Source organism: Streptomyces sp. NPDC004065, assembly GCF_044903565.1.
In the GTDB taxonomy this organism is placed as follows: Bacteria; Actinomycetota; Actinomycetes; order Streptomycetales; family Streptomycetaceae; genus Streptomyces.
This window is the reverse complement of the sequence record NZ_JBJDQT010000002.1, coordinates 466,839-516,385: the sequence shown is the minus strand read 5'-3', so window position 1 is coordinate 516,385 and position 49,547 is coordinate 466,839. Positions and strand designations below refer to the sequence as shown.

The following is a 49,547-nucleotide window of genomic DNA, read 5'->3' as shown; positions in this document are numbered from 1 at the left end:
GCCTCGTGCAGATCCGCGCCGTCGACGTTGGACACGAACCGGACCGTCAGATCCCGGTCGGTGTAGGGGCGCAGTACCTCGTAGGCCATGGCCGGGCCGAGGTCGGAGCCGCCGATGCCGACGTTGACGACGTTGCGGATGCGCCGGCCGGTGTGCCCGGTCCACTCCCCGGAGCGGACCCGCTCGGCGAACGCGGCCATCCGGTCGAGGACTTCGTGCACCTTGGGCACGACGTTCTCGCCGTCGACCTCGATCACCGCCTCCCGCGGCGCCCGCAGCGCGGTGTGCAGCACCGCCCGGTTCTCCGTGACGTTGATCCGCTCCCCGCGGAACATCGCGTCCCGCAGCCCGAACACGTCGGTGGCCACGGCCAGCTCCCGCAGCAGGGCCAGGGTCTCGTCGGTGATCAGGTGCTTGGAGTAGTCGATGCGCAGATCGCCCACGCGCACCGTGTAGCGCTCCGCGCGGGAGGGGTCGTCGGCGAACAGCTCCCGCAGGTGGGACTGCCATTCGGCGCGGTGGTCCTCCAGCGCGGTCCACTCGGGACGCCGGGTGAGCGTCGGGGTGTCGGACGGCTTGTGGGTGTCGGACATGTCAGACGGTCTCCTTGATGTCGTCGCCCCGCAGGGCGACGGCGTACATCTCGTCGGCGTCGAGGCGGCGCAGCTCCTCGGCGATCAGCTCCGACAGGGGACGGACCTTCAGGGCGAGGGTGCGCGGGGGCTGGCCGGGCAGGGTCAGCGTGGCCACCGGGCCCTCGGGCCGGTCGATGACGATCTCGCCGCCCTCGGTGCCCAGCCGCACCGCCGTGACGACGGGCCCGTCGGTGACCACCCGGTCGGCCCGCACGCCGAGGCGGGCCTCGAGCCAGCGGGCCAGCAGTTCCGCGCTGGGGTTGTCCGCCTCGGCCTCCACGGCCGCGGCGGTCACGTCCGCCCGGGCCTGGTCCAGCGCCGCGGCCAGCATGGAACGCCAGGGGGTGAGCCGGGTCCAGGCCAGGTCGGTGTCGCCGGGCGCGTAGTGACGGACCCGGGTCTCGAGCACCTCCAGCGGGCGGTCCACCGCGTACAGGTCGGTGATCCTGCGCTGGGCCAGTGCGCCCAGCGGGTCGGCGGAGGGGTTGTCGGGGGCGTCGACCGGCCACCAGACGACGACCGGCGCGTCCGGCAGCAGCAGCGGCAGCACCACGGAGTCGGCGTGGTCCGACACCTCGCCGTAGGTGCGCAGCACCACCGTCTCGCCGGTGCCGGCCTCGGACCCCACCCGCACCTCGGCGTCCAGCCGGGAGTGGGTGCGGTCGCGCAGGGTCCGGGCGTGCCGCTTGATCACGACCAGGGTGCGCGAGGGGTGTTCGCGGGAGGCGTCCTCGGCCGCCTTGATCGAGTCGTAGGCGTTCTCCTCGTCCGTGACGATCACCATCGTCAGGACCATCCCCACGGCCGGTGTGCCGATGGTGCGGCGGCCCTGTACCAGCGCCTTGTTGATCTTGCTTGCCGTGGTGTCGGTCAGGTCGATCTTCATGGCCTGCGCCAGCTCCGTCCGTCTCGTGCGAGCATCTCGTCGGCCTCCCGCGGACCCCATGTCCCCGCGGGGTACTGCGCGGGCCTGCCGTGCTCGTCCCAGTGGGCCTCGATCGGGTCGAGGATCTTCCAGGACTCTTCCACTTCCTGGTGACGGGGGAACAGGTTGGCGTCGCCGAGCAGCACGTCCAGGATGAGACGCTCGTACGCCTCCGGGCTGGACTCCGTGAAGGACTCGCCGTAGGCGAAGTCCATGGACACGTCCCGGATCTCCATGGAGGTGCCCGGCACCTTGGAGCCGAAGCGGACCGTCATGCCCTCGTCCGGCTGGACGCGGATCACGATGGCGTTCTCGCCCAGCTCCTCGGTCGCCGTGGAGTCGAAGGGGGAGTGCGGGGCCCGCATGAACACCACCGCGATCTCGGTGACCCGGCGGCCCAGCCGCTTGCCGGTGCGCAGATAGAACGGGACGCCCGCCCAGCGGCGGTTGTCGATCTGCAGCTTCACCGCGGCGTAGGTGTCGGTCCTGGAGCCGGGGTCTATCCCCTCCTCCTGGAGGTAGCCGGGGACCTTCTCGCCGCCCTGCCAGCCCTCGGCGTACTGGCCGCGCACGGTGTGGGCGCTCAGGTCCTCCGGCAGCCGCACCGACTTGAGCACCTTCAGCTTCTCGGTGAGCAGGGCCTCGGCGTCGAAGGCGATCGGCTCCTCCATGGCGGTGAGGGCCATCAGCTGGAGCAGGTGGTTCTGGATGACGTCGCGGGCGGCGCCGATGCCGTCGTAGTAGCCGGCCCGGCCGCCGATGCCGATGTCCTCGGCCATGGTGATCTGCACATGGTCCACGAAGGACCGGTTCCAGATCGGCTCGTACATCTGGTTGGCGAACCGCAGCGCCAGGATGTTCTGGACCGTCTCCTTGCCCAGGTAGTGGTCGATGCGGAAGACCTGCTCCGGATCGAACACGCCGTGCACGATCCGGTTCAGCTCCCGGGCGCTGGCCAGGTCGTGGCCGAACGGCTTCTCGATGACCGCCCGGCGCCAGGAGCCCTGGGGGCCCTCCGCCAGGCCGTGCTTCTTCAGCTGCTGGACGACCTTGGGGAAGAACCTCGGCGGTACGGAGAGGTAGAAGGCGAAGTTGCCGCCCGTGCCGCGGGAGGTGTCCAGCTCGTCGACGGCCGCGCGCAGCTGCTTGAACGCCGTGTCGTCGTCGAAGTCGCCGGGGACGAACCGCATGCCCTCGGCGAGCTGCTGCCAGACCTCTTCGCGGAACGGGGTGCGCGCGTGCTCCTTGACCGCCTCGTGCACCACCTCCGCGAAGTCCTGGTCCTCCCAGTCGCGCCGGGCGAACCCGACCAGGGAGAAGCCCGGCGGCAGCAGACCCCGGTTGGCGAGGTCGTACACGGCCGGCATCAGCTTCTTGCGGGACAGGTCGCCGGTGACGCCGAAGATCACGAGCCCGGAGGGGCCCGCGATCCTGGGCAGCCGGCGGTCCCGGCTGTCGCGCAGGGGGTTCACCCAGCCGGCGGCGGGCGCGACGGGGAGGCGCACACCGGACTTCGCGCCCCCGCTCCCAGGCTTCCCGGCCGCCGGCTTCCCGGCCCCCGGCGCACCTGTGCTCGGGCCGCCCGTGCCCGGCGCACCTGCGCTCGGGCTACCCGCGTCGGGGGCACCCGTGCTCGAGCTACCCGCGCCCGGCGCGCCCGCGTCCGTCGATCCGGACGTCGGCGGGCCGGACTGCGCGGTGGCCTCCGAGGTGGGTGCGGTGGCCTCCGGGGCGGGTGCGGTGGCCTCCGGGGCGGGTGCGGTGGCCTCCGGGGCCGGTGCGGTGGACTGCATGGCCTTCGGGCTCGGCTCCTCGGACCGGGCGGCGGCGCCGGGGGGCGGGCTCTGCCCCGTCCGCTCGCGCCGTACCGCCGGATCGGCGGGCTTCTTGCTCATTCCGCGTCAACTCCCTTGCTGTCCAGGGACTTCGTGACCGCGTCCAGCAGCTCCTGCCAGGCCGCCTCGAACTTCGCGACGCCCTCCTCCTCGAGCCGGCGCACGACCTCGTCGTAGGAGATCCCCAGCCGGGCGACGGCGGCCAGGTCCGTACGGGCCCGGTCGTAGCCGCCGGTCACCGTGCCACCGGTGACCGTGCCGTGGTCGGCGGTGGCGTTCAGCGTCGCCTCCGGCATGGTGTTCACCGTGCCGGGCGCCACCAGGTCCTCCACATACAGGGTGTCCTTGTAGGCCGGATCCTTCACCCCGGTGGAGGCCCACAGGGGGCGCTGCCGGTTCGCGCCGTCCCGCTCCAGGGCGCCGAAACGCCCGCCCGGCGGGGTCGAACCGTCCATGGACCCGAACGCCTGCTCGTAGGCCGCGTAGGCGAGCCGGGCGTTCGCCAGGGCGGCCCGGCCCTTGAGCGCCAGGGCCTCGGCGGTGCCCGGCAGGGTCAGCCGCTGCCGGGCCTCGGCCACCGTCGCCCGGGCGTCGGCGGTGGTCATCATGCGCACGGCCTCCTCGACCGTGACGCCGCGCACCGCGAGATCGGCGAGCTGCTCCTGGTACCCCTCGCCCGAGCCGATGGCGGCCTGGAAGACCGACGGGTTGGTGGTCACGCCCACGACGTACCGGTTCGCCACGAGCCCGGCCACCTCGGACAGGGGTCCCAGGGCTCCGGCGGTCGCGGTCGGTTCGGTCACAGTGATCATCTTCCTTGTCGCGTTCGGATCATGCGCGCGCGGCGAACGGGTTCGAACTTAAAAGTCAGACTTTTTGGCCGGAAGGTCTGCGTGTGTCAGCCTGTGGTGAAAGTGGGACACACGGGCCGCCCGGCGGCGGCCGGGGCGGGCGCGAGGGGCGGATGGCGGACACGGGCACCGGGGACGAGCCGCCGGGGGTGGGTGCGGCCCGGCGGCGTACGGCGGACGCGGGCACCCGGGACGACGGCCGGGACCGTGCGGGGATCAGGACCTTCCCCTTCCCGGTCGACCTCAGCCTGCGCGGCGTCGGGCTGCGGGTGGGCCCCATGGGCACCGACCCGGCCTGGCGCGCCGAGGCTCCGCTGCATCGCGTCCACCGCATCGACTTCCACGTGGTCATGTTCTTCCGCGCCGGCCCCGTGCGGCACATGGTCGACTTCGCCGAGTACGAGGCGGCGGCCGGCGACGTGCTGTGGGTCCGCCCGGGACAGGTCCACCGCTTCTCCGAGACCAGCGAGTACCGCGGAACCGTGCTGACCATGCAGCCCGGCTTCCTGCCCCGCGCCACCGTGGAGGCCGCCGGCCTGTACCGCTACGACCTGCCGCCCCTGCTCCGCCCCGACCGGGCGCAGCGCGCCGCGCTGACCGCCGCGCTCGCCCAGCTGCGGCGCGAGTACGAGGACACCGAGACCCTGCCGCTCGGCCTGCACACGGCGGTGCTGCGGCACACGCTCACCGCCTTCCTGCTGCGCCTCGCCCATCTCGCCGCGCGTTCCGCCGAGGCGGTGCACGGTCCGGCCGGCACCACGTTCACGCTGTTCCGCGACGCGGTCGAGCAGGGCTTCACCACCAATCACAGCGTCACCGCCTACGCCGACGCCCTCGGCTACTCCCGCCGCACCCTGGTCCGCGCGGTCCGCGCGGCGACCGGCGAGACGCCGAAGGGCTTCATCGACAAGCGCGTCGTGCTGGAGGCCAAGCGGCTGCTCGCCCACACCGACCTGCCGATCGGCCGGGTGGGCGCGGCGGTCGGCTTCCCGGACGCGGCGAACTTCTCCAAGTTCTTCCAGCTGCACACGGGGCACACCCCGGTGGCGTTCCGGGGGGAGCTGCGCTGCTGAGCGCGCGGGCGGCGCGCGAGCGGGCGGGGGTGCGGGCGGGGCGCGAGCGCGCGACGGTGCGCGTGAGGGCGAGGGGTGCCCGCGGGCGACGGCGTGCGAGAGGGGCCCCGCGCGTGTGCGTGGGGCCCCTCTCTGTGGGGGGTGGCTGTCCGCGGACCGGACGCCGCCGGGTGTACGGCGGTCAGTGGCCGAAGTCGAACCAGTTGACGTTCACGAAGTCCGCGGGCTGGCCGCTGGTGAAGGTGAGGTAGACGTCGTGGGTGCCGGTCACCGCGGACATGTTGGCCGGGACCGTCCGCCACGACTGCCAGCCGCCGGTGTTGCCCACCGCGAAGCTGCCGACGGGGGCGTTGCCACGGCTGTCCAGGCGCACCTCGACCAGTCCGCTGACGCCGCCCGGTGCCCCGCTGGCGACCCGGGCGTAGAACTGACCGGCCGGGCTGGAACCGAAGTTGACGCCCTTGTAGAGGGCCCAGTCGCCGTTGCCGATCGCGCCGATGTTCTGGCCGCCGCCGCTGTCCGTGGTGGACTCGGTGATGGTGCCGCTCTGGCCGTCGTGGGACTCGGCCTGGATGGCGCTGTAGGCGTCGCGGTTGCCGGTGGGCGGGGGAGTGGTGGGGTCTCCGCCGCCACCACCGCCACCGCCGGACTGCAGCACCTGCACGTAGTCCACGACCATCGGGTGGCCCGGCTCGGTGCCGCCGTCGGGGCCGCCGCCGAACGCGTCGGGGAAGCCGCCGCCCATCGCCACGTTCAGGATGAGGAAGTAGCCGTGGTTGGTGGCGTTGGCCCAGGTCGTCGCGTCGACCTGGTTGGCCCTGACCGTGTGGAAGTTGACGCCGTCGAGGTAGAAGCGGATCTCCTCGGGGCTGGTGGACTTGTCCCACTCCAACGCGTAGGTGTGGAAGCCCGCCTGGCAGGTGGCGCCGCTACAGGACGTAGAGCCGCCGATGCCGGAGGTCTCGTTGCAGGGGCCGTTCGGGCTGGTGCCGCAGTGCATCGTGGCCCACTCGGTGTTCAGGCCCTGCACGTTCTCCATGATGTCCAGCTCGCCGACGCCCGGCCAGTTCTGGTAGTTGCCGCGGTAGGGCGCGCCGAGCATCCAGAAGGCGGGCCAGTAGCCCTTGGCGGCGGCGCCGGTGACGTTCGGCATCTGGATGCGGGCCTGGACGCGCAGCTTGCCGCCCGCCGGGGGCTGGAAGTCGGTGCGGTTGGTCTCGATGCGGCCGGAGGTCCAGTGGCCGGAGGCGTCCCGGCGCGGCGTGATCTGCAGGTTGCCGTTGCCGTCCAGGGAGACGTTGCTGGTGCTCGAGGTCATCGACTCGACCTCGCCGGTGCCCCAGTTGGCGGGCCCGCCCGGATACGAGGTGCCGAGGTCGTACTGCCAGTTGGCGGTGTTGACGCCGGTGCCCGCGGGGCCGTCGAAGTCGTCGGCGAAGACCTGGGTCCAGCCCGAGGGGGGCGTGGGCGCGGAGGCGTTGGCGGGGAGGGTGACGGAGGTGGCGGCCGCGGCCGCGAGACCGAGCGTGCCGAGTGCGGCGACCAGCATCCGGCGCGGGGAACGCCGTCTGCGGCGGGTGCCGCCGGGCGGACCGGCGGGCGTGCCGGTGACGGTGCCGGAGGTTTCACTCATGGGGGGTACCTCTCGGTTGTACGGGGAGTGGTGCGCGGGTGCGCCCGCTCGAGGGCGCCGGCGTCATTTCTGAGAGCGCTCTCACGCGGTGGTGCGCCGCCAATGTGCTCCCGGGCCGCGCTGCCGTCAAGAGTTAAAACAAAGAAAGTCCTTGCGGCGTACGGGAGTTCAGCTGATGAAGGGAGAGTTTTCCGTGTTGTCCGCCGGCCCCCGGCCCGGTCGGCGGGCCGCCCGGGCCTCCGGTCGAGCAGACTGGTCCCCGCTGACGACGTACGCGTCGGCGGCCACCGGGGCGCCCCCGCCGCACGGGAGGCGTGGGCGCCGTGGTGGCCCGGCGACGGGAAGGGTGCAGGCGTGAGGCTGACGATGGTGGGCGGCGGCGGGTTCCGGGTGCCGCTCGTGTACGGGGCACTGCTGGCGGACCGGGCCGAGGGCCGGGTCACCGAGGTCGTACTGCACGACGTCGACGGCGGGCGGCTGTCCGCGGTGGCCCGGGTGCTGGCCGAGCAGGCCGCCGCCTCCGGGTCGCCCGACGCGCCCCGGGTGACCGCCACCACCGACCTGGACGAGGCGCTGCGCGGCGCCGACTTCGTCTTCTCCGCCATCCGGGTCGGCGGCCTCCAGGGGCGCGCCGACGACGAGCGGGTGGCGCTCGCGGAGGGCGTCCTCGGACAGGAGACGGTCGGCGCCGGCGGCATCGCCTACGGTCTGCGGACCGTGCCGGTCGCCGTCGGCATCGCGCGCCGGGTGGCACGGCTCGCTCCCGACGCCTGGGTCATCAACTTCACCAATCCGGCCGGACTGGTCACCGAGGCCATGTCCCGCCACCTGGGCGACCGGGTCATCGGCATCTGCGACTCGCCGGTCGGCCTCGGCCGGCGCGTCGCCCGTGTGCTCGGGGTCCCTCCGGAGCGGGCCTGGATCGACTACGTGGGCCTCAACCACCTGGGCTGGGTGCGCGGGCTGCACGTCGCCGGCCGGGACCTGCTGCCGCGGCTGCTCGCCGACCCGGTGCTGCTCGGCTCCTTCGAGGAGGGCCGGCTCTTCGGCGCCGACTGGCTGCGCTCGCTGGGCGCGATCCCCAACGAGTACCTGCACTACTACTACTTCAACCGCGAGGCCGTGCGGGCCTACCGGCAGGCCCGGCAGACCCGCGGCGCCTTCCTGCGCGACCAGCAGGCGCGGTTCTACGAGGAACTCGCCGACCCGGGGGCCCGTGCGCTCGAGGCGTGGGAACGCACCCGCGCCGAGCGCGAGGCCACGTACATGGCCGAGAACCGCGAGTCGGCCGGCGCCGGGGAGCGCGAGGCCGAGGACCTGTCCGGCGGGTACGAGAAGGTGGCCCTGGCCCTGATGCGGGCCATCGCCCGCGACGAGCGCACCACGCTCATCCTCAACGTCCGCAACCGCGGCACCCTTTCGGTGCTGGACGACGAGGCGGTCGTCGAGGTCCCCTGCCTGGTCGACGCGAACGGGGCGCACCCGGTGTCGGTGGACCCCCTGCCCGGTCACGCCACGGGTCTGGTCTGCGCGGTGAAGGCCGTGGAGCGCGAGGTGCTCGCGGCGGCCCGCTCGGGCTCGCGTGCGGCGGCGGTGAAGGCGTTCGCGCTGCATCCGCTCGTGGACTCGGTCGCCGTGGCCCGCCGGCTGGTCGAGGGCTACCTCCGGGTGCACCCGGGGCTCGCGTACCTGTCCTGAACGCCCGGGACCCGGGTGCGACGACGACCGGCACGTCGAGGGGGCGGCCGGTCGCGCCCCCGTACGCGACCGGCCGCCCCTGCCCCCGTGCTCCCCCGTGGCCCCCGTTCCCCCGTGCTCCCCCGTGGCCCCCGTTCCCCCGTGCTCCCCCGGCCCCCGTTCCCCCGTTCCCCCGCCCCCGTGATCCCCCGGCGTCCCCCGATTCCACTCTTGAGAGCCGGCGGCGCGGCCCCTGATACACCCCCGGAGGAAAAAAATCCGGACGGGGAAGGGGCGCAGGGGAGCGGGGGAGCCCACGGGGACGTCCGCGTCCCCCCGGTCCGGGCGACCGGACCGGGGGGACGCCAAGGGCGGTGCCCGGTGGATCAGCCGGTGAAGCCGGCCGTGATGGAGGTGAACTGCCAGTTGCTCTGGCTGATGCCGGAGCAGTTGCTCACCACGCCGCCGCCGGGGCAGGGCCGGTCGCGGTTGACCGCCCAGAACGCGAGCCGCGCGATGTGGTGGCCGTTGGCCCAGTCCCGGATCTGGGTCCAGATCGCCGGGGTGGTGTTCTCCTGCTGGTCGGACAGGCCGTTCATGCCGGAGATGCCGATGTGGGAGTAGGCGGTGGCGTCGTCCCACCCGAAGGTGGACTTCAGCTTGGCCTTCAGCCCCTCGGCCGCGTTCACGGTGTTGCCGTACATGTCGGAGCCGCCGCCGAAGTCGAACGGCATGATGGTGAAGACGTCGATGCCGGCGTCCAGCGACTTGGCCTGCTCGATCAGCCGGTTGCCGTAGTAGGTCGGGCCGGTGGTCGAGGTGCCGAAGGTGACGATCGTCCTCAGGCCCGGGTTGTTGGCCTTGACGGTCTTCAGCGCGGTGAGGATCTTCGCCTGGACGGCCTCGTTCTCGAACTCGTCCGTGTTCTCGACGTCCATGTCGATCGCCTTCAGGCCGTAGGCGTCGATCACCTTCTGCAGGGCCCCGGCGAGCGCGCTCGCGGAGGAGCAGTTGGCGCCGAGCTTGCTGCCCTGCCAGCCGCCGAAGGACGGTACGACGTCACCGCCCGCCGAGCGGATCTGGTTGATCGCGCTCTGGTCGGCCCCGCCGGTCAGCGGACGGCTGCCGTCCCAGGCGGGGTTGCAGCCGCCGGAGTCGAGCACGAACGCCATCGTGAACCACTTGATTCCGGTCGCGCTCATCACGGTGGACGGGCTCGGCGGGTCGCCCCAGCCCTCGAACAGATAGGGGGCCGCCTGCTTGAAGCCGGTGCCGCCGCCGGTGCCGGCGTCCGTGGTGACGCCGACGGAGTTCGAGGCGCCCGACACGTTCCCGGCCGCGTCCCGGGCCTTCACGGTGAAGGTGTAACTCGTGCTGGGGGACAGGCCGCTGACCGTCGCGCTGGTCCCGGAGACGCTGAGCACCCGGCTGGAGCCGCTGTAGATGTCGTACGCCGTCACGCCCACGTTGTCCGTCGAGGCGTTCCACCTCAGCGACACGCTGGACGACGTCTTGCCGGTGGAGGTCAGCCCGGTCGGCGCGCTGGGCGCCTGGGTGTCCGAGCCGCCACCGCCGCCGGGGCCGTCCAGGCTGATGTCGTCGGCGTTGTAGGTGCCCTGGGCGTACCAGCCGTGCACGTAGATGGTGGCGCTGGTCTGCGAGGCGCCGGTGGTGAAGGACACCGACAGCTGGCTGTAGGCCGACGGGGACGTCGTCCACGTGGAGGCGCCGCCGTTCACGCCGAGGTAGACGTAGGAGCCGCGCACCCAGCCGGTGAGCTTGTACGTCGTGTTGGGCTGGACCGCGACCGTCTGGCTGCACTGGGCGTTGTCGCTCGAGGTCACCGCGCCCGCGAGGGCCCGGGACCCGCCGTGCACGGGGGAGGAGACGACGGAGCCGAGGTTCCCGGTGCAGGTCCAGGGGGACAGGCCGCCCGACTCGAAGCCGGGGTTGGACAGGACGTTGGCCGCGTGGGCCGTGCCGGGGAGGGCGATGGCTCCGGCGAAGGCCAGGGCCGCGGAGCCGAGCAGGGCGAGGAGCCGGCGTCTGGGACGTCTGAGTGTGTCGCGCACGCGATCTCCCTGAAGGAGTGGGGGTGTTCGGGAGGGCAGGCAGGGCAGGCAGGGGCACGGCCGGAACCGGTGCCCGTGCGGAGAGTGCGCAACCAAGTTGGTATGGACCAATCGCGGTGTCAAGGGATGGCGCCGCAATTGGTCTGAACCGGGGGCGGGTTGGGGCTCCCGGCGCCGCGGTCAGGCGGGTGTGATCGTCCGCGGGTTGGTCCCGGACGGCACGTCGCCCGGGGGTGCCGCGTTCGGTGCCGCGTTCGGTGCTGAGGCGGGTGTGGTGGGTGTGGCGTGTGCGGTGGGGGGTGCCGCCGTGGGTGCCGTGGCGGGCGCGGGCACGGCCGGCAGGAGGGGGCCGCCGCGCCGCGTCCGCTGCCGCGGCAGCGAGACCGGACGCAGCGGGCGCGGCCCGGCCACCACCGTGTAGTCCTGGCCGAGGAACGGCGGCGTGATCTCTCCGGGGTCCTCGCCCAGCGCCAGCCGGACCGCCGCCCACGGAACGTTGATCCCGCACTGCGCCAGCTGGTGCAGCCCGCCCGCCGGACGGGTGTTGACGTCCAGCAGCACCGGCCGCCCGCCGTACAGCCGGAACTGGATGTTGGACAGGTGGTGCAGCCCGAAGCCCTCCGCGATCCGGCGGGCCGGTTCCAGCCACTGCTCGTGCAGGGTGAAACCGCGCCGCCGGCCGTTCTTGACCCGGCCCACCGCGAGCCGGATCCGGTTGTCCGGGCCGGTCAGGCAGTCGACCGAGACCTCCGGCTGGTCCAGGCGCGGCATCACCAGCCAGTCGACCGGGCCGTCCGCCCGCTCCAGCGCCCCGAGGACCAGGTCCAGGGGCACGTACGGGCCGGGGAAGCCGCTCAGCTGCGCGAGGGAGAACGGGTCCCGGGTGAGGACACGGAAGCCCGCCCCGCCCGCGCCGGACGCCGGTTTGAAGCACGCCCGCTGCCCGGCCGCCTCCAGCTCCTCCACCGCGGCGAGCAGTTCGCCCGCGGTGCGCACCCGCCACCACGGCGGCACCGGCACCCCGATCGACCGGACCGCCTCGTAGGCCGTCGCCTTGTCCTCGAAGACCGCCACCGCCTGCGGGGTCGGCGCCAGCAGCGCCGTGCCCGCGGCGGCGAACTCCGCCCGGTGCGCCACGATCGCGGCCTGGTGCAGCCGGGGCACGAACACGTCGATGCCGCGCCGCCGGCACTGGTCCAGCGCGTACTCGACGTAGCCCGCCGGGGACAGGTCCTCGGGCTCCAGCTCGGCGGTGTCGGCGGCGGCGAGCACGGGGGAGTCGGGGTCGCCGTGCGTGGCGTGGATCTCGACCGCGCGGCCGGCGGGGTTCCCGCGCAGCTGATCCATGAAGAACACGTTCTCCGCGTACGTGCGGTTGAGCCAGACGCGTACGCGAGAGACCATGCAGGCCGCCTTTCGGGGTGCGCGGGCAGGGCGAAGCGGGCCGTGCCCGGCCGGAGGGGAGGAAGGGACACCGAACCGCCCTGCACGAGAGGGAGTTGGTCGGTGGTGTCGGGCCGATCATACGACTGGTCCCGCCCCCGGCGTGCAACGCGCCGGTTACGGATGTGCGGCGCGCGCGGCGGCCCGCCGGGCGGGGCGCCCTTGCCCCCGTCCGGCCGGGTGTGCTCTTGTGGTGATCGTGCACGCGACAGGGGACGAGAGGTGACCGCGGCCGGGGGATCCGGGCAGCTGCTGGCCGTCAGCGACCTGCACGTCGGCTACGGCGAGAACCGCGCCCTGGTGGAGCGGATGGCACCGGACTCGGACGGGGACTGGCTGCTGGTGGCCGGGGACGTCGCGGAGACGGTGGCCGACATCCGCTGGGCGCTGAAGACGCTGGCGGGCCGCTTCGGCAAGGTCGTCTGGGTCCCCGGCAACCACGAACTGTGGACCCACCCGCGGGACACCGTCACGCTGCGCGGCGTCGCACGCTACGAGCACCTCGTGGAGATGTGCCGCGAACTGGGCGTGACCACGCCCGAGGACCCCTACCCGCTCTGGGAGGGACCCGGCGGCCCGGTGGCCGTGGCACCGCTGTTCCTGCTCTACGACTACTCCTTCCTGCCGGCCGGCAGCACCACCAAGGACGAGGGCCTCGCCCACGCCCGCCGCACCGGCGTCGTCTGCAACGACGAGTACCTGCTGCACCCCGACCCCTACCCGAGCCGCGAGGCGTGGTGCCGGGCCCGGGTCGGGCGGACGGCCGAGCGCCTCGCCGCGCTGCCGGAGGACCTGCCGACGGTGCTCGTCAACCACTATCCGCTGCACCGGCACCCCACGGACGTCCTGTGGTACCCGGAGTTCGCCATGTGGTGCGGCACCCGGCTGACCGGCGACTGGCACCGCAGGTTCCGGGCGGCCGCCGTGGTCTACGGCCATCTGCACATCCCCCGCACCACCCGGCACGACGGCGTCCGTTTCGAGGAGGTGTCCGTGGGCTACCCCCGCGAGTGGAGCAAACGACCGGAACCGCCGGGCCGGCTGCGCCGCGTCCTGCCGGCCGAGGACGTGACCGGGTGATCGGGGAACTGCTGCCGGACTCGGTGGTGGTCGTGGAGAGTCACGGCGACGACGGGACCGACCGCGCTCCGCTGCATCCGGAGGAGGAAGTCGTCGTGGCGCGGGCGGTCGCCAAACGCCGCCGGGAGTTCGCCGCCGTACGGGCCTGTGCCCGCCGGGCCATGGCGAAGCTCGGCGTCCCGCCGCAGGCCGTGCTGCCCGGCGACCGGGGCGCGCCCCGCTGGCCGCGGGGCCTGACCGGCAGCATGACCCACTGCGACGGCTACCGCGCCGCCGCCCTGGTCCGCGTGGCCGACCTGGCCTCGCTCGGCATCGACGCCGAACCGCACGCCCCGCTCCCGGACGGCGTCCTGGACGCCGTCGCCCTGCCCGCCGAGGCGCAACGGCTCGCCCGCCTCGCCGCACGACGGCCCGACGTGCACTGGGACCGGCTGCTGTTCAGCGCCAAGGAGTCCGTCTACAAGGCCTGGTTCCCGCTGACCGGCCGGTGGCTGGACTTCGCGGAGGCCGACATCGAACTCCACCCGGCTCCCGGTCCCGGCACACCGCGGCACGGCCGTCTCCGAGCCGCCCTGCTGGTCCCCGGCCCCCTGGTGGACGGCCACCGCCTCACCCACTTCGAGGGCCGGTGGACCGCCACGGACGACCTGCTGGCCACCGCCGTGACGGTGCCGCACATGTGACGGTACGCCAGGGCGTAGGGGCGTAGGGGCGTAGGGGCCGTAGGGGTGGAGGCGGTGCCGTGCCGTGCCAGGGTCAGGACGGCGGCGCGGCCGGCGGCGGGCGTCCGGCCCGGCGGTCCGCCGTCATGGCCGGCCGCCCGCGTGGCGCAGCAGCTCGAAGAAGGCCTCCTCGTTGCCCGCGAGGCCGGCCCGGCTCAGGGCCTGTTCCGCCTCGGCGAGGACGGCGGGCGGGACCAGCGGGGCGCGGCCCGGGCCCGCCGGGCTGTCGAAGGCGGCGCGCACCGTGTGCAGCAGTCGCAGATAGGCCTGGACGGCGGTCCGTTCGCGGTCGGTCAGTACGGCGGTCGGCATGGATCGCTCTCCCCGGTTTCGGCGTCTCGGTCACGCGCCCGGGCGTCCGGGCGGCGCACACGCGCCTCCGCCCAGCGGTGGCGCACCGTCCAGCTTGCCGCCCACCACTGACAATCCGCCGTGCTCCGCCCCCGTTCCCCCGCTCGGCGGGAAGGAGCGGTCACTCGGCGGGAAAGGGCCGTCCGGTGATCGCTACGAGCGGCCCCTGGGCGAGGTGTCCCCCTCCGCGCGGCCGCCCAGGTAGCCCAGCGAGGCCTCGATCCGTCCCGCCAGCCGGTTGCGCTGGACCGGCGCCCGCAGCGAGGAACCCGCCAGCCAGGTACGGCACTTGCTGGCCAGTAACAGTCCGAACCGCTCGGCCTGCTCCTCCTCCGCCTGGTCGAAGCGGCTGCGGGCGGCCACGTGGCGGACGGCCGCGGGCAGGTCGGCGGCGTCGTCCAGCAGGCGCGTGGCGACCCCCACCTCGTCGACGTGGTGACTGCAGTGCCCGGCCTTCATGTGCCACAGCTCGTGGCCGAGGATCACCAACTGGTGGTCGGGCGCGGTGCGTTCCTCGACCAGGACCAGATCCTGGTCGGCCATGTCGAGCCAGAGCCCGCTGGCGGTCCCGGGCGGGAACGGCGCCGTACGGTAGCGGACCGGCCGTCCGCGGCGCCTGCTCATGGCGTCGCACAGCGCGGCGTACAGGTCGGCGGGCCGGGCCGGTGCCGGCAGCGTCAGCTCGCCCACCAGTTCGCCGCACAGTCGGCGCATGTCCCTGTCGATGCTCACACCTCTCCCCAGCATCACGTCTCGGGCCGCTTGACGCTCTCCAGTAGCATGTCCAGCCACTCGGCGACCTTGTCGCGGTGCTGGTCGGTGGGCAACTGCGCGGCCCGCCAGGCGATTCCGCGCACCCCGTGGTCCTGGAGCAGCCGCTCCAGCGGGTCGTCGGCGGCCGCGGCCGCCTCGCGCTCGCGGTCGGCGAGACGTTGCAGCAGTTCCTGCTCGGTGCGTTGCAGGGCGCCCGCGAGCGCCTCGGGGTCCTCGGCGGTGAGGAAGCCGGCGTGCACCCGGAAGAACCGCTGGATGGCGTCGCAGTGCTCCATGGTGGGACGCCGGTCGCCGTTGATCAGGGCACCCGCCTGCTGCCGCGACATGCCCGCGCCGTCGGCGATCTCCTGCTGGGTGTAGCGCCGCCCGTTCGGCTTGAGGCGGGTACGGCGCAGCAGGTCCAGCCGCTGCAGGAAGCGCGCCTGCACATCGGGCTCGCCCGCGGGCCGGCCGCTCAGCAGGGCCCGGACCACGGGCTCCGGCACACCGCAGGCGACCGACAGCCGTCCGGTGTCGAAGACCTCCGCGTGGGGTACGCCGAGCCGGTCGGCGAGCGCGGTGACGCGTGCGACGACGGCCGGCAGCACGGCCGGCGCCGTGGTGTCCGGACCCTCGATGCCATCGGTCACCGACAGATCTCCTACGTCTCTCACAGACTTCTCACAAGGCGGGGCGCCGTGAACTTCCCGGAGAGTAGCGGGTGGTTCGAACTCACATCCAGGTCTCGCCACAACTGTGGCCAATTTCGGCCGTGAACCGGCATGAAATGCCACGATAGTTGACATGGGCACTTGCTGAGCAGCAGGATCAAGGCGCCGCGTGAAGGCCGCAGAGGCATAAGGGGTGACCTCCCGATGGCATTTCGAGCAGGAGGGCAGCGGTCGGCGCCGCCCGCAGCCCCCGTCAGTGACGAGGCGCAGGCCTATCTGCGCGACTACGCCACGCTGCTCCAGGCCGTCCCCTTTCCCTCGCTCGTCGTCGACCACCGGTGGGACGTGGTTCTGACCAACAGCGCCTTCGCCGCCCTGTTCGGTGGCGTGGGCCCCCATCCGACGGCCATGCCGGCCGACAACTTCCTGCGCTTCGTGCTGTTCCACCCGGAGGCGGCCACGGTCCTCGGCGAGCACGAGTCGCGCTGGTGCCTGCCGATGCTCGCGCAGTTCGCGGCCACCGTGGAGCGCTGCGGGCACGACCGCGGCCTGCAGGCGATCCGCCGGGACATCGCCCAGGACCCCATCATGGAGGCCGCCTACCGGCACGGCCTGCCGCACTGGATCCGCGCGGTCGGCGAGTCCGCCGCCGAGCCCGACGGCGCGGTACGTCCGCTGCTGCACCCCGACCCGCGCTGGGGCGCCACCGACTGCCGGATCGTCGAGGAGACGCCCGCGACCCTGCGGGAGCTGGGCTACACCCGCCTGACTCTGGTCCTGCGTGACGCGCGTCGCCACACGGCGGAAGCGCGCCGTCCGCGGCGGGCGCGCCGCGTCTCCGGGCACCTCAGCGTGGTCCCGGCCCCGGAGGCGTGACCCGGCACCGTCGGCGTTCAGGTCGCCGACGGCGCCGGGCCCGCCGCTTCCGGCGGTCCTCCGCCCGCAGCCCCGTACCGGGCCGCAGCGTCCGCTTCCGGCGGTCCTCGGCTCGCGGCGCCGTACCGGGCCGCAGGGCGCGCTCCCGGCGGTCCTCCGCCCGCAGCCCCGTACCGGGCCGGAGCGCCCGCTTCCGGCGGTCCTCGGCTCGCGGCGCCGTACCGGGCCGCAGGGCGCACTCCCGGCGGTCCTCAGGCCGTAGCCCCGTACCGGGCCGGAGCGCCCGCCTCCGGCGGTCCTCGGCTCGCGGCGCCGTACCGGGCCGCCGGACCCGCCCCCGCGTTCGCGCGCCGGCCGTGCGGAACCGGCCACGGCGCGTACGGCCACTGCGCGTACGGCCACCGCGCCTGCGGCCGTCCCCGGCCGGCCGCGGGGCCGTCTCATCCCTCTCCCACCACCAGGACGAGCGGCACACCCCGGCACGGCACCAGCCGTCTCGCGCCCACCGTGCGCACGCCGGCCCGGTCCAGCACGGCCGCGAAGTCCGGACCGCGGGTGAGGGAGCCGGCCAGGTGCGCCGGGTCGGCCGAGGCCGCCACCCGTCCCCGCGCGTTCACCAGGTGTGCGGGAGCGGGCAGTTCCCGCAGCAGCGGCAGGACCGCCGCCTCGAAGTGCCGCAGGTACACGTCGGCCGCGGCCACCCCCGCGAACCGCCCCGCCACCTCCACCGGCGCGGACAGGGTGAGGCTGTACTCGTCGGAGCAGAGGTAGTCCACGTAGGGCCCGGCCACGGCCCGCCGCCCGGTGTCCCGGGGCAGCGCGAACCAGTCCCAGTGGGTGTAGTCCGAGTACGCCGACTGCCGCGGGTCCAGGTCGAGCAGCAGCGGCCGCACGTCGCCCTCGGCGGTGCTCTGCCACCACTCCAGCCACGCCGGTACGTCGCCCAGCAGGCCTGGCGCGGCGACGAAACCGACGCCGGAGACCAAGGCCTCCCGCCGCAGCCGCAGATGCAGCCCCGGACGCAGTGCGGCGAGGTCGGCGCTGGCCGGCCGGCGCCCCTCGGCGGCCACCCGCGTCAGCAGGGCGGCCGTGTCGGCACGGGTCTGGGCGACCGACTCGAACACCGCCTCCAGGGCGTGGCCCACCCGTGCGGCGACGCGCTCCTCGCCGGCCGTCGCAGCGGACGCGGCCGGCGGGCCGACGACTGCCGGACTCGTGCTCATGGCGTCCTCCAGCGGACGGGGCCGGGCACGGTGCGGACCGGGCCCCCTGTGGGCCCCTACAGGGTCAGCCGCAGGGCGATGAGCCGCGCCGCCGACTCCTGGACGCACCGCTCGGCCAGGGTACGGGCCGAATCAGGGGCCCCATCCTGCACGGCGCGGATCACGGCACGATGACGATCTGCGGCTTCTTCACGATATTCGTCGTCGCCCAACACCAGGCACAGCAGCGCCCCGACCTCGGTCTGGAGCGCCACCTGCTCCCGGGTGAGCCGGGCCGACTGCGCCGCCGCCGCCAGCTCCACGTGGAACCTGCCGTACACCCTGCTGCGCGCCCCCGCATCCGGTGCCCGGGACAGCTCGGCCACGGTGCGCCGCAGTTGCCCCAGGTCGTCCGGTTCCGTGCGGTCGGCCGCGAGCCGGGCCGCCGCGCCCGACAGCGCGGCCCAGTGGTCGCCGAGGTCGCGCAGCTCCTCGCTGCTCCAGTCGCGCAGGCGGGTGCGCAGCCGCTCCTCGGCGGGCGCCTCGGGCAGCGAGACGAAGCTGCCGCCGCCGCGTCCGCGCCGGGTGGTGACCAGCCCCTGCTGGCGCAGCGCCATCAGCGCCTCCCGCAGGGTCACCGTGGACACGCCGAGCCGGCCGGCCAGCTCGCTCTCGCCCGGCAACTGCTCCCCGTCGGAGAGCAGCCCGAGCTCTATGGCGTCGCCGATCCTGCGCACCACGGCGTCCACCCGGGCCCGGCTGTCCACCGGCGCGAACACGGCCACGTGCGCCCCGCTCGCCCGGGCGTCGGCCCCGCCCGCCCTGGTGCTGTTCACGCCGCTCCCACCCGCCCCGGTCCCACCCGCCCCGGTCCCGTTCGCGCCGGTCACGCCCGTACCGCGCGTGCTCGTGCCCGTACCGCGCGCACGCGTGCCCGTACCGCCCGTACCGCCCGCGCTCCCGCCCCTGCCGCCCGCCCTCGCGCCCGGCGTACGCGTACCGTCCGCGCCGGTGGCGCCCCAGCCGCCCGCGGCCCCGGCACCTGTGTCGATGTGTCGCTGTTCCACGGCCACCACCTTGCCAGTTGACCCAAGTTTTGCCATCGGGTGGTCTTGAGCTTTGAACTATGACTTCATATGTTTCCCTGCAACGTTCGAAAGCGCCAGAAAGGTTCCCGCATGGAGGGAAGCGCGATCCGGCTCCAGGGCCTTCGCAAGACGTTCGGGGAGACGACCGCGGTGGCCGGGCTCGACCTGGAGATCCGGGACGGGGAGTTCTTCTCCATGCTCGGCCCGTCCGGCTCGGGCAAGACCACGGTGCTCCGCATGATCGCCGGCTTCGAGACCCCCACCGCGGGCCGCGTCGAACTCGCCGGAAAGGACGTCACCCGGCTCGCCCCCTTCGAGCGGGACGTCCACACGGTGTTCCAGGACTACGCCCTCTTCCCGCACATGACCGTCGAGCAGAACGTCGCCTACGGCCTGAAGGTGCGCCGGGTTCCCCGGGCGGAGCGGCTGGTCCGCGCCCGCAAGGCACTCGCCGAGGTGCGCCTGGAGGGCTACGGCAAGCGCCGCCCGTCCGAGCTCTCCGGCGGTCAGCGCCAGCGCGTCGCCCTCGCCCGCGCCCTCGTCGGCAGGCCCCGGGTGCTGCTGCTCGACGAACCCCTCGGCGCCCTCGACCTCAAGCTGCGCGAGCAGATGCAGGTCGAACTCAAGGCGCTGCAGCGGGAGGTCGGCATCACCTTCGTCCTGGTCACCCACGACCAGGAGGAGGCCCTGACGATGAGCGACCGCATCGCCGTCTTCCACCAGGGGCGCGCCGAACAGGTCGGCGTCCCGGCCGAGATCTACGAGCGCCCCGCGACCCCGTTCGTCGCCTCCTTCGTCGGCACCTCCAACCTGCTCCGGGGCGAGGCGGCCCAGCGCGTCCTCGGCACCCCTGGCACCCACAGCGTGCGCCCGGAGAAGATCCGGGTGCTCAAGGAGTCCGCGAGCGCCGACGAGCCCGAACACGTGTCGGCCACCGGCACCGTCGCCGAGGTCGTCTACCTGGGCGACGCGACCCGCTTCCTGGTCGACCTGGACGCCGGCGGACGCCTGACCGCCCTCCAGCAGAACCTGGAGACGTCCGCCGAGGACGTCGCCGCACTGCGCGGCACCCGGGTCCGTCTGGCCTGGCACCGCCGGCACGCCGTCGCGATCCCCGACGCCCGCTGAGCACCACGCCCCCTCCCACTGAGCACCACGCCCCTCGCTGAGCACCACGCCCCTCGCTGAGCACCACGCCCCCTTTCACCCTCCCAGGAGAACGTCGTGCGCCTGACCCGAACCCTGCGGACCGCGGCCGTCACCGCCGCGCTGCTGCTCGCCGCCACCGCCTGCGGATCCTCCGGCTCGCCGAGCGGCTCCCCGGGCGGCGGCCTCAACCCGCCCGATCTCAAGGCGCCGTCGAAGCTCGGCCCGGCCGAGGGACAGGTCAACCTGATCGCATGGGCCGGCTATGTCGAGGACGGCTCCAACGACCCCAAGGTGGACTGGGTGAGCGACTTCGAGAAGCGGACCGGGTGCCAGGTCCACTCCAAGGTCGCCGCCAGCTCCGACGAGATGGTCAAGCTGATGAAGACCGGCCAGTACGACGCCGTGTCCGCCTCCGGCGACGCCTCCCTGCGCCTGATCGCCTCCGGCGACGCGGCCCCGGTCAACACCGCCCTGGTGCCCAACTACAAGGACATCTTCCCGGATCTGAAGATGCAGGCCTGGAACTCCGTCAAGGGCAAGGCCTACGGCATCCCGCACGGCCGCGGCGCCAACCTGCTGATGTACAACACGCGCAAGGTGCGGCCCGCGCCCACCTCCTGGTCCGCGGTCTTCGACGACGCCTCCCGCTACAAGGGCCACGTCACCGCGTACGACTCGCCGATCTACATCGCCGACGCGGCCCTCTACCTCAAGGCGACCCGGCCCGAGCTGAAGATCAAGGACCCCTACGCGCTGGACCAGAAGCAGTTCGACGCCGCCGTCGCCCTGCTGAAGAAGCAGAACGCCGACGTCGGCGAGTACTGGGGCGACTACCTCAAGGAGGTCTCCGCCTTCAAGAGCGGCGACTCCGTGGTCGGCACCACCTGGCAGGTCATCGCCAGCCTGGCCGCCTCCGAGGGCGCCCCGGTCAAGGCGTTCCTCCCCAAGGAGGGCTCGACCGGCTGGTCCGACACCTGGATGGTCTCGGCCAAGGCCAAGCACCCCACGTGCGCCTACAAGTGGCTGGACTGGATCGTCTCCCCGAAGGTCAACGCGCAGGTCGCCGAGTACTTCGGCGAGGCGCCCGCCAACGCACGGGCCTGCGAGCAGACCAGTGACAAGAACTTCTGCACCACCTACCACGCCGCCGACACGGCCTACTGGAAGCGCGTCGCCTTCTGGAACACCCCCATCCAGCAGTGCCTGGACGGCCGCACGGACGTCAAGTGCGTGCCGTACGCCAAGTGGGTGCAGGCCTGGACCGAGATCAAGGGCTGAACCATGACCGTCACCGCGCAGGCCGCCGGAACCCGCTCGGAAAGGGCGCTCCGGCGGCTGGCCGGGACGCTGCACCGCCGGCCCCGGCTGCGGCTCTCCCTGCTGCTCACGGCCCCGCTGCTGTGGCTGACCGTGCTCTATCTCGGCTCCCTGACGGCGCTGTTCGTCTCCGCGTTCTGGACGACCGACTCCTTCACCTCCGAGGTCGTCAGGGTCTGGTCGGCCGACAACTTCCGCGCGCTGCTGACCACCGCCGTCTACCGGCAGGTGATCTGGCGCAGCATCGGCGTGGCGCTGGCCGTCACCGCGCTGTGCGCGGTGATCGCCTTCCCGCTGGCCTTCTACACCGCGCGCGTCGCCCGTCCCCGGTGGCGCCCGCTGCTCGTGGTCGCCATCCTCACGCCGCTGTGGGCGAGTTACCTCGTCAAGGTGTACGCCTGGCGGCTCATCCTGTCCGAGGGCGGGCTCGCCGACTGGATGCTCAGGCCGCTCGGGCTCGCCGGACCCGGGTTCGGCCTGCCGGCCGCCGTGCTCACCCTGACGTATCTGTGGCTGCCGTACATGATCCTGCCCATCCACACCGCGCTGGAGCAGCTGCCGGCCAATCTGCTCGACGCCTCCGCCGACCTCGGCGCCCGCCCGGGGCGGACCTTCCGCACGGTCGTGCTGCCCATGGTGCTGCCGTCCGTCGCCGCGGGCTCGGTGTTCACCTTCTCGCTCAGCCTCGGCGACTACATCACCGTGCAGATCGTCGGCGGCAAGACGCAGCTGATCGGCAACCTCGTCTACTCCAACATCGAACTCAACCTGCCCATGGCCGCCGCGCTCGGCACCGTCCCCGTCGCCGTCATCGTGCTCTACCTGCTGGCGATGCGCCGCACCGGCGCCCTCAGCAGCCTGTGACCACGGTCCCGGTGACCCGTCCGCCGATCCGGCGACCCGGTGACACGGCGATCCGGCGACCGGGCGACCGGGTGACGCGGTTGTCCCCGGCTGTCCCCGGCAGTCCCTGGCAGTCCTTCCAAGGGGTGTTCCCGTCATGCAGCTCTCCCGTGGCACGCGCATCGCGCTGCGCGTCGCCGCCGCCCTCGGCTTCGCGGTGATCTACGTCCCGCTCCTGCTGGTCCTCGTCAACTCCCTCAACCCCGACCGCAGCGCGAGCTGGCCGCCGCCCGGACTCACCCTGCACTGGTGGTCGGTGGCCTGGGACAACGCCGGAGCCCGCGGCGCGCTGTGGGTGTCGGTGAAGGCGGGCCTCGGCGCCACCGCCGTCGCCCTCGTCCTCGGCACGCTGATCGCCTTCGCCGTGGCCCGGCACCGCTTCTTCGGCCGCGACACGATCTCCTTCGTGGTGGTCCTGCCCATCGCACTGCCCGGCATCGTCACCGGCATCGCCCTCAACTCCGCCTTCTCCGCGGTGCTCGAGCCGCTGGGCGTCGGCCTGGGCCTGTTCACCGTGGTCGTCGGACACGCCACCTTCTGCATCGTCGTGGTGTTCAACAACGTGGCGGCCCGGCTGCGCCGCACCTCCGGGTCGTACGAGGAGGCGGCGGCCGACCTCGGCGCGCACAGCTTCCGCGCCTTCGCCGACATCACCTTCCCGCTGGTGCGCTCCGCCCTGTTCGCGGGCGGTCTGCTCGCCTTCGCGCTGTCCTTCGACGAGATCGTGGTGACCACCTTCACCGCGGGACCCGGCGTGCAGACCCTGCCCATCTGGATCTTCGAGAACATGACCCGGCCCCAGCAGGCACCGGTGGTCAACGTCGTGGCCGCCGTGCTCGTCCTGCTCTCCGTGGTCCCGATCTACGTCGCCCAGCGGCTGTCGGCCGACACGGCGTCCGGCAGCCGGGTGTGAGCGTGTGAGCCGGCGACGTGTGCGCCCAGCGGACAGCTCCCGTCGGCGTGCGCGCCGAGCGGACGGACCCCGCCGGACCTGTTCCCAGCGACTGTGGTATGTGACATAGTACTGGCGTGAGCGAGTCGCTGACCTGCGATGTCGTGGTCGTCGGCGCCGGTGTGGTGGGCGCCGCGTGTGCGCTGTACGCCTCCCGGGCGGGCCTGGACGTGGTCGTGGTGGACCGCGGTCCGGTGGCCGGCGGGACGACCGGGGCGGGGGAGGGCAACCTCCTCGTCTCCGACAAGGAACCCGGACCCGAACTGGGCCTGGCGAGGCTCTCCCTGCGGCTGTGGCGGGAACTCGCCCGCGAACTGGGCCCGGCGATCGAGTACGAGGCGAAGGGCGGCCTGGTCGTCGCCGCCACCGCGGAGCAACTGGCCGGGCTGGAGCGGTTCGCCGCCGCCCAGCGCGCCGCCGGAGTGGACGCGGTGCCGGTCCCCGCCGACCGCCTCACCGACCTGGAGCCGTATCTCGCCCCCGGCCTCGCGGGCGGCGTGCGCTATCCGCAGGACGCCCAGGTGATGCCCGCGCTGGCCGCCGCCCACCTGCTCAGGGCCGCCCCGGCCCGGCTGCTCACCGGCCGCACGGTGACGGAGGTGCTGCGCGGCCCGGACGGCGCGGTGTGCGGGGTGCGCACCGACCGGGACGAGCTGCGCGCCGCGGCGGTCGTCAACGCGGCCGGCACCTGGGGCGGCGAACTGGCCGCGCTCGCCGGGGTGCACCTGCCCGTGCTGCCCCGGCGCGGCTTCGTGCTCGTCACCGAGCCGTGCCCGCCGCGCGTCCGGCACAAGGTCTACGCGGCCGACTACGTCGCCGACGTCGCCGCCGACTCGGCCGCGCTGCGCACCTCCCCGGTGGTCGAGGGCACCCCCGCCGGTCCGCTGCTGATCGGCGCGAGCCGCGAACGCGTCGGCTTCGACCGCTCGTTGTCCCTGCCCGCGGTGCGGGCGCTGGCGGCGGGCGCGGTACGGCTGTTCCCGTTCCTCGCGGGTGTGCGGGCCCTGCGGACGTACGCGGGCTTCCGGCCGTACCTGCCCGACCACCTGCCCGCCGTCGGACCGGACCCCCGGCTGCCCGGCCTGCACCACGCCTGCGGCCACGAGGGCGCGGGCATCGGCCTGGCCACCGGCACCGGCCATCTGATCGCCCAGGTGCTCACCGGGAAACGGCCCGACCTCGACCTCGGGCCGTTCCGGCCCGACCGCTTCGCCCCGGAGGCCCGATGAACCCGCGGCACAGGCCGCCCGGCGGACCGCGGCCCCTCGGGGGCGCGCGGCCCGGGGACGCCCCCGCCGTCACGGACGCCCCCGCCGTCACGGACGCCCCCGCCGTCACGGACGCCTTCACCGACACGGACGCCTTCACCGTCACCTTCGACGGCCGGGAGATCGAGGTCCTGCCCGGCCGCACGGTCGCCGCGGCGCTGTGGGCGGCCGGGGTCACCGCCTGGCGCACCACCCGGGCCGAGGGCCGCCCCCGTGGCGTCTTCTGCGGGATCGGGGTCTGCTTCGACTGCCTGGTGACCGTCAACGGCCGCCCCAACCAGCGGGCCTGTCTGCGGCCGGCCCGCCCCGGGGACGTCGTCCGCACCCAGCGCGGCACCGGCCACGAGACGCGGGAGCCCGGCCATGCGGACTGACCTGGCGGTGATCGGCGCCGGCCCGGCCGGACTCGCCGCGACGCTGGCGGCCGCCGCGCGCGGCCTGCGGGTCGCGCTGCTCGACGCCGCCCCGGCGCCCGGCGGGCAGTACCTCCGGCAGCCCGCCGCGGACCTCGCCGCCCGGCGCCCACCGGGGCCGCACCGGCCGCACCGGCCGCACCGGCCGGGGCGCGCCTGGCGGCGGCTGCGGGACGCCCTCGCGGCGCACGTGGCCGCGGGCCGGGTCACCCTGCTGATGGACCATCACATCTGGGCGGTGGAGCCCGCCTTCCCCGGCTTCACCGTGCACGCCCTGCCGGGCCCCGACGAGGAGGAGTCCGTCGCCGTCCGCTCCCGGGCGCTGGTGCTGGCCACCGGCGGGTACGAGAAGGTGCTCCCGTTCCCCGGCTGGACGCTGCCCGGCGTGGTCACCGCGGGCGGGGCCCAGGCCATGCTCAAGGGCGGCCTGGTGGTGCCGGGACGCCGGGCCGTGATGGCCGGGACCGGACCGCTGCTGCTGCCGGTGGCGACGGGTCTCGCCGCGGCCGGGACCGAGGTCGCCGCACTCGTGGAGTCGGCGGACCTCAGGGCCCTGCCGCGCCACGGACGGGCCCTGGCCGTCAAACTGCCCGAGGCCGCCGGACACGCGGCCCGCCTGCTGCGCCACCGCGTACGCCTGCTCACCGGCCACACGGTCCTGCGCGCGCACGGCGAGGACGCCCTGACCGCCGTCACCGTGGCCGCCCTCGACCGCGCGGGCCGCCCGAGGCCGGGCACCGAGCGGCGGCTGGCCTGCGACACACTGGCCGTCGGCCACGGCATGCTCCCGCACACGGACCTCGCCGTGAGCCTCGGCTGCCGCCTGGCCGGGCCGGCCGTGCACGTGGACGACGAGCAGCGCACCGACGTGCCCGGCGTGTGGGCGGCCGGCGAGGCCACCGGGATCGGCGGCGCCGCCCTCGCGTCCGCGGAGGGACACATCGCCGGGCGGTCGGCCGCGGCCCGCCTGCGGGGCGGCGAGCCGCGGGCGGCCGACTGGGCGCGGGCCGCCAACTCGCGCACCACGCACCGGAAGTTCGCGGCCGCCCTCGACGCCGTGTACGCCCCGCCCGCGCACTGGACGGAACGGATCACCGACGACACCGTCGTCTGCCGCTGCGAGGAGGTCACCGCCGGCGCCGTGCGCCGGGCCGTGACGGAACTCGGCGCCGGCGACGCCCGCACCGTGAAGCTGCTCACCCGGGCCGGCATGGGCTGGTGCCAGGGCCGGATGTGCGGGCCGGCCGTGGCGGGCCTCGCCGGATGCGAACTCCTGCCGGCCAGAAGACCGTTCGCCTGCCCCGTGCCGCTCGGCACGCTCGCCCGGCAGCACCACGAGCCCACCGGGGAAGGAGCCCCATGACCGACCACCGCCCCTGGCGCGGCGTGCTCGTCGCCACCGCGCTCCCGCTGAACGACGACCTGTCCGTCGACTACGGCCGCTACGCCGAGCACTGCGCCTGGCTGGTCGAAAGCGGCTGCGACGGCGTGGTGCCGAACGGCTCGCTCGGCGAGTACCAGGTGCTCACGCCCGAGGAGCGGGCCCGCGTCGTGGAGACGGCCGCCGCCGCGGTGGGCGCGGCCCGCGTGGTGCCCGGCGTCGCGGCCTACGGCAGCGCCGAGGCGCGGCGCTGGGCCGAGCAGGCCCGCGACGCCGGCTGCCCGGCCGTGATGCTGCTGCCGCCCAACGCCTACCGCGCCGACCAGCGTTCCGTCCTCGCCCACTACGCGGAGGTCGCCCGGGCGGGGCTGCCGGTCGTGGCGTACAACAACCCCGTCGACACCAAGGTCGACCTGGTGCCGGAACTGCTGGCCCGGCTGCACGGGGAGGGGTACGTGCAGGCGGTCAAGGAGTTCTCCGGAGACGTCCGCCGCGCCTGGCGGATCGCCGAACTCGCCCCCGGCCTCGACCTGCTGGCGGGCGCCGACGACGTGCTGCTGGAAATGATGATCGCGGGTGCGCAGGGCTGGATCGCCGGATACGCCAACGCCCTGCCCGCCGCGACCGTACGGCTGTACCGGGCGGCCGCCGAGGGCGACCTCACCACCGCCCGGCACCTGTACCGGCGGCTGCACCCGCTGCTGCGGTGGGACTCGCGAACGGAGTTCGTGCAGGCCATCAAGGTGTCCATGGACCTCGCCGGACGGTACGGCGGGCCCGTGCGGCCACCGCGCACGGCCCTGCTGCCCGGACAGGAGGCGGCCGTCCGCGCCGCCACCGAGGAGATCCTCGCGGCGGGCCCCGCCTGACGGCGGAACGGACCGGCCGGGGAAGGCGACGACGCGGAAGGGAGCAGGCCACCATGCGCAGCAGACTGGTGCTGCACGCCGTCGACTCGCACACCGAGGGCATGCCGACCCGGGTGATCACCGGCGGCATCGGCACCATCCCCGGTGCCACCATGAACGAGCGGCGGCTGTACTTCCGCGAACACCGCGACGCCGTCACCCGGCTGCTGATGAACGAGCCGCGCGGCCACGCCGCGATGAGCGGGGCGATCCTCCAGCCGCCCACCCGCCCCGACTGCGACTGGGGCGTCGTCTACATCGAGGTCTCCGGCTACCTGCCGATGTGCGGGCACGGCACGATCGGCGTGGCGACCGTGCTCGTCGAGACCGGCATGGTCGACGTCGTCGAGCCGGTCACCACCGTACGGCTGGACACCCCGGCCGGGCTCGTCGTCGCCGAGGTGGCCGTCGCGGACGGCGCCGCCAGGTCCGTCACCCTGCGCAACGTGCCCTCCTACTGCGCCGGACTCGACCGCGAGGTGACACTGCCCGACGGGCGGACGGTGCGGTACGACCTCGCCTACGGCGGCAACTTCTACGCCATCCTGCCGCTGGACCGCCTCGGCCTGCCCTTCGACCGCTCCCGCAAGGACGAGATCCTCGCCGCCGGACTCGAACTGATGCGGGCGGTCGACCAGGCGGAGGAACCCGTCCACCCCGAGGACCCGACCATTCGCGGCTGCCACCATGTGCACCTGTACGCGCCCGGCGCCACCGCCCGGCACTCCCGGCACGCCATGGTGATCCACCCCGGCTGGTTCGACCGCTCGCCCTGCGGCACCGGCACCAGCGCGCGGATGGCGCAGCTGCACGCACGGGGCGAACTGCCCCTGCACACCGAGTTCGTCAACGAGTCCTTCATCGGGACCCGGTTCACCGGACGGCTGCTCGGCACCACCGAGGTCGCCGGCCGCCCCGCGGTCCTGCCGAGCTTCACCGGCCGCGCCTGGATCACCGGCACCGCCCAGTACCTGCTGGATCCGGAGGACCCCTTCCCCGCCGGGTTCGTGCTGTGAGTGCCTGCCCATGCGGGCCCGCCCATGCGGGCCCGCCCATGCGGGCCCGCCCATGCGGGCCCGCCCATGCGGGCCCGCCCATGCGGGCCGCATGGGCCGTACGGGCCGACGCGCCCGTGCCGAGCGGGCACCGGCCCCGCCCATAATGTCCGCTGACAACAGGAGGAGGAGCACCGTCATGGCAGCGCAGCACATCCCCGCCCTGCCCGCGCTGGGCGGCAGGAGGCCCAGCCACCGGGAGCGGGTGGCCGAGGCGCTGCGGGCCGCGCTGATCGCGGGGGAGCTGCGCCCCGGCGAGGTGTACTCCGCGCCCGGTCTCGCCGCGCGCTTCGGCGTGTCCGCCACACCGGTGCGCGAGGCGATGCTCGACCTCGCCAAGGAGGGCCTGGTCGACACCGTCCCGAACAAGGGCTTCCGGGTCACCGCCGTCTCCGAGCGGCAGCTCGACGAGTACACCCACATCCGGTCCCTGATAGAGATCCCGACCACGGCCGCCCTCGCGGCCACCGCCGATCCGGCCGACCTCGAAGCCCTGCGCCCGGTGGCCCAGGAGATCGTCACCGCGGCCGCGGCCGGCGACCTCATCGCGTACGTCGAGGCGGACCTGCGCTTCCACCTGGGCCTGCTGGCACTCGCGGGCAACGGCCATCTCGTGGAGGTCGTACGCGACCTGCGCCGCCGCTCCCGGCTGTACGGGCTGACGGCCCTGGCCCAGCAGGGCAGGCTGCGCGCCTCGGCCGAGGAGCACCTGGAACTGCTCGACGCGCTGCTCGCCCGCGACGAGGCGTCCGCACGGACGGTGCTCACCCGCCACCTGGCCCACATCCGCGGACTCTGGGCAGCCCCGACCGCGCCCCCGCCCCCGCCCCCGGCGCCGAAGCCCGAGCCGGCCCCGGCTGCGGGTCCGGCTCCCGCCCCGGCCCCGTCTGCGGGCCCGGCCCCGGATGCCGGCCCCGCCCCGGCTCCACCCGTGGCCCGCACCACCACCTGATCCGCGCGCCCCGCCCCCGCCTGTGCCCGCGCCCGCGCCCCGCCCCCGCCTGTGCCCGTGCCCCCGCCCTCGCGGTGGGCCCCGCCGTGGGCCGTGCGATGAGCCGGAGGGCGGGTCTCGCGGTCGGCCGCGGGACAGGCCACGCCCGCACGCGCGTTACGCAAACGTCTTGCATATCTTGCGCTATTCTTGCGCGCATGACGCGACGACTTGCGGAAGTGGCGAAGAAGGTCGGGGTCAGCGAGGCCACGGTCAGCCGGGTGCTCAACGGCAAGCCCGGGGTCTCCGAGGCCACCCGGCAGTCGGTGCTGTCCGCGCTGGACGTCCTCGGCTACGAGCGGCCCACCCAGCTGCGCGGCGAGCGCGCCCGGCTGGTCGGTCTGGTGCTGCCCGAGCTGCAGAACCCCATCTTCCCCGCGTTCGCCGAGGTCATCGGCGGGGCGCTGGCCCAGCTTGGCCTGACCCCCGTGCTGTGCACGCAGACCAAGGGCGGGGTCTCGGAGGCGGACTACGTCGAGCTGCTGCTCCAGCAGCAGGTCTCCGGCGTCGTCTTCGCCGGCGGGCTGTACGCCCAGGCGGACGCGCCGCACGACCACTACCGCCGGCTGGCCGACCGCAAGATTCCGGTGGTGCTGGTCAACGCGGGCATAGAGCACCTGGGCTTCCCCTCCGTGTCCTGCGACGACGCGGTCGCCGTGGAGCAGGCCTGGCGGCACCTGGCCTCCCTGGGCCACGAGCGGATCGGCCTCGTCCTCGGGCCGCGCGACCACGTGCCGTCCGCGCGCAAGCTGGCCGCGGCGCGGGCGGTCGCCGGGGAGCTGCCCGAGGAGCGCGTCGCGCGCGCCATCTTCTCCATCGAGGGCGGCCACGCGGCCGGCGCCAAGCTCATCGACCGCGGGGTCACCGGCTTCATCTGCGCCAGCGACCCCCTCGCGCTCGGCGTGGTGCGGGCCGCCCGCCGCCGCGGACTCGACGTCCCGTCCCGCGTCTCGGTGGTCGGGTACGACGACTCCGCGCTGATGAACTGCACCGAACCCCCGCTGACGACCGTCCGCCAGCCGATCGAGTCGATGGGCAAGGCCGCCGTGGAACTGCTCAACGCCCAGATCGGCGGAAGCGCCGTACCGGCCGACGAGCTGCTGTTCGAGCCGGAGCTGGTGGTCCGGGGCTCCACCGCGCAGGCCCCCCGGGACTGACCCGGCACGGAGTCGTCACGGAGATCCCGTCTGCTGTCGAATAATTTCAAATTCTGCTCGACATCTTGCGCCCCGCTGGTGGCGGTGCTTGAGTGTGCGGCGCCCACCGCTCCTGTCCACGCTCCTGCCCAGAGGGGTTTCTGACCGATGAGACGCACCGGGTTCCGCCATGCCATCGCCGCGATCGGCGTCTGCTCCCTCGCCCTTGCCCTGACCTCCTGCGGGTCGGACGGCGACGACACCGCGAGCGGCAGGACCCGCATCACGGTCAACTGCGAACCGCCCAAGAGCGCCAGGACCGACCGGCGGTTCTTCGAGCAGGACGTCGCCGCCTTCGAGAACCGGAACCCGGACATCGACGTCGTGGCGCACGACGCCTTTCCCTGCGAGGACCCCAAGACGTTCGACGCCAAGCTGGCCGGCGGCCAGATGGAGGACGTCTTCTACACCTACTTCACCGACGTCCACCACGTCGTCGCCACCGGCCAGGCCGCCGACCTCACCCCGTACCTCAAGGAACTCAAGAGCTACGGCACCATCCAGAAGCAGCTGCGCGACATCTACACCGTGGACGGCAAGGTCTACGGCATCCCGCGCACCGGGTACTCGATGGGCCTGATCTACAACAGGAAGCTCTTCCAGCAGGCCGGCCTCGACCCCGACAAGCCGCCCACGACCTGGCAGGAGGTCCGCGCCGACGCCAAGCGGATCGCCGCGCTCGGCGGCGGCACCGTCGGCTACGCCGACTACAGCGCGCAGAACCAGGGCGGCTGGCACTTCACCGCCGAGCTGTACTCCCAGGGCGGCGACGTCGTCTCCGCCGACGGCAAGAAGGCCACCGTCGACACCCCGGAGGGCCACGCCGTGCTGCGCACCCTGCACGACATGCGCTGGACCGACGACTCCATGGGCAGCAAGCAGCTCCTCGTCATCAACGACGTGCAGCAGATGATGGGTTCGGGCAAGCTCGGCATGTATCTCTCCGCCCCCGACAACATCCCGATCCTGGTCAAGGAGAAGGGCGGCGACTACAAGGACCTGGCCCTGGCCCCCATGCCCGGCGGCAAGGGCACGCTGGTCGGCGGCGACGGCTACATGTTCAGCAAGCGGGCCACCCCCGCCCAGATCCGCGCCGGCCTGAGGTGGCTCGACCACATGTTCCTCACCCCCGGCAAGGGCTTCCTCGGCGACTACGCCCGCGCCAAGGCCAACGACGCGCCCGTGGGCCTGCCCGAGCCGCGCCTGTTCACCGGCGCCGCCGACGCCCGGGACCAGCAGGTCAAGCAGGCCAACGCCAACGTCCCCGTGGAGAACTACCGGTCCTTCCTGGACGGCAACCAGAAGCTGACCATGAAGATCGAACCGCCGAACGCCCAGCAGATCTACTCCGTCCTCGACGGCGTCGTCTCCGCCGTCCTCACCAAGAAGGACGCCGACATCGACCAGCTGCTCCAGGACGCCTCCGGCAAGATCGACGGCATCCTGGCCAGGAGCTGACCGGTATGACGAAGACGGCCGAGCGGCGGCCCGCCCGGGCGGCCACCGTCCTTCCGGAACCGGCGCCGCCCCCGGCAGGGGACCGGGGGCGGCGCCGCTTCGCCGAACAGGCCCGTGCCTACGCCTTCCTCCTCGGCGGACTGGTCTGCTTCGCACTGTTCTCCTGGTACCCGGCGATCCGCGCCGTCGTGATCGCCTTCCAGAAGTACACGCCAGGACAGCCGCCCCAGTGGGTCGGCACCGCCAACTTCACCCGCGTCCTGCACGACCCCGAGTTCGGCGCCGCCTGGCGCAACACGCTCACCTTCACCCTGCTGGCCCTGCTCATCGGCTTCGCGGTCCCCTTCGTCCTGGCCCTCGTCCTCAACGAACTCCGCCACGCCCGGGCCTTCTTCCGGGTCGTGGTCTACCTGCCGGTGATGGTCCCGCCGGTGGTCAGCGCCCTGCTGTGGAAGTGGTTCTACGACCCCGGCGCCGGCCTCGCCAACGAGGCGCTGCGCGCCCTGCACCTGCCCACCTCGAACTGGACCAACGGCGCGGACACCGCACTGGTCTCCCTGGTCCTCGTGGCCACCTGGGCCAACATGGGCGGCACCGTCCTGATCTACCTGGCCGCCCTGCAGTCCATCCCCGGCGAGCTGTACGAGGCAGCCGAACTCGACGGCGCGAACCTGCTGCAGCGCATCCGCCATGTGACCGTCCCGCAGACCCGGTTCGTCATCCTGATGCTGATGCTCCTGCAGATCATCGCCACCATGCAGGTGTTCACCGAACCCTTCGTGATCACCGGCGGCGGACCGGAGAACGCCACGGTCACCGTGCTCTACCTCATCTACAAGTACGCCTTCCTCTACAACGACTTCGGCGGCGCCTGCGCGCTCAGCGTCATGCTGCTCGTCCTGCTGGGGATCTTCTCGGCCGGGTACCTGCGGCTGACCCGCTCCGGTTCCGGCGAGGAGGACGCATGAGCGCCACCCGCACCCTCGTCTCCCCGGCCGCCCTCGCCCGCCCCCGCGGCAGGGTCGTGTACTGGACCGTCTTCACCACCGTGCTGCTGGTGTTCACGCTCGCCTTCCTCTTCCCCGTCTACTGGATGGTGACCGGCGCCGCCAAGTCGCCGGACGAGGTGGCCCGCACCCCGCCCACACTCCTGCCCGAGCACTGGCACCTGGGCGCCTACACCGACGCCTGGGACCTGATGCAGCTGCCGCGGCACCTGGGGAACACCGTCGTGCAGGCCGCCGGCGCCTGGGCGTTCCAGCTGGTGTTCTGCACCGCCGCCGCCTACGCCCTGTCCAGGCTGAGACCCGCCTTCGGCAACGTGATCCTCGGCGGCGTCCTCGCCACCCTCATGGTCCCGGCGCAGGCGCTCGTCGTACCGAAGTACCTGACCGTCGCCGACCTGCCGCTGATCCACACCAGCCTGCTCAACGACCCCCTGGCCATCTGGCTGCCGGCCGTCGCCAACGCCTTCAACCTGTACCTGCTCAAGCGGTTCTTCGACCGGATACCGCGGGACGTGCTGGAGGCCGCGGAGATCGACGGCGCGGGCAAGCTGCGCATCCTGTGGTCCATCGTGCTGCCGATGTCCCGGCCGGTGCTCGGCGTCGTCTCGATCTTCGCGCTGGTCGCCGTCTGGCAGGACTTCCTGTGGCCGCTGATGGTCTTCTCCGACACCGCCGAGCAGCCCATCAGCGTGGCCCTCGTCCAGCTGTCGCAGAACATCCAGCTCACCGTGCTCGTCGCCGCCATGGTGATCGCCAGCGTTCCGATGGTCGCGCTCTTCCTCGTCTTCCAGCGGCACATCGTCGCCGGCATCAGCGCGGGCAGCACCAAGGGCTGACACCGCCCCGGCTCACCGAGACAGAAAGGCACGCACCGTGGGACAGCCCAGCCATGCCGAGAACGCCCCCGCCGGCCGCCGCGGCGGCGAGACCTGGTGGCGCTCGGCCGTCATCTACCAGGTGTACGTCCGCAGCTTCGCCGACGGCGACGGGGACGGCACCGGCGACCTCGCGGGCGTCCGCTCCCGGCTGCCGTACCTCGCCCGGCTCGGCGTGGACGCCCTGTGGTTCAACCCCTGGTACCTCTCCCCGATGAAGGACGGCGGCTACGACGTCGCCGACTACCGGGCCGTCGACCCCGCCTTCGGCACCCTCGCCGAGGCCGAGAAACTCATCGCCGAGGCCCGCGAACTGGGCATCCGCACCATCGTCGACATCGTCCCCAACCACGTCTCCGACCAGCACCCCTGGTTCCGCGCCGCCCGCGCCGCCGGCCCGGGAAGCCCCGAGCGCGAGCTGTTCCACTTCCGGCCGGGCCGCGGCGAGACGGGCGAAGACCCGCCCAACGACTGGACCTCCCAGTTCGGCGGCCCGGCCTGGACCCGCCTGCCCGACGGCACCTGGTACCTCCACCTGTTCGCGCCCGAGCAGCCCGACCTCAACTGGGCCCACCCCGCCGTCCGCCAGGAGCACGAGGACATCCTGCGGTTCTGGTTCGAGCGGGGCGTGGCCGGCGTCCGCGTCGACTCCGCCGCCCTGCTCGTCAAGGACCCCCACCTGCCGGACTTCGTCGAGGGACGCGACCCGCACCCCTACGTCGACCGCGACGAACTGCACGAGGTGTACCGCTCCTGGCGCCGCGTCGCCGACGAGTACGGCGGCGTCTTCGTCGGCGAGGTGTGGCTGCCCGACAGCGAGCGCTTCGCCCGCTACCTGCGCCCCGACGAACTGCACAGCGCCTTCAACTTCGCCTTCATGTCCTGCCCCTGGGACGCGCGCCGGCTGCGCACCTGCATCGACGACACCCTCGCCGAGCACGCCCCCGTGGGCGCCCCCGCCACCTGGGTGCTGAGCAACCACGACGTGACCCGCACCGTGACCCGCTACGGCCGCGCCGACACCGGCTTCGACTTCGCCACCAAGGCCTTCGGCACCCCCACCGACCTGGCCCTGGGCACCCGCAGGGCCCGCGCCGCCGCCCTGCTGACCCTCGCCCTGCCCGGCGCGGTCTACCTCTACCAGGGCGAGGAACTGGGACTCCCGGAGGCCGACATCCCCGTCGAGCGCATCGAGGACCCGATGCACTTCCGCTCCGGCGGCACCGACCCGGGCCGCGACGGCTGCCGCGTCCCGCTGCCCTGGACGGCCGGCGCCCCGCACGCCGGCTTCGGCTCGCGCGAGGAACCCTGGCTGCCGCAGCCGGCCGGCTGGGCCGCGTACGCCGCCGACGTCCAGGAGCGGGACCCGGACTCGATGCTCCGCCTGTACCGCGAGGCGATCCGGCTGCGCCCCGCCTTCGGCGACGCCCACGCCCCCCTGACCTGGCTGCCCGCCCCCGACGGCGTCCTCGCCTTCGCCCGCGGCGACGGCGCGGCCTGCCTGGTCAACCTCGCCGCCGGCCCCCTCGAACTGCCCGGGCACGTCCGGCCCCTGCTGGCCAGCGGCCCCCTGGACGACCGGGGCCGCCTCCCGCAGGACACGGCCCTCTGGCTGCGCGTCTGAACACGCGCGCCGGCGGCCGGACGCACCGCGCTGTCCCCCACCCCCACTCCGAAGGGATCAGCACATGCACGGCACCAGCGGCACCACCAGACCCACCATCCGGCGCATCCCCGCCATCGGAGCGACCGTCGCCCTCGCGGCCGGCCTGCTCGTCGCGGTCGGCAGCCCCGCCGCCCACGCCGCGGCGGGCGCCACCCTGCCCTTCACCTCGGTGGAGGCCGAGTCCGCCACCACCACCGGCACGAGGATCGGCCCCGACCACACCCAGGGCACCCTCGCCTCCGAGGCCTCCGGGCGCCAGGCCGTCCGGCTCGCCCCCGGGCAGCGCGTCGAGTTCACCGTGCCCCGCGCCGCCAACGCGGTGAACCTCTCCTACAGCGTCCCCGACGGCCAGTCCGGCTCGCTCGACGTGTACGTCAACGGCGCCCGCCTCGGCCGGACGATCCCCGTCACCGCCAAGTACTCCTACATCGACACCGGCTGGATCACCGGCTCGAGGACCCACCACTTCTTCGACAACGCCCGCCTGCTCCTCGGCCGCGACGTCCAGGCCGGCGACCGGATCGCCGTCCAGGCCACCAACGTTCAAGTCACCACGGACGTCGCCGACTTCGAACAGGTCGCCCCCGCCGCCTCCCAGCCCGCCGGATCGGTCTCCGTCACCGCCAAGGGCGCCGACCCCGGCGGGCAGGGCGACTCCACCCAGGCCTTCCGGGACGCCATCGCCGCGGCCCAGGGCGGCGTGGTGTGGATCCCGCCCGGCGACTACCGGCTGACCTCCTCCCTCAGCGGCGTCCAGAACGTCACCCTCCAGGGCGCGGGAAGCTGGCACTCGGTGGTGCACACCTCACGGTTCATCGACCAGTCCTCCTCCTCGGGAGGCGTCCGCATCAAGGACTTCGCCGTCATCGGCGAGGTCACCGAGCGCGTCGACTCCAGCCCCGACAACTTCGTCAACGGCTCGCTCGGCCCGAACTCCGCCGTCTCCGGCATGTGGCTCCAGCACCTCAAGGTCGGCCTGTGGCTCACCGGCGACAACGACAACCTGGTCGTGGAGGACAACCGCATCCTCGACACCACCGCCGACGGCCTCAACCTCAACGGCAACGCCCGCGGCGTGCGCGTGCGCAACAACTTCCTGCGCAACCAGGGGGACGACTCGCTCGCCATGTGGTCGCTGTACGCGCCGGACACCGACAGCAGCTTCGAGAACAACACCGTGTCCCAGCCCAACCTCGCCAACGGCATCGCCGTCTACGGCGGCACCGACATCACCGTCCGCGGCAACCTCGTCTCCGACACCAACGCCCTCGGCAGCGGCATCGCCATCTCCAACCAGAAGTTCCTCGACCCCTTCAGCCCGCTGGCCGGGACCATCACCGTCGACGGCAACACCCTGGTACGGGCCGGCGCGATGAACCCCAACTGGAACCACCCCATGGGCGCGCTGCGCGTCGACTCCTACGACAGCGCCATCAACGCCACGGTCCGCATCACCGGCACCACGATCACCGACAGCCCCTACAGCGCCTTCGAGTTCGTCTCGGGCGGCGGGCAGGGCCACCCCGTCAGGAACGTCACCGTGGACGGCGCCACCGTGCGCGACACCGGCACGGTCGTCGTCCAGGCCGAGACCCAGGGAGCGGCCACCTTCCGCGGCGTCACGGCCACCGGGGTCGGCGCGGCGGGCGTCTACAACTGCCCCTACCCGGCGAACTCCGGCACCTTCACGCTGACCGACGGCGGCGGCAACTCCGGCTGGTCGAGCAGCTGGGCGGACTGCTCCAGCTGGCCGCAGCCCGGCCAGGGCAACCCCGAACCCGATCCCAACCGCAACCTGGCCAAGGGCCGCCCGGCCACCGCCACCGGCTCCCAGGACGTCTACACGCCCGGCAAGGCGGTGGACGGCGACGCGAACAGCTACTGGGAGTCCGCCAACAACGCCTTCCCGCAGTCCTGGACGGTGGACCTGGGGTCCACCCGGACCGTGCGCCGGCTGGTGCTGAAGCTGCCGCCGTCGTCCGCCTGGGGCGCCCGCACCCAGACCATCACCGTGTCCGGCAGCACCGACAACGCCGCCTACACGACCGTCGTGGGCGCGCAGGACCACCGCTTCGACCCGGCGACCGGCAACACCGTCACCGTGGCGCTGCCCGGCGGCACCAGCCTGCACTGGCTGCGGCTGTCGGTGAGCGCCAACACGGGCTGGCCCGCGGGCCAGTTCAGCGAGGTGGAGGCGTACGCGGCGCCCTGACGCACAGCCGTCCGCGGGCCGCTTCCCCGCACCGGCGCGGGGGAGCGGCCCACGAGTGGCGGGGCTCTGCGAGGAAGACGTCCTCTTAAGTGCCGGTTCGCCCCACATGTCGAGAACGGGCGTGCCGGTGCGAGTGGTCCGGCCCCGCCTGCCGGCCGGCCGGCGGCAGGGGCGGTTGCCTTCCGGCCAACTCGCGATAATGTGCCCCGGTGACCACGCATTCGAACACACCTGCAGGCTGGTACCCCGACCCGCACGGGGCCGCCCAGACGCTGCGTTACTGGGACGGCTCCCAATGGACGGACCACACCCACGCCGGCCAACAGGCCCCGGGGGCACCGCAGAAGCCGCCGCAGGTGCCGCCGCAGGCGGCCGGTCCCGACGCGCGCGTGCAGCACCAGGTGCAGCAGCAGGCCGGCGTCGCCCCGGGCGGCGCCGGCGGCGGCACCCTGTTCAGCGAGCCGGTGCTGGTGGTGAACCAGAAGGCCAAGCTGATCGAGCTGACCAACGAGTACAAGGTCTTCGACCAGAACGGCAACCAGATCGGCGCGGTCACCGAGGTCGGGCAGAGCGCGCTGAAGAAGATCCTGCGGTTCGTCTCCAGCCTCGACCAGTTCATGACGCACAAGCTGGAGATCCGGGACACCTACGGGCAGCCGCTGCTGCTGCTCACCCGGCCCGCGAAGATCTTCAAGTCGCGGGTGGTCGTCTCCCGCCCGGACGGCTCGCAGGTCGGCGAGATCGTCCAGCAGAACGTCTTCGGCAAGATCAACTTCGCGATGAACGCGAACGGGCAGCAGGTCGGCGCGATCAAGGCGGAGAACTGGCGCGCCTGGAACTTCGCCATCGTGGACCACGCCGGCAACGAGGTCGCCCGGATCACCAAGACCTGGGAGGGCCTGGCGAAGACGATGTTCACCACGGCCGACAACTACGTCCTGCAGATCCACTACCAGCTGCCCGAACCGCTGCTGAGCCTGGTGGTGGCGACCGCGCTGACCGTCGACACGGCGCTCAAGCAGGACTCCCGCGGCCTGGGCTGACGGCCGTCACGGCGGCGTGACCGCCACGGTGGCGTGAGGGTCACAGCGGCGTGAGACGCCCCGGCCGGGGCAGCAGCGCGGGCTCCCCGGAGCCCGGCCCGGGCTCCAGGCCGAGCACGGCGGCCACGGGGTGCGTCCCGGGGTCGCCGCGGTGTGCACCGGACCGGGCCGGCGCGGACGGCACCCGTGCCCCCGCCGCGGACGGTGCCGGTGCCCCCGTCGCGGAGTGCGCGGGTGTCCCGCCCGTCGCCGGCGACGGGGCCGGCCGGGCGAGTTCCACCACGCCCCAGGCGGCGGACGCGGCGCCCGCCAGCGCCAGTACGACTCCTCCGGCCCCGCCCCGCAGCCCCTGGCCGAGCAGGGTCAGCCCGATCACCGCGGCGGCCACCGGGTTCGCCAGCGTCACCACGGCGAGCGGGGCGCCCAGGCCCCCCTGGTAGGCCGTCTGTGACAGCAACAGCCCACCCGTCGCGAAGGCGGCGACGAGCAGCGCCACCACGACCACCCGCGCGCTCAGCAGCGGCCCCGAGTGGTCGGTCGCGGCCACCGTCACCGTCTGGGTGAGCGCGGAGGCCACCCCCGAGGCGACACCGGAGGCGGTCGCGTGCCGCAGCCCCGGCCGCGCCCCGGGCCGGGACAGCGCGCCGATCAGGACGGCCGTGCCGCCCGCCACCGCCAGCGCCTCGGCGGGGCTCAGCACCTTCACCGGCGCCGGCCCGGAGGCCGCCACGAGCAGCGCCCCGAGGCCCAGCAGCGTGCACGCCGTGCCGCGCCACTCGGCCACGGCCACCGGCCGCCCCGCCAGCCGCGCCCCCATCGGCACGGCGGCCACCAGTGTGAGCGCGCCGAGCGGCTGGACCACGGTGAGCGGCCCGTATCTGAGGGCCACCACGTGCAGCAGCGCGGCCGCCCCGTTGAGCGCGACGGCCCACCACCAGGCGGCCGAGCGCAGCAGCCGCACCAGGCCCGCCGCGCCGCCCCGGGCGGCGAGCCGCTCCTGGGCGACGGCCGCGGCGGCGTAGGCGACGGCCGAGAACAGCGACAGCACCACGGCGAGCACGGCGGCGCTCATCGGGCCGCTCCGACCAGTGCGTCCTTCTTGGCGCCGGCCCGGGCGAACCGGCTCCCGCCGCCCGCCCGGGCGGCATGCGGCACGGGTATCACCGCGAGGGCGATGGCGAGCAGCCCGGCCGCCACGACGGCGTCGAGCCAGTAGTGGTTCGCGGTGCCCACGATCACCAGCAGGGTCAGCAGCGGATGCAGCAGCCAGAGCGCGCGCAGGCGGGACCGGGTGGCGACGACCAGGCCCACGGCCACCATCAGCGCCCAGCCGAAGTGCAGCGAGGGCATCGCGGCGAACTGGTTGGAGAGGTGGTCGGTGCGCGGCGGCCCGTACACCGACGGCCCGTACACCCGGCCGGTGTCCACCAGGCCCGCCGAGGCGAGCATGCGCGGCGGGGCGAGCGGGAACGCCAGATGTGCGACCAGCGCCGCGGCGGTGACGGCGGCGAGCACGCGGCGGGCCCACACGTAGTGCGCGGGGCGCCGCGCGTACAGCCAGACCAGGAAGGCGGCCGTGGCGGGGAAGTGCACGGTGGCGTAGTAGGTGTTGGCCAGGTGCGCCGGCAGCGTGCCGTGCAGCAGCAGGGACTGCACCTGGCCCTCGCCGGGCAGATGGACCGCCCGTTCCAGGTCCCAGACGCGGTGCGCGTCGCGGAAGGCCTCGCCGGTGTGGCCCGCGGCCAGTCGCCGGCCGAGCTTGTACGCCAGGAAGAGCCCCGCGACGAGCAGGAACTCACGGACCAGCGGGGGCCGCGCGGGCCCGTCGGGCTCCGCGTCGGCGGCCTCGCTTCGGGAATGCATGCCCCGGCCCCCTTGCTGGTGGTGTGCGTGTGCGTGTGCCTGCGGGGCGGGTGCGGCAAAGGCCACCGTCCGCTCCGGTACTCGGTCATCGATACGCGAGCGTACCGATACGGCAGTGTACCGATACGCGAGTGTACCGATACGGTCGGGTACCGGTACACTGGCGTCCCGACAACGTGCGCCACACTGGACAGCGGGCGCCGAAGGCCCTGGACGCACCGGACACGAGCGAGGAGAAGAGCGATGACGCCGCAGGCCGCGGACGGACCCGAGACGGTCGTCGGCTCGCGCCGTTCCAAGCTGACGCCCGAGCGCGAGAAGGAGTTCTTCGACGCCGTGCTCGAGCAGATCCGCAGCTGCGGGTACGACGCGGTGACCATGGAGGGTGTCGCCGCCAGCACGCGCTGCAGCAAGTCCACGCTCTACCGCCAGTGGAAGACCAAGCCGCAGTTCGTGGTGGCCGCGCTGCGCGCCAACCGCCGCTCCCGCTTCGCCGGCATCGACACCGGCTCGCTCGCCGAGGACCTCCGGCAGGCCGCGCGGGCGGCGGGGGAGTGGTCGGCCAAGGACACCGGGCTCCTCCAGGCGCTCGGGCACGCGGTCACCCAGGACCCCGAACTGCGGCGGGCGCTGCGCGAGACGCTGGTGGAGCCGGAGATCGCGGCGCTGCGGGAGATCCTGCGGCGCGGCGTCGAGCGCGGCGAGGTGGCCGCGGACAACCCGGCGCTGGACTACGTGCCGGCGCAGGTCTTCGGCGTGCTGCGGATCCGGCCCCTGCTGGAGGGGGAGCACGCCGGCCCGGACTATCTGGTCCGGTTCGTGGAGGCCGCCGTGCTGCCGGCGCTCGGCCTCACCCCTTGACCCAGGCCGCCGTCCACGGGATGACTGGACGGTGACCTGCCGGCGCCGCACCGTGGGGACGGGGGCGGCGCACCCGGCCGGCCGGGCGGGGCTCCTCTTGAGCGGAGGGGCGCCCCGCCCGGCCGGCGACGTTCCGCGGGCCGGTCAGACGCTCCGGCCGTCGCCGCCGCCCGAGGACACCTTGATCCCCCGGGTGATGTCGTCGATCACGGACTGCTTCTGGTCCGCGTCCACCCCGAAACGCACGACCACCATCCGCCGGGCGTCGGCGGGCGAGGGGAAGGCCAGCGACTCGACGTAGCCGTCGGCGCCCTTGGCGGTCACGGCCCTCCAGCGGACCAGATAGCCCTTCTGCCCGGCCACGGTCACCGCCTTCGAGGCCAGCACCCGGTGCGAGGTGATCCCGCCGTAGGTCCGGCCGCCGTACGACTGCTCGGCGTTGGCCGCGATGTCCGACTTGGCGATCTCCTCGGCCGTCCCGCCGCGGATACCGAAGGCCAGGGCGGGCGCCGAGTAGGCACCACCCTTGGTGCACTCCTTCGACGTGTCCCCGGGGCACTTGTAGGAGTCGTCGGAGGTGATCTCGGCGCCCACGCCCAGCTCCCGGCCGTACCAGCCGGCGGGAATGGGCAGGCTGATGCCGCCGGCCCGGTCGGTCACCGAGCCGCTCCTGATCTTCGGCGCCTCGGACTGGCCGGGGGCCGGCGAGTCGCCGCCGGAGCCGCCGGAGCCGCCCGAGCCGCCGGACCCGCCCCGCCCGCCCTCGTCGCCCGGACCGCCGAAGGGGCCGCCCCGGCCGCCGTCGCCGTCCTGACCGCGCGGGCCCCGCTGCGAGGCGGCCCGCTCGCCGCCCCCGCCGCCGTCCTCGGTGAGCGCGTACACCCCCACCCCGATGCTCGCCAGCACCGCGGCGGCCACCGCCACCGCGACACCCGTCCGCAGCCCCCGGCGCCGCGCGGCCACCGGGGCCGCGGGATGAACCGGATGGCCGGGATGGCCGGGATGACCGGGACAGCCGGAAGGGCTGGGATACCCGGGAGGGCCGGGCTGCGCGCCCGCGGGCACCGCGCCCGGGGGCACCGCGCCCGGGAGCACCGCTCCGGCGGGCGGTTGCGCCGGGGGACCCCACACGGTGCCCGGCCCGGCGAGCCGGGTCCGGTCCGTCCAGGCCCCACCGTCCCACCAGCGCTCAGTGGCGGGGCCGTCACTTGTCTGCCCGGGATCGGGATACCACCCGGGAGGAGTCACCTGCGTCATGCCCTTACCGTATGAGGCGTCGGTGAAAACCGGATGAGAGGCCTCACCCCGGCTCCGCCCGGCACCACCACCGCGGCAGCACCCGCCCCGAACCGCCGCCGCACCCCGGCAGTTCGCCTGTCGCACCACGGGCACCTCGGACCACGTCCGCCCCGCACGGCAGGCGCCCCGCGCCACGGCCGCACCCCGATGCGCCGGCCCTCCGGCTCCACCGGCACCCCCGGCGCCCCGACCCCTCCGCACCGATGCCGCCCCCGAGGTCGCCCCATGCCCGCGCCGCGCGTCGCCCGCGTCGCCCGCGTGCACGACCCGAGGCTCGCGACCCACCTGACGTGACGTCAATTACGTTGTGTTGACGGGAAACCGGGCCCGCCCGCGCAGGTCGAGAGCGGCGGCGCGGCGTCCGCGGAACGCGGGCGTCACCCGTCACGGCAACAGGTGCCCCGACCGTGCTCCACTTCCGCGGCGCGGAGGCTACGCTCGAGTTCGTACGTCGTTCGGGCGACTTGGGGAGGTAGCGGGATGACGGAGGTACCGCCCGGTGCGGCCGCCTCGGCCTCCCTGTGGGAGCGCGACGAGGAAGTCGCCGCCGTCGAGGCGGCTCTCGAAACCCTGTGCGCCGACCGCTCCTCCTCGGGCGGACTGCTGGTCTTCCAGGGCGAGGCGGGACTCGGCAAGACCGCCCTGCTGGCCGAGACCCGCCGGCTCGCGCAGGAACGCGGCTGCACCGTGTGGACGGCGCGCGGCGGCGAGACCCTGCGCTCCGTCCCCTTCAACGTGCTGCGGCAGCTGCTGCAGCCCGCGCTGATGTCACTGATGCCCGAGGAGGCCCGCGAGTACCTCGGCGACTGGTACGACATCGCCGGCCCCGCCCTCGGCATCGCGGAGCCCGGCGAACGGCAGGCGGACCCGCAGGGCGTGTGCGACGGACTCGTCGCCGCCGTGCGCCGGCTCGCCAAGCGCGAGTGGCCGCTGGTGCTGCTGATCGACGACGCCCACTGGGCCGACGCGGAGACGCTGCGCTGGCTCACCGCCTTCACCGAGCGGCTGGACGACCTGTCCGTGCTGCTCGTGGTGGCCCGCAGACCCGGCGAGGCGCCCGGCGAGGGCGGCCGGCGGCTGGACGCGGTCGCCGCCGCGGCCGGCGTGAGCGACCTGAGCGCCCTCACCCCGCAGGCCACCGCCGGGCTCACCCGCGCCACTCTCGGCCCGCACGCCGACGCGCCGTTCTGCCGCGAGGTGTGGGCGGTCACCGGCGGCAACCCCTACGAGACCGTCGAACTCCTCGCCAAGGTGCAGGACAGCGAACTCGAACCGGTGGAGTCCCAGGCCGGCGAACTGCGCGCCCTGAACCGCTCGGCCCGCGGCGGCGGCCTCGTCGCGCGCCTGGAGGAACTCGGCATAGACGCCACGCGGTTCGCCTGGGCCGCCGCCATCCTCGGCACCGACATCTCCGTGGACCTCGTCGCCCGGCTGGCCACCATGGGCCGCGAGGACGCGGTGCGCTGCGCCGAACTGCTGCGCGGGGCCCGCATCCTCACCGAGCCCGACCCGGCGACCGGCCGGGGCGGCGACGGCGACCTGGAGTTCGTGCACCCGCTGATCGCCACCGCGGTCTACAACTCGATCCCGGACGCCCTGCGCACCGCCATGCACGGCATCGCCGCCCAGGTCGTCACCGACTCCGGGCTCGGCGCCGCGGCGGCCTCCCGGCACCTGCTCCAGGTGCACCCGGACGACGACGAGGAACTCGTCGAGCAGTTGCGCAAGGCGGCCCGCGAGCACCTCGCCGTCGGCGCCCCCGACGCGGCCCGCCGCTGCCTGGAGCGCGCCCTGCTGGAACCGCCCCTGCCCGAGGTGCACGCCCATGTGCTGTACGAGCTGGGCTGCGCCACCCTGCTGACCGCGCCCGCCACCACCATCGAGCACCTCCAGCGGGCGCTGGGCATGCCGGGCCTGGACGACGCCACCCGCGTGGACGCGGTCTGGCGGCTGTCCCAGGCGCTGCTGCACAACAACCAGCTGGAGGAGGCGGTGCGCACCGTCGAGGCCGAGGCGGCCCGCCACGCGCCCGGAACCGTCCGGCTCCGGCTGCAGGCCGTGCAGTTCATGTGGGAGGGGCTGCACGCCGGCGAGACGGGCTCCGCGGACCGCTCCGAGCGGCTCGCCGAACTCGCGGCCGGCTGCAGCGGACGCGACAACGCCGAACGCGCCCTGCTGATCCTGCGCGGCTTCGACGCCATGACCCGCGGCGAGAGCGCGGAGGAGGTCGCCGAACTGTGCGACCGCGCCCTCGTCAACGGGCGCCTGGCCCCCGGCTTCGGCTGGACCGACACCGAGTGGGGCATCGAACTGCCGCTGATGCTGGCCGGCGCCTACGCCTACAGCGACCGCCTCGACCGCGCCGAGGCCCTCTACACCGAGGCGCTGCGCGCCTACGAGGTGGCCGGCTGGAGCGGCGGCCATCTCGCCCTCGCCCACGCCTACGTGGGGCTGGGCCACCGCAGACGCGGCCGGCTCAGGGACGCGGAGGCGTCGTTGCGCGAGTCGCTGCGGCTGGCCGAACGGGTGGGCCGCGGACTGCCGTTGTACTGGACGGCGTCCTGCAACCTGGTCGACACGCTGCTCGCCCGCGGCCATGTCGAGGAGGCCTGGGAGGTCGCCGAGCAGTACGGGTTCGCCCCGCCCTACCCGTCCACCATCGTGATCCCCGACCCGCGCTCGGTGCGCGGCAGGCTGCTGATCGCCGTGGGCCGCACCAAGGACGGCGTCAACGAACTGGAGTCCGCCGAGAAGGCCGCCGCCGCGCGCGGCCACCACAACCCGGTGATGGTCCCCTGGGCGGCCGACCTCGCCCGTGCCCTCGCCGCCGAGGACCCGGCCCGGGCCGGCCGGCTGGCCGCCGACGTGCGCCGCCAGGCCGAGCGGTTCGGCACCGACACGGCGATAGGAGAGGCCCTGCGCTGCGCCGCCGCCCTGGAGACCGGCCAGCGCGCGGTCCGCCTGGCCGCCCAGGCCGTCACCTACCTCGAGGCCTCCCCCTGCCAGTACGAGCACGCCGCGGCCCGCGTCGAGTACGGCATCGCCTCCCGCTCGGTGGCGGAACTCAACCGGGGCCTGGCCCTGGCCCGTTCCTGCGGCGCCGACGGCCTCGCCGCCCAGGCCAGGCAGGTACTGGAGTCCGGCCGCGGCCTGCGCTAGCCCGCACGGCCGGTCGGCACGGCCCACGGCGTGCCCGGGGCGCGGATCGCGGGCCACACCCCCCGTGCCCGGGGCGCGGGCCGCCGCCGTCCGGCACCGGGTGGTGATCCGTAGCCGTCCGGCCGTCCGGCACCGTGCGGCCGGTGACCGTGCGGCCGTGCGCGGGCGTGGGCGCGGGTGACCGTGGCCCCGCACGTCGGGGGCGGGTGGCCGTGGGGTCGCACGTGGGGCGGGTGGCCGTATGGCCGTACGTCGTCGCGGGTGGCCGTGCGGGCGTACGTCGTCGCGCGGCCCGCGGGCCCACAGCACCAGCCCCCGGCCCGCCGCGGTCACCCCTCGGCGGCCTCCCCGGCGGCCTCCCCGGCGGCCTCCCCGGCGGCCTCCCCGGCCGGTTCCTCCGCCAGTACCCGCTGGGCCACCGTGAACGCCGAGTTGGCCGCCGGGACCCCGCAGTACACGGCGGTCTGCAGCAGTACCGCGCCGATCTCCTGCTCGGTCAGCCCGTTGCGGCGGGCGGCGCGCACATGCATGGCCAGCTCGTCGTAGTGGCCGTGGGCGACCAGCGCCGTGAGGGTGACCATGCTGCGCTCGCGGCGGCTGAGCGTCGGGTCGGTCCAGATCTCGCCCCAGGCGTAGCGGGAGATGAAGTCCTGGAACGGGGCCGTGAACGGGGTCTGCCGGGACTGCGCCCGGTCGACGTGCGCGTCACCGAGCACCTCGCGCCGCACCGCCATGCCCCGCCCGGGCGGCCCGTCCAGATGGGTGCGCAGCGCCGCCAGCACGGGGCCGGGGCACTGCGCGGGCGCCAGGTGCGAGGCGCCCGGGATCTCCACCAGCGCCGAGCCCGGCACCGCGTCCGCGATCTGCCGCAGATGCGCCGGAGGGGTGGCCGGGTCCTCCCGGCCAGCGACGAGCAGCGTCGGCGCCGCGATGTCCGCCAGCCGGTCGGTGAGGTCGAAGGCGGCCAGCGCGTCGCAGCACGCGGCGTACGCGGCCGGGTCGGCCTCCCGGTGGTCGCGGATCAGCCGCTCCACGGTGAAGTCGCCGGCGAACCAGCGGGCGCCCGCGCCGTCCGCCAGCGGGCCCAGGCCCTCCCGCCGGACCCGTTCGGCCCGCTCCCGCCAGGGCCGCGCCCCGTTGAAGTGGGCCGAGGAGCAGATCACGGCCAGGGACGACACGCGCTCGGGGTGGTGCACCGCCAGATGCAGGCCCACCGCACCGCCCAGCGACACCCCCGCCCAGGCGAACCGCTCGATGCCGAGGAAGTCCGCCAGCCGCAGCACCAGCCGGGCCAGGTCTCCGACGGTCGCGCCCGCGCCGATGAGGTCCGCCGCCGAGCCGCCGTGCCCGGGCAGGTCCCAGCGGACCACGCGGTGGGAGACCGCCAGCTCGGGCGCGACCGCGTCCCACAGCGCGTACGAGGTGCCGAGCGAGGGGCCCAGCAGCAGCGGCGGAGCACAGCCGGGGCCTTCGACGCGGTGGTTGAGCAGCTTGCTTGTCAACGTCGCTCCAGAGCACGGTCGGTGAGGGCCACGGCGGAGCCGGTGGCCCGGGCGGGGTCGGTGAGTTCGTCCAGGGCGACGTCCTTCAGCTCCGGCCGCTCGGCGAGCAGTTCGCCCAGGCCGCGGCCCTCCGCGTAGGCGCGGCGGGCGAGTTCGGTGAGCAGCTCCCTGGCCCGGGCGCGGCCGAGCACCGGCGCCAGCCGGGCCGACAGCCGCTCGGAGACGATCAGCCCGTGGGTCAGGCCGAGATGCGCGCGCATGGCGTCCGCGTCCACCCGCAGGCCCTCGGTCAGCTCGGCGGCGTCCCGCGCGGCTCCGCCGGCCAGGCGCAGCAGTTCGCGCAGCGGCTCCCACTCGGCGTGCCAGGCGCCCGCCGGGCGTTCGTCCTCCGCCGCCATCGACGCGTAGAGCGTGGCCGCCAGGTGCGGGGCGCGGCGGGCGGCCGCCGCGATCAGGGTGGAGCGCACGGGGTTGGCCTTGTGCGGCATGGCCGACGAGCCGCCGCCGCTGCCCTCGGCCACCTCGGCGGTCTCGGTGCGGGCCAGGACGAGCACGTCCGCGGCGAGCCTGCCGAGCGCCCCGGCGGTGAAGGCGAGCGCGCCGGCCAGGTCGGCCACCGGGGTGCGCAGCACGTGCCAGGGCAGCAGCGGCTCGCACAGGCCCAGTTCACGGGCGTACGCCCCGGGCAGCTCGGTCGGGTCGCCGGCGCCGTACGCGGCGAACGCGGCCAGGGTCCCCGCCGCGCCGCCGAGCTGGGCGGGCAGCGTGTCCCGTACGCGGGTGAGGCGGTCCCGGGCGTCCAGGACCAGCGAGCGCCACCCGGCGGCCTTGAGGCCGAACGTGGTGGGCACGGCGTGCTGGGTCAGGGTCCGGCCCGGCATCACCGTCTCCCGGTGCGCGGCGGCCAGCCCGGCCAGCGCGGTCCCGGCACGGGCCAGGTCGGCCAGGACCAGGCCGAGGGTGCGCGAGGCCACCAGCATCGCGGCCGTGTCCATGATGTCCTGGCTGGTCGCGCCGCGGTGCACGTAGGGGCCGTACTCCTCGCCGACGGCCTCGGCCAGGTCCGCCACCAGGGGGATGACCGGGTTGCCGCCGCCGCGGGCGCGCTCGGCGAGGTCCCGCACGTCGAACCGGCCCTCGTCGGCCGCCCGGCGCACCGCGTCCGCCGCCGCCCGCGGGGCCAGGCCGAGCGCGGCCTGGGCGCCGGTGAGGGCGGCCTCCGCGTCGAGCAGCGCCCGCAGGAAGGCGGTGTCGCTGGTCGCGGCCTCGGCGGGCGAGCCCGCCCAGCCGGGGCCGAGCAGACCGGTGTCGGCGCAGGGAGGTGTCACCGGAACTCCAGGAAGACCGTCTCGCCCTCGCCCTGAAGGCGGATGTCGAAACGGTACGTCGCCCGGCCCTCGTCCGCGGCGATCAGCGTGGCGCGCCGCTCGGGCTCCAGCCGGGCGAGCAGCGGGTCGGCGGCCCGCGCGGCCTCGTCGCCGGGCAGGTAGATACGGGTGAACAGGTGCACGAGCAGCCCGCGCGCGAAGACGCAGACACTCAGGTACGGGGCTCCGGCGCCGCGTGCGCCGGGCCGCAGGGTCCGCACGTACCAGTGGCCGTCGGTGTCGGTCTGGACGCGGCCGAAGCCGGTGAACTCCACGCCGTTGCGGCCGAGGAAGCCCCCGGAGGCAGGATCCCGCCGCATGGAGCCGTCGACGGCGGGCAGCCGGCCGTCCGGGTCCGGGCCCCACACCTCCAGCAGCGCGTCCGGCAGCGGCCGCCCCTCGCCGTCGTACACGTACCCGTGCACGGTGATGGTGTCCGGATGCCCGACGGGGGCGATCTCCTCGCCGCCGCGGAAGGGGAGCGCATGGCCGTAGAAGGGGCCCACGGTGTGCGCCGGCGTGGGCGGGACGCCCTCGGCACCGCTGGTGTCGATCTTCGTCATGGCAGGTCAGCGTCCTTCTTCGAGCCAGGTGGCGTGCGGGCCGTCCAGCACGATGTCCCAGTGGTAGCCGAGGGAGAACTCCGGCACCGACAGGCCGTGGTCGTAGGTCGCCACCAGGCGCTGCCGGGCGGCGTGGTCGGTCACGGACTGCAGGATCGGGTCGTAGGGGAACAGTGGGTCGTTCGGGAAGTACATCTGGGTCACGAGCCGCTGGGTGAAGGCCGTGCCGAAGACGGAGAAGTGGATGTGGGC

41 protein-coding genes and 2 pseudogenes (1 of these 43 only partly in view) are annotated in these 49,547 nt (G+C 74.2%); 24 read left to right on the top strand and 19 right to left on the bottom strand.

Features of this window, described 5'->3' with window-relative positions:
• From ACI2LW_RS06215 to ACI2LW_RS06200, 4 genes and pseudogenes are all read right to left on the bottom strand, one after another.
• A pseudogene (locus ACI2LW_RS06215) lies at positions 1-593 on the bottom strand (glucose-6-phosphate isomerase); the annotation flags it as partial.
• Between the two features lies 1 nt (position 594).
• Positions 595-1,521 carry a glucose-6-phosphate dehydrogenase assembly protein OpcA gene (gene opcA, locus ACI2LW_RS06210; protein ID WP_404729944.1) on the bottom strand — a complete coding sequence of 309 codons (927 nt, stop codon included), beginning with the start codon at positions 1,519-1,521 and terminating at the stop codon, positions 595-597.
• A complete protein-coding gene (gene zwf / locus ACI2LW_RS06205; RefSeq protein WP_404729943.1) occupies positions 1,518-3,455 on the bottom strand; it encodes a glucose-6-phosphate dehydrogenase in 1,938 nt (645 codons plus the stop codon). Before zwf ends, opcA begins: the two co-directional genes overlap by 4 nt.
• Positions 3,452-4,207, bottom strand: coding sequence for a transaldolase family protein (locus ACI2LW_RS06200; protein WP_404729942.1), 756 nt, complete (start codon positions 4,205-4,207; stop codon positions 3,452-3,454). The genes zwf and ACI2LW_RS06200 overlap by 4 nt, the downstream gene beginning before the upstream one ends.
• A 152-nt stretch (positions 4,208-4,359) precedes the next feature.
• Between ACI2LW_RS06200 and ACI2LW_RS06195 the strand changes: the two genes are divergently transcribed.
• Positions 4,360-5,319: a helix-turn-helix domain-containing protein gene (locus tag ACI2LW_RS06195; protein ID WP_404729941.1), complete on the top strand. Its 960-nt coding sequence runs from the start codon at positions 4,360-4,362 to the stop codon at positions 5,317-5,319.
• 181 nt (positions 5,320-5,500) lie between these two features.
• Here ACI2LW_RS06195 and ACI2LW_RS06190 read toward each other — a convergent pair whose 3' ends face one another.
• Positions 5,501-6,952: a glycoside hydrolase family 16 protein gene (locus ACI2LW_RS06190; protein ID WP_404729940.1), complete on the bottom strand. Its 1,452-nt coding sequence runs from the start codon at positions 6,950-6,952 to the stop codon at positions 5,501-5,503.
• A 354-nt stretch (positions 6,953-7,306) separates the two neighbouring features.
• On the opposite strand from ACI2LW_RS06190, the gene ACI2LW_RS06185 reads away from it, so the two are divergent.
• Positions 7,307-8,650: a 6-phospho-beta-glucosidase gene (locus ACI2LW_RS06185; protein WP_404729939.1), complete on the top strand. Its 1,344-nt coding sequence runs from the start codon at positions 7,307-7,309 to the stop codon at positions 8,648-8,650.
• A gap of 365 nt (positions 8,651-9,015) precedes the next feature.
• On the opposite strand, the gene ACI2LW_RS06180 is transcribed toward ACI2LW_RS06185, so the two are convergent.
• Positions 9,016-10,701 (bottom strand): carbohydrate binding domain-containing protein, encoded by a 1,686-nt coding sequence (locus ACI2LW_RS06180; protein ID WP_404729938.1) that lies wholly within the window; start codon positions 10,699-10,701, stop codon positions 9,016-9,018.
• Positions 10,702-10,881: 180 nt separating this feature from the next.
• Complete coding sequence (locus ACI2LW_RS06175; protein WP_404729937.1) at positions 10,882-12,105, bottom strand: ATP-grasp domain-containing protein; 1,224 nt, start codon at positions 12,103-12,105, stop codon at positions 10,882-10,884.
• Between the two features lie 261 nt (positions 12,106-12,366).
• Here ACI2LW_RS06175 and ACI2LW_RS06170 point away from each other — a divergent pair, with 261 nt between their 5' ends.
• Both ACI2LW_RS06170 and ACI2LW_RS06165 read left to right on the top strand, forming a co-directional pair.
• Entirely contained in the window at positions 12,367-13,224 is an 858-nt protein-coding gene (locus tag ACI2LW_RS06170) for a metallophosphoesterase family protein (protein ID WP_404729936.1), read from the top strand.
• Positions 13,221-13,907 carry a 4'-phosphopantetheinyl transferase gene (locus ACI2LW_RS06165; protein WP_404729935.1) on the top strand — a complete coding sequence of 229 codons (687 nt, stop codon included), beginning with the start codon at positions 13,221-13,223 and terminating at the stop codon, positions 13,905-13,907. Before ACI2LW_RS06170 ends, ACI2LW_RS06165 begins: the two co-directional genes overlap by 4 nt.
• A 123-nt stretch (positions 13,908-14,030) precedes the next feature.
• On the opposite strand, the gene ACI2LW_RS06160 is transcribed toward ACI2LW_RS06165, so the two are convergent.
• The 3 genes from ACI2LW_RS06160 to ACI2LW_RS06150 all read right to left on the bottom strand — a co-directional run bounded on the left by ACI2LW_RS06160 (position 14,031) and on the right by ACI2LW_RS06150 (position 15,700).
• The gene (locus tag ACI2LW_RS06160) at positions 14,031-14,258 is read right to left on the bottom strand and encodes a hypothetical protein (protein ID WP_404729934.1); all 228 of its coding nucleotides are present in this window, start codon (positions 14,256-14,258) and stop codon (positions 14,031-14,033) included.
• A gap of 192 nt (positions 14,259-14,450) precedes the next feature.
• Positions 14,451-15,011 carry a toxin-antitoxin system, toxin component gene (locus ACI2LW_RS06155; RefSeq protein WP_404729977.1) on the bottom strand — a complete coding sequence of 187 codons (561 nt, stop codon included), beginning with the start codon at positions 15,009-15,011 and terminating at the stop codon, positions 14,451-14,453.
• Positions 15,012-15,043: 32 nt separating this feature from the next.
• Positions 15,044-15,700: a helix-turn-helix domain-containing protein gene (locus ACI2LW_RS06150; RefSeq protein ID WP_404729933.1), complete on the bottom strand. Its 657-nt coding sequence runs from the start codon at positions 15,698-15,700 to the stop codon at positions 15,044-15,046.
• Positions 15,701-15,925: 225 nt separating this feature from the next.
• Between ACI2LW_RS06150 and ACI2LW_RS06145 the strand changes: the two genes are divergently transcribed.
• Positions 15,926-16,597, top strand: a complete 672-nt coding sequence (locus ACI2LW_RS06145; RefSeq protein ID WP_404729932.1) for a hypothetical protein — start codon at positions 15,926-15,928, stop codon at positions 16,595-16,597.
• A 440-nt stretch (positions 16,598-17,037) separates the two neighbouring features.
• Here the strand turns inward: ACI2LW_RS06145 and ACI2LW_RS06140 are convergent, their stop codons facing one another.
• Positions 17,038-17,820: a cache domain-containing protein gene (locus ACI2LW_RS06140; protein WP_404729931.1), complete on the bottom strand. Its 783-nt coding sequence runs from the start codon at positions 17,818-17,820 to the stop codon at positions 17,038-17,040.
• A 56-nt stretch (positions 17,821-17,876) separates the two neighbouring features.
• On the bottom strand, positions 17,877-18,635 hold the full coding sequence (locus ACI2LW_RS06135; protein WP_404729930.1) for a FadR/GntR family transcriptional regulator: 759 nt from the start codon (positions 18,633-18,635) through the stop codon (positions 17,877-17,879).
• Positions 18,636-18,977: 342 nt separating this feature from the next.
• Here ACI2LW_RS06135 and ACI2LW_RS06130 point away from each other — a divergent pair, with 342 nt between their 5' ends.
• The 17 genes and pseudogenes from ACI2LW_RS06130 to ACI2LW_RS06050 all read left to right on the top strand — a co-directional run bounded on the left by ACI2LW_RS06130 (position 18,978) and on the right by ACI2LW_RS06050 (position 38,681).
• Positions 18,978-20,015 (top strand): ABC transporter ATP-binding protein, encoded by a 1,038-nt coding sequence (locus tag ACI2LW_RS06130; protein WP_404729929.1) that lies wholly within the window; start codon positions 18,978-18,980, stop codon positions 20,013-20,015.
• Between the two features lie 96 nt (positions 20,016-20,111).
• The gene (locus tag ACI2LW_RS06125) at positions 20,112-21,314 is read left to right on the top strand and encodes an ABC transporter substrate-binding protein (RefSeq protein ID WP_404729928.1); all 1,203 of its coding nucleotides are present in this window, start codon (positions 20,112-20,114) and stop codon (positions 21,312-21,314) included.
• Between the two features lie 3 nt (positions 21,315-21,317).
• Positions 21,318-22,217, top strand: coding sequence for an ABC transporter permease (locus ACI2LW_RS06120; protein ID WP_404729927.1), 900 nt, complete (start codon positions 21,318-21,320; stop codon positions 22,215-22,217).
• A gap of 136 nt (positions 22,218-22,353) precedes the next feature.
• On the top strand, positions 22,354-23,169 hold the full coding sequence (locus tag ACI2LW_RS06115; protein WP_404729926.1) for an ABC transporter permease: 816 nt from the start codon (positions 22,354-22,356) through the stop codon (positions 23,167-23,169).
• 116 nt (positions 23,170-23,285) lie between these two features.
• Positions 23,286-24,437, top strand: coding sequence for an NAD(P)/FAD-dependent oxidoreductase (locus tag ACI2LW_RS06110; protein WP_404729925.1), 1,152 nt, complete (start codon positions 23,286-23,288; stop codon positions 24,435-24,437).
• Positions 24,438-24,598: 161 nt separating this feature from the next.
• Positions 24,599-24,850: a (2Fe-2S)-binding protein gene (locus ACI2LW_RS06105; protein ID WP_404729976.1), complete on the top strand. Its 252-nt coding sequence runs from the start codon at positions 24,599-24,601 to the stop codon at positions 24,848-24,850.
• Positions 24,840-26,252 carry an FAD-dependent oxidoreductase gene (locus ACI2LW_RS06100; RefSeq protein ID WP_404729924.1) on the top strand — a complete coding sequence of 471 codons (1,413 nt, stop codon included), beginning with the start codon at positions 24,840-24,842 and terminating at the stop codon, positions 26,250-26,252. Before ACI2LW_RS06105 ends, ACI2LW_RS06100 begins: the two co-directional genes overlap by 11 nt.
• The gene (locus ACI2LW_RS06095; RefSeq protein ID WP_404729923.1) at positions 26,249-27,139 is read left to right on the top strand and encodes a dihydrodipicolinate synthase family protein; all 891 of its coding nucleotides are present in this window, start codon (positions 26,249-26,251) and stop codon (positions 27,137-27,139) included. The genes ACI2LW_RS06100 and ACI2LW_RS06095 overlap by 4 nt, the downstream gene beginning before the upstream one ends.
• 53 nt (positions 27,140-27,192) lie before the next feature.
• Positions 27,193-28,194 carry a proline racemase family protein gene (locus ACI2LW_RS06090; protein ID WP_404729922.1) on the top strand — a complete coding sequence of 334 codons (1,002 nt, stop codon included), beginning with the start codon at positions 27,193-27,195 and terminating at the stop codon, positions 28,192-28,194.
• Between the two features lie 178 nt (positions 28,195-28,372).
• Positions 28,373-29,038: pseudogene (locus ACI2LW_RS06085) on the top strand (GntR family transcriptional regulator); the annotation flags it as partial.
• A gap of 344 nt (positions 29,039-29,382) precedes the next feature.
• The gene (locus ACI2LW_RS06080; RefSeq protein WP_404729921.1) at positions 29,383-30,381 is read left to right on the top strand and encodes a LacI family DNA-binding transcriptional regulator; all 999 of its coding nucleotides are present in this window, start codon (positions 29,383-29,385) and stop codon (positions 30,379-30,381) included.
• A 147-nt stretch (positions 30,382-30,528) separates the two neighbouring features.
• Complete coding sequence (locus ACI2LW_RS06075; protein WP_404729920.1) at positions 30,529-31,878, top strand: ABC transporter substrate-binding protein; 1,350 nt, start codon at positions 30,529-30,531, stop codon at positions 31,876-31,878.
• Between the two features lie 5 nt (positions 31,879-31,883).
• Entirely contained in the window at positions 31,884-32,846 is a 963-nt protein-coding gene (locus ACI2LW_RS06070; protein WP_404729919.1) for a carbohydrate ABC transporter permease, read from the top strand.
• Entirely contained in the window at positions 32,843-33,721 is an 879-nt protein-coding gene (locus ACI2LW_RS06065; RefSeq protein ID WP_404729918.1) for a carbohydrate ABC transporter permease, read from the top strand. The genes ACI2LW_RS06070 and ACI2LW_RS06065 overlap by 4 nt, the downstream gene beginning before the upstream one ends.
• Positions 33,722-33,758: 37 nt before the next feature.
• Complete coding sequence (locus ACI2LW_RS06060; RefSeq protein WP_404729917.1) at positions 33,759-35,384, top strand: alpha-amylase family glycosyl hydrolase; 1,626 nt, start codon at positions 33,759-33,761, stop codon at positions 35,382-35,384.
• Positions 35,385-35,448: 64 nt separating this feature from the next.
• A complete protein-coding gene (locus ACI2LW_RS06055; protein ID WP_404729916.1) occupies positions 35,449-37,638 on the top strand; it encodes a discoidin domain-containing protein in 2,190 nt (729 codons plus the stop codon).
• Positions 37,639-37,847: 209 nt separating this feature from the next.
• The gene (locus ACI2LW_RS06050; RefSeq protein ID WP_404729915.1) at positions 37,848-38,681 is read left to right on the top strand and encodes a phospholipid scramblase-related protein; all 834 of its coding nucleotides are present in this window, start codon (positions 37,848-37,850) and stop codon (positions 38,679-38,681) included.
• A gap of 40 nt (positions 38,682-38,721) precedes the next feature.
• On the opposite strand, the gene ACI2LW_RS06045 is transcribed toward ACI2LW_RS06050, so the two are convergent.
• Both ACI2LW_RS06045 and ACI2LW_RS06040 read right to left on the bottom strand, forming a co-directional pair.
• Positions 38,722-39,753 (bottom strand): hypothetical protein, encoded by a 1,032-nt coding sequence (locus ACI2LW_RS06045; RefSeq protein WP_404729914.1) that lies wholly within the window; start codon positions 39,751-39,753, stop codon positions 38,722-38,724.
• Positions 39,750-40,544, bottom strand: coding sequence for a phosphatase PAP2 family protein (locus tag ACI2LW_RS06040; RefSeq protein WP_404729913.1), 795 nt, complete (start codon positions 40,542-40,544; stop codon positions 39,750-39,752). The genes ACI2LW_RS06045 and ACI2LW_RS06040 overlap by 4 nt, the downstream gene beginning before the upstream one ends.
• Before the next feature lie 243 nt (positions 40,545-40,787).
• On the opposite strand from ACI2LW_RS06040, the gene ACI2LW_RS06035 reads away from it, so the two are divergent.
• Complete coding sequence (locus tag ACI2LW_RS06035; protein ID WP_404729912.1) at positions 40,788-41,405, top strand: TetR/AcrR family transcriptional regulator C-terminal ligand-binding domain-containing protein; 618 nt, start codon at positions 40,788-40,790, stop codon at positions 41,403-41,405.
• Positions 41,406-41,549: 144 nt separating this feature from the next.
• Here ACI2LW_RS06035 and ACI2LW_RS06030 read toward each other — a convergent pair whose 3' ends face one another.
• A complete protein-coding gene (locus ACI2LW_RS06030; RefSeq protein ID WP_404729911.1) occupies positions 41,550-42,662 on the bottom strand; it encodes a DUF2510 domain-containing protein in 1,113 nt (370 codons plus the stop codon).
• A gap of 522 nt (positions 42,663-43,184) precedes the next feature.
• On the opposite strand from ACI2LW_RS06030, the gene ACI2LW_RS06025 reads away from it, so the two are divergent.
• Positions 43,185-45,863, top strand: a complete 2,679-nt coding sequence (locus tag ACI2LW_RS06025) for an ATP-binding protein (protein WP_404729910.1) — start codon at positions 43,185-43,187, stop codon at positions 45,861-45,863.
• A gap of 329 nt (positions 45,864-46,192) precedes the next feature.
• Here the strand turns inward: ACI2LW_RS06025 and pcaD are convergent, their stop codons facing one another.
• The 4 genes in view from pcaD to pcaH are tightly spaced (at most 6 nt apart) and all read right to left on the bottom strand, a layout consistent with a single transcriptional unit that may run on beyond the window.
• Positions 46,193-47,365, bottom strand: coding sequence for a 3-oxoadipate enol-lactonase (pcaD, locus tag ACI2LW_RS06020; RefSeq protein WP_404729909.1), 1,173 nt, complete (start codon positions 47,363-47,365; stop codon positions 46,193-46,195).
• A complete protein-coding gene (gene pcaB / locus ACI2LW_RS06015; RefSeq protein ID WP_404729908.1) occupies positions 47,362-48,693 on the bottom strand; it encodes a 3-carboxy-cis,cis-muconate cycloisomerase in 1,332 nt (443 codons plus the stop codon). The genes pcaD and pcaB overlap by 4 nt, the downstream gene beginning before the upstream one ends.
• Positions 48,690-49,295 (bottom strand): protocatechuate 3,4-dioxygenase subunit alpha, encoded by a 606-nt coding sequence (gene pcaG, locus ACI2LW_RS06010; RefSeq protein WP_404729907.1) that lies wholly within the window; start codon positions 49,293-49,295, stop codon positions 48,690-48,692. The genes pcaB and pcaG overlap by 4 nt, the downstream gene beginning before the upstream one ends.
• A 6-nt stretch (positions 49,296-49,301) precedes the next feature.
• Positions 49,302-49,547 carry the final stretch of a protocatechuate 3,4-dioxygenase subunit beta gene (gene pcaH / locus ACI2LW_RS06005; RefSeq protein WP_404729906.1) on the bottom strand. Its footprint extends 528 nt past the window's final position, so the window shows 246 of its 774 coding nt (coding positions 529-774); its start codon lies off the right edge, out of view; the stop codon is at positions 49,302-49,304.

What these genes read in the sequence shown, in the direction of transcription:
- ACI2LW_RS06155 (WP_404729977.1), bottom strand. Translation starts at nt 15,011, where the DNA reads ATGCGCCGACTGTGCGGCGAACTGGTGGGCGAGCTGACGCTGCCGGCA.
- ACI2LW_RS06140 (WP_404729931.1), bottom strand. Translation starts at nt 17,820, where the DNA reads ATGAGCACGAGTCCGGCAGTCGTCGGCCCGCCGGCCGCGTCCGCTGCG.
- ACI2LW_RS06115 (WP_404729926.1), top strand. Translation starts at nt 22,354, where the DNA reads ATGCAGCTCTCCCGTGGCACGCGCATCGCGCTGCGCGTCGCCGCCGCC.
- ACI2LW_RS06080 (WP_404729921.1), top strand. Translation starts at nt 29,383, where the DNA reads ATGACGCGACGACTTGCGGAAGTGGCGAAGAAGGTCGGGGTCAGCGAG.
- ACI2LW_RS06065 (WP_404729918.1), top strand. Translation starts at nt 32,843, where the DNA reads ATGAGCGCCACCCGCACCCTCGTCTCCCCGGCCGCCCTCGCCCGCCCC.
- ACI2LW_RS06120 (WP_404729927.1), top strand. Translation starts at nt 21,318, where the DNA reads ATGACCGTCACCGCGCAGGCCGCCGGAACCCGCTCGGAAAGGGCGCTC.
- zwf (WP_404729943.1), bottom strand. Translation starts at nt 3,455, where the DNA reads ATGAGCAAGAAGCCCGCCGATCCGGCGGTACGGCGCGAGCGGACGGGG.
- ACI2LW_RS06075 (WP_404729920.1), top strand. Translation starts at nt 30,529, where the DNA reads ATGAGACGCACCGGGTTCCGCCATGCCATCGCCGCGATCGGCGTCTGC.
- ACI2LW_RS06025 (WP_404729910.1), top strand. Translation starts at nt 43,185, where the DNA reads ATGACGGAGGTACCGCCCGGTGCGGCCGCCTCGGCCTCCCTGTGGGAG.
- ACI2LW_RS06200 (WP_404729942.1), bottom strand. Translation starts at nt 4,207, where the DNA reads ATGATCACTGTGACCGAACCGACCGCGACCGCCGGAGCCCTGGGACCC.
- ACI2LW_RS06030 (WP_404729911.1), bottom strand. Translation starts at nt 42,662, where the DNA reads ATGACGCAGGTGACTCCTCCCGGGTGGTATCCCGATCCCGGGCAGACA.
- ACI2LW_RS06045 (WP_404729914.1), bottom strand. Translation starts at nt 39,753, where the DNA reads ATGAGCGCCGCCGTGCTCGCCGTGGTGCTGTCGCTGTTCTCGGCCGTC.
- ACI2LW_RS06190 (WP_404729940.1), bottom strand. Translation starts at nt 6,952, where the DNA reads ATGAGTGAAACCTCCGGCACCGTCACCGGCACGCCCGCCGGTCCGCCC.
- ACI2LW_RS06040 (WP_404729913.1), bottom strand. Translation starts at nt 40,544, where the DNA reads ATGCATTCCCGAAGCGAGGCCGCCGACGCGGAGCCCGACGGGCCCGCG.
- ACI2LW_RS06130 (WP_404729929.1), top strand. Translation starts at nt 18,978, where the DNA reads ATGGAGGGAAGCGCGATCCGGCTCCAGGGCCTTCGCAAGACGTTCGGG.
- ACI2LW_RS06090 (WP_404729922.1), top strand. Translation starts at nt 27,193, where the DNA reads ATGCGCAGCAGACTGGTGCTGCACGCCGTCGACTCGCACACCGAGGGC.
- ACI2LW_RS06145 (WP_404729932.1), top strand. Translation starts at nt 15,926, where the DNA reads ATGGCATTTCGAGCAGGAGGGCAGCGGTCGGCGCCGCCCGCAGCCCCC.
- ACI2LW_RS06095 (WP_404729923.1), top strand. Translation starts at nt 26,249, where the DNA reads ATGACCGACCACCGCCCCTGGCGCGGCGTGCTCGTCGCCACCGCGCTC.
- ACI2LW_RS06100 (WP_404729924.1), top strand. Translation starts at nt 24,840, where the DNA reads ATGCGGACTGACCTGGCGGTGATCGGCGCCGGCCCGGCCGGACTCGCC.
- ACI2LW_RS06035 (WP_404729912.1), top strand. Translation starts at nt 40,788, where the DNA reads ATGACGCCGCAGGCCGCGGACGGACCCGAGACGGTCGTCGGCTCGCGC.
- ACI2LW_RS06195 (WP_404729941.1), top strand. Translation starts at nt 4,360, where the DNA reads ATGGCGGACACGGGCACCGGGGACGAGCCGCCGGGGGTGGGTGCGGCC.
- ACI2LW_RS06160 (WP_404729934.1), bottom strand. Translation starts at nt 14,258, where the DNA reads ATGCCGACCGCCGTACTGACCGACCGCGAACGGACCGCCGTCCAGGCC.
- opcA (WP_404729944.1), bottom strand. Translation starts at nt 1,521, where the DNA reads ATGAAGATCGACCTGACCGACACCACGGCAAGCAAGATCAACAAGGCG.
- ACI2LW_RS06055 (WP_404729916.1), top strand. Translation starts at nt 35,449, where the DNA reads ATGCACGGCACCAGCGGCACCACCAGACCCACCATCCGGCGCATCCCC.
- ACI2LW_RS06175 (WP_404729937.1), bottom strand. Translation starts at nt 12,105, where the DNA reads ATGGTCTCTCGCGTACGCGTCTGGCTCAACCGCACGTACGCGGAGAAC.
- ACI2LW_RS06070 (WP_404729919.1), top strand. Translation starts at nt 31,884, where the DNA reads ATGACGAAGACGGCCGAGCGGCGGCCCGCCCGGGCGGCCACCGTCCTT.
- pcaG (WP_404729907.1), bottom strand. Translation starts at nt 49,295, where the DNA reads ATGACGAAGATCGACACCAGCGGTGCCGAGGGCGTCCCGCCCACGCCG.